Source organism: Mesorhizobium sp. M1423 (genome assembly GCF_040317575.1).
In the GTDB taxonomy this organism is placed as follows: domain Bacteria; phylum Pseudomonadota; class Alphaproteobacteria; order Rhizobiales; family Rhizobiaceae; genus Mesorhizobium.
Genome location: NZ_JAMYKU010000023.1, coordinates 1 through 57,671, shown reverse-complemented (window position 1 = coordinate 57,671; position 57,671 = coordinate 1). Strand labels below are relative to the sequence as shown.

The 57,671-nt window shown below is 62.9% G+C and carries 47 protein-coding genes and 2 pseudogenes (1 of these 49 running past the window's edge); 35 read left to right on the top strand and 14 right to left on the bottom strand.

Going from position 1 to position 57,671, the window contains the following annotated elements:
* The 6 genes from NKG95_RS25065 to NKG95_RS25040 all read left to right on the top strand — a co-directional run.
* A protein-coding gene (locus tag NKG95_RS25065; protein WP_023716801.1) for an efflux RND transporter permease subunit crosses the window boundary here: on the top strand, nucleotides 1-1,480 show its 3' end. Its footprint begins 1,700 nt before the window's first position; the window shows 1,480 of its 3,180 coding nt (coding positions 1,701-3,180); its start codon lies off the left edge, out of view; its stop codon occupies nucleotides 1,478-1,480.
* A 16-nt stretch (nucleotides 1,481-1,496) separates the two neighbouring features.
* Complete coding sequence (locus tag NKG95_RS25060; protein WP_353042830.1) at nucleotides 1,497-2,651, top strand: efflux RND transporter periplasmic adaptor subunit; 1,155 nt, start codon at nucleotides 1,497-1,499, stop codon at nucleotides 2,649-2,651.
* Between the two features lie 256 nt (nucleotides 2,652-2,907).
* Nucleotides 2,908-3,645, top strand: coding sequence for a GntR family transcriptional regulator (locus NKG95_RS25055; protein WP_353042829.1), 738 nt, complete (start codon nucleotides 2,908-2,910; stop codon nucleotides 3,643-3,645).
* Nucleotides 3,646-3,695: 50 nt separating this feature from the next.
* Nucleotides 3,696-4,802 carry a mandelate racemase/muconate lactonizing enzyme family protein gene (locus NKG95_RS25050; RefSeq protein ID WP_352855969.1) on the top strand — a complete coding sequence of 369 codons (1,107 nt, stop codon included), beginning with the start codon at nucleotides 3,696-3,698 and terminating at the stop codon, nucleotides 4,800-4,802.
* 225 nt (nucleotides 4,803-5,027) lie between these two features.
* Complete coding sequence (locus NKG95_RS25045; protein ID WP_023716797.1) at nucleotides 5,028-6,350, top strand: NAD(P)H-dependent oxidoreductase; 1,323 nt, start codon at nucleotides 5,028-5,030, stop codon at nucleotides 6,348-6,350.
* A 20-nt stretch (nucleotides 6,351-6,370) separates the two neighbouring features.
* Complete coding sequence (locus tag NKG95_RS25040; RefSeq protein ID WP_353042828.1) at nucleotides 6,371-7,870, top strand: xylulokinase; 1,500 nt, start codon at nucleotides 6,371-6,373, stop codon at nucleotides 7,868-7,870.
* Here the strand turns inward: NKG95_RS25040 and NKG95_RS25035 are convergent.
* Nucleotides 7,860-8,822, bottom strand: coding sequence for a sugar-binding transcriptional regulator (locus tag NKG95_RS25035; RefSeq protein WP_031193335.1), 963 nt, complete (start codon nucleotides 8,820-8,822; stop codon nucleotides 7,860-7,862). The two genes, NKG95_RS25040 and NKG95_RS25035, sit on opposite strands and share 11 nt — an antisense overlap.
* 292 nt (nucleotides 8,823-9,114) lie before the next feature.
* Between NKG95_RS25035 and NKG95_RS25030 the strand changes: the two genes are divergently transcribed.
* The 5 genes from NKG95_RS25030 to NKG95_RS25010 all read left to right on the top strand — a co-directional run bounded on the left by NKG95_RS25030 (nucleotide 9,115) and on the right by NKG95_RS25010 (nucleotide 14,413).
* Nucleotides 9,115-10,098, top strand: a complete 984-nt coding sequence (locus tag NKG95_RS25030) for an ABC transporter permease (protein WP_502895879.1) — start codon at nucleotides 9,115-9,117, stop codon at nucleotides 10,096-10,098.
* A 149-nt stretch (nucleotides 10,099-10,247) separates the two neighbouring features.
* Nucleotides 10,248-11,186: a sugar ABC transporter substrate-binding protein gene (locus tag NKG95_RS25025; RefSeq protein WP_353042827.1), complete on the top strand. Its 939-nt coding sequence runs from the start codon at nucleotides 10,248-10,250 to the stop codon at nucleotides 11,184-11,186.
* A 33-nt stretch (nucleotides 11,187-11,219) separates the two neighbouring features.
* Nucleotides 11,220-12,728 (top strand): sugar ABC transporter ATP-binding protein, encoded by a 1,509-nt coding sequence (locus NKG95_RS25020; protein ID WP_353042826.1) that lies wholly within the window; start codon nucleotides 11,220-11,222, stop codon nucleotides 12,726-12,728.
* Nucleotides 12,729-12,854: 126 nt separating this feature from the next.
* Entirely contained in the window at nucleotides 12,855-13,619 is a 765-nt protein-coding gene (locus tag NKG95_RS25015; protein ID WP_352484099.1) for an SDR family oxidoreductase, read from the top strand.
* An 8-nt stretch (nucleotides 13,620-13,627) separates the two neighbouring features.
* Complete coding sequence (locus tag NKG95_RS25010) at nucleotides 13,628-14,413, top strand: SDR family oxidoreductase (RefSeq protein WP_352484100.1); 786 nt, start codon at nucleotides 13,628-13,630, stop codon at nucleotides 14,411-14,413.
* A gap of 56 nt (nucleotides 14,414-14,469) precedes the next feature.
* On the opposite strand, the gene NKG95_RS25005 is transcribed toward NKG95_RS25010, so the two are convergent.
* Entirely contained in the window at nucleotides 14,470-15,546 is a 1,077-nt protein-coding gene (locus NKG95_RS25005) for a D-alanine--D-alanine ligase family protein (protein WP_352845919.1), read from the bottom strand.
* A 250-nt stretch (nucleotides 15,547-15,796) separates the two neighbouring features.
* Between NKG95_RS25005 and NKG95_RS25000 the strand changes: the two genes are divergently transcribed.
* The 4 genes from NKG95_RS25000 (at nucleotide 15,797) to NKG95_RS24985 (ending at nucleotide 20,212) form a co-directional block, all read left to right on the top strand.
* Nucleotides 15,797-16,072 carry a hypothetical protein gene (locus tag NKG95_RS25000; protein ID WP_353042825.1) on the top strand — a complete coding sequence of 92 codons (276 nt, stop codon included), beginning with the start codon at nucleotides 15,797-15,799 and terminating at the stop codon, nucleotides 16,070-16,072.
* A gap of 36 nt (nucleotides 16,073-16,108) precedes the next feature.
* Nucleotides 16,109-17,083 carry an ABC transporter substrate-binding protein gene (locus NKG95_RS24995; RefSeq protein WP_352639052.1) on the top strand — a complete coding sequence of 325 codons (975 nt, stop codon included), beginning with the start codon at nucleotides 16,109-16,111 and terminating at the stop codon, nucleotides 17,081-17,083.
* Between the two features lie 73 nt (nucleotides 17,084-17,156).
* Nucleotides 17,157-18,233 carry a quaternary amine ABC transporter ATP-binding protein gene (locus NKG95_RS24990; protein WP_023716786.1) on the top strand — a complete coding sequence of 359 codons (1,077 nt, stop codon included), beginning with the start codon at nucleotides 17,157-17,159 and terminating at the stop codon, nucleotides 18,231-18,233.
* Entirely contained in the window at nucleotides 18,230-20,212 is a 1,983-nt protein-coding gene (locus NKG95_RS24985; protein WP_353042824.1) for an ABC transporter permease, read from the top strand. Before NKG95_RS24990 ends, NKG95_RS24985 begins: the two co-directional genes overlap by 4 nt.
* Nucleotides 20,213-20,600: 388 nt before the next feature.
* Here the strand turns inward: NKG95_RS24985 and NKG95_RS24980 are convergent, their stop codons facing one another.
* Nucleotides 20,601-22,328: a hypothetical protein gene (locus NKG95_RS24980; protein WP_353042823.1), complete on the bottom strand. Its 1,728-nt coding sequence runs from the start codon at nucleotides 22,326-22,328 to the stop codon at nucleotides 20,601-20,603.
* A 708-nt stretch (nucleotides 22,329-23,036) separates the two neighbouring features.
* Between NKG95_RS24980 and NKG95_RS24975 the strand changes: the two genes are divergently transcribed.
* Nucleotides 23,037-24,809 (top strand): type I secretion system permease/ATPase, encoded by a 1,773-nt coding sequence (locus NKG95_RS24975; protein ID WP_353042822.1) that lies wholly within the window; start codon nucleotides 23,037-23,039, stop codon nucleotides 24,807-24,809.
* Between the two features lie 37 nt (nucleotides 24,810-24,846).
* The gene (locus NKG95_RS24970) at nucleotides 24,847-26,172 is read left to right on the top strand and encodes an HlyD family type I secretion periplasmic adaptor subunit (RefSeq protein ID WP_353042821.1); all 1,326 of its coding nucleotides are present in this window, start codon (nucleotides 24,847-24,849) and stop codon (nucleotides 26,170-26,172) included.
* 154 nt (nucleotides 26,173-26,326) lie between these two features.
* Here NKG95_RS24970 and NKG95_RS24965 read toward each other — a convergent pair.
* Nucleotides 26,327-26,556, bottom strand: a pseudogene (locus tag NKG95_RS24965) (superoxide dismutase family protein); the annotation flags it as partial.
* Between NKG95_RS24965 and NKG95_RS24960 the strand changes: the two are divergent.
* Together NKG95_RS24960 and NKG95_RS24955 are read left to right on the top strand one after the other, a co-directional pair.
* Nucleotides 26,555-27,118, top strand: a pseudogene (locus NKG95_RS24960) (ABC transporter permease); the annotation flags it as partial. The pseudogenes NKG95_RS24965 and NKG95_RS24960 sit on opposite strands and share 2 nt — an antisense overlap.
* A gap of 160 nt (nucleotides 27,119-27,278) precedes the next feature.
* Nucleotides 27,279-28,844 carry a hypothetical protein gene (locus NKG95_RS24955; protein ID WP_353042820.1) on the top strand — a complete coding sequence of 522 codons (1,566 nt, stop codon included), beginning with the start codon at nucleotides 27,279-27,281 and terminating at the stop codon, nucleotides 28,842-28,844.
* Between the two features lie 123 nt (nucleotides 28,845-28,967).
* Here the strand turns inward: NKG95_RS24955 and NKG95_RS24950 are convergent, their stop codons facing one another.
* From NKG95_RS24950 to NKG95_RS24930, 5 genes are read right to left on the bottom strand one after another with little or no spacing between them, the layout of a single operon-like run.
* Entirely contained in the window at nucleotides 28,968-30,149 is a 1,182-nt protein-coding gene (locus tag NKG95_RS24950; RefSeq protein ID WP_353042819.1) for a M20 aminoacylase family protein, read from the bottom strand.
* Between the two features lie 43 nt (nucleotides 30,150-30,192).
* On the bottom strand, nucleotides 30,193-30,966 hold the full coding sequence (locus NKG95_RS24945; protein WP_353042818.1) for an amino acid ABC transporter ATP-binding protein: 774 nt from the start codon (nucleotides 30,964-30,966) through the stop codon (nucleotides 30,193-30,195).
* Nucleotides 30,953-31,873 carry an amino acid ABC transporter permease gene (locus NKG95_RS24940; RefSeq protein WP_352484109.1) on the bottom strand — a complete coding sequence of 307 codons (921 nt, stop codon included), beginning with the start codon at nucleotides 31,871-31,873 and terminating at the stop codon, nucleotides 30,953-30,955. Before NKG95_RS24940 ends, NKG95_RS24945 begins: the two co-directional genes overlap by 14 nt.
* 8 nt (nucleotides 31,874-31,881) lie before the next feature.
* On the bottom strand, nucleotides 31,882-32,751 hold the full coding sequence (locus NKG95_RS24935; RefSeq protein WP_352548726.1) for an ABC transporter substrate-binding protein: 870 nt from the start codon (nucleotides 32,749-32,751) through the stop codon (nucleotides 31,882-31,884).
* Between the two features lie 33 nt (nucleotides 32,752-32,784).
* Nucleotides 32,785-33,759 (bottom strand): substrate-binding domain-containing protein, encoded by a 975-nt coding sequence (locus tag NKG95_RS24930; RefSeq protein ID WP_352484111.1) that lies wholly within the window; start codon nucleotides 33,757-33,759, stop codon nucleotides 32,785-32,787.
* A 108-nt stretch (nucleotides 33,760-33,867) separates the two neighbouring features.
* Between NKG95_RS24930 and NKG95_RS24925 the strand changes: the two genes are divergently transcribed.
* Entirely contained in the window at nucleotides 33,868-35,205 is a 1,338-nt protein-coding gene (locus NKG95_RS24925; protein ID WP_352484112.1) for an aminotransferase-like domain-containing protein, read from the top strand.
* A gap of 26 nt (nucleotides 35,206-35,231) precedes the next feature.
* Here the strand turns inward: NKG95_RS24925 and NKG95_RS24920 are convergent, their stop codons facing one another.
* Entirely contained in the window at nucleotides 35,232-36,590 is a 1,359-nt protein-coding gene (locus NKG95_RS24920; protein ID WP_353042817.1) for a trimethylamine monooxygenase, read from the bottom strand.
* Between the two features lie 260 nt (nucleotides 36,591-36,850).
* Here NKG95_RS24920 and NKG95_RS24915 point away from each other — a divergent pair, with 260 nt between their 5' ends.
* A complete protein-coding gene (locus NKG95_RS24915; protein ID WP_023716777.1) occupies nucleotides 36,851-37,567 on the top strand; it encodes a helix-turn-helix domain-containing protein in 717 nt (238 codons plus the stop codon).
* A 213-nt stretch (nucleotides 37,568-37,780) separates the two neighbouring features.
* Here the strand turns inward: NKG95_RS24915 and NKG95_RS24910 are convergent, their stop codons facing one another.
* Genes NKG95_RS24910 through NKG95_RS24895 form a run of 4 tightly spaced genes read right to left on the bottom strand, consistent with a single transcriptional unit; the run spans nucleotide 37,781 to nucleotide 41,537 of the window.
* Entirely contained in the window at nucleotides 37,781-38,821 is a 1,041-nt protein-coding gene (locus NKG95_RS24910) for a heme-dependent oxidative N-demethylase family protein (RefSeq protein ID WP_353042816.1), read from the bottom strand.
* A gap of 9 nt (nucleotides 38,822-38,830) precedes the next feature.
* Complete coding sequence (locus NKG95_RS24905; RefSeq protein WP_353042815.1) at nucleotides 38,831-39,796, bottom strand: PDR/VanB family oxidoreductase; 966 nt, start codon at nucleotides 39,794-39,796, stop codon at nucleotides 38,831-38,833.
* On the bottom strand, nucleotides 39,793-40,389 hold the full coding sequence (locus NKG95_RS24900) for a dimethylamine monooxygenase subunit DmmA family protein (RefSeq protein WP_353042814.1): 597 nt from the start codon (nucleotides 40,387-40,389) through the stop codon (nucleotides 39,793-39,795). Before NKG95_RS24900 ends, NKG95_RS24905 begins: the two co-directional genes overlap by 4 nt.
* 14 nt (nucleotides 40,390-40,403) lie before the next feature.
* Complete coding sequence (locus NKG95_RS24895; RefSeq protein ID WP_023716772.1) at nucleotides 40,404-41,537, bottom strand: aminomethyl transferase family protein; 1,134 nt, start codon at nucleotides 41,535-41,537, stop codon at nucleotides 40,404-40,406.
* 248 nt (nucleotides 41,538-41,785) lie between these two features.
* Between NKG95_RS24895 and NKG95_RS24890 the strand changes: the two genes are divergently transcribed.
* The 14 genes from NKG95_RS24890 (at nucleotide 41,786) to NKG95_RS24825 (ending at nucleotide 57,571) form a co-directional block, all read left to right on the top strand.
* Entirely contained in the window at nucleotides 41,786-42,073 is a 288-nt protein-coding gene (locus NKG95_RS24890) for a hypothetical protein (RefSeq protein WP_023716771.1), read from the top strand.
* 12 nt (nucleotides 42,074-42,085) lie between these two features.
* Nucleotides 42,086-42,613 (top strand): hypothetical protein, encoded by a 528-nt coding sequence (locus NKG95_RS24885; protein WP_502913984.1) that lies wholly within the window; start codon nucleotides 42,086-42,088, stop codon nucleotides 42,611-42,613.
* Between the two features lie 42 nt (nucleotides 42,614-42,655).
* A complete protein-coding gene (locus NKG95_RS24880; protein WP_353023323.1) occupies nucleotides 42,656-44,056 on the top strand; it encodes an APC family permease in 1,401 nt (466 codons plus the stop codon).
* 242 nt (nucleotides 44,057-44,298) lie between these two features.
* Nucleotides 44,299-44,988 (top strand): hypothetical protein, encoded by a 690-nt coding sequence (locus NKG95_RS24875; protein ID WP_353042850.1) that lies wholly within the window; start codon nucleotides 44,299-44,301, stop codon nucleotides 44,986-44,988.
* Entirely contained in the window at nucleotides 44,985-45,305 is a 321-nt protein-coding gene (locus tag NKG95_RS24870; RefSeq protein WP_353042813.1) for a hypothetical protein, read from the top strand. Before NKG95_RS24875 ends, NKG95_RS24870 begins: the two co-directional genes overlap by 4 nt.
* 95 nt (nucleotides 45,306-45,400) lie before the next feature.
* The gene (locus tag NKG95_RS24865) at nucleotides 45,401-46,294 is read left to right on the top strand and encodes a class II glutamine amidotransferase (protein WP_023716765.1); all 894 of its coding nucleotides are present in this window, start codon (nucleotides 45,401-45,403) and stop codon (nucleotides 46,292-46,294) included.
* Between the two features lie 4 nt (nucleotides 46,295-46,298).
* Complete coding sequence (locus NKG95_RS24860; RefSeq protein ID WP_023716764.1) at nucleotides 46,299-47,033, top strand: GltB/FmdC/FwdC-like GXGXG domain-containing protein; 735 nt, start codon at nucleotides 46,299-46,301, stop codon at nucleotides 47,031-47,033.
* Nucleotides 47,034-47,039: 6 nt separating this feature from the next.
* The gene (locus NKG95_RS24855) at nucleotides 47,040-48,368 is read left to right on the top strand and encodes an FMN-binding glutamate synthase family protein (protein ID WP_353042812.1); all 1,329 of its coding nucleotides are present in this window, start codon (nucleotides 47,040-47,042) and stop codon (nucleotides 48,366-48,368) included.
* A 34-nt stretch (nucleotides 48,369-48,402) separates the two neighbouring features.
* The gene (gene glnT / locus NKG95_RS24850) at nucleotides 48,403-49,710 is read left to right on the top strand and encodes a type III glutamate--ammonia ligase (RefSeq protein ID WP_352484123.1); all 1,308 of its coding nucleotides are present in this window, start codon (nucleotides 48,403-48,405) and stop codon (nucleotides 49,708-49,710) included.
* A 36-nt stretch (nucleotides 49,711-49,746) separates the two neighbouring features.
* Nucleotides 49,747-51,000, top strand: coding sequence for a sarcosine oxidase subunit beta family protein (locus tag NKG95_RS24845; RefSeq protein ID WP_353042811.1), 1,254 nt, complete (start codon nucleotides 49,747-49,749; stop codon nucleotides 50,998-51,000).
* A gap of 16 nt (nucleotides 51,001-51,016) precedes the next feature.
* The gene (locus tag NKG95_RS24840; protein WP_023716760.1) at nucleotides 51,017-51,292 is read left to right on the top strand and encodes a sarcosine oxidase subunit delta; all 276 of its coding nucleotides are present in this window, start codon (nucleotides 51,017-51,019) and stop codon (nucleotides 51,290-51,292) included.
* A complete protein-coding gene (locus NKG95_RS24835) occupies nucleotides 51,292-54,276 on the top strand; it encodes a sarcosine oxidase subunit alpha (RefSeq protein ID WP_353042810.1) in 2,985 nt (994 codons plus the stop codon). The genes NKG95_RS24840 and NKG95_RS24835 overlap by 1 nt, the downstream gene beginning before the upstream one ends.
* Entirely contained in the window at nucleotides 54,269-54,898 is a 630-nt protein-coding gene (locus NKG95_RS24830; protein WP_352884676.1) for a sarcosine oxidase subunit gamma, read from the top strand. The genes NKG95_RS24835 and NKG95_RS24830 overlap by 8 nt, the downstream gene beginning before the upstream one ends.
* 303 nt (nucleotides 54,899-55,201) lie before the next feature.
* Nucleotides 55,202-57,571, top strand: a complete 2,370-nt coding sequence (locus NKG95_RS24825) for a trimethylamine N-oxide demethylase (protein ID WP_353042809.1) — start codon at nucleotides 55,202-55,204, stop codon at nucleotides 57,569-57,571.
* The last annotated feature ends 100 nt before the right edge of the window (nucleotides 57,572-57,671 follow it).

The window sequence follows — 57,671 nt, the reverse complement described above, 5'->3', positions numbered from 1 at the left end:
CTTCTTCGTCGTTATCCAGCTCCCCGACGGGGCCTCGCTGGAACGCACCGATGCAGTGGCGCAAAAGGCACGCGACATCCTGCAGAACACGCCCGGCGTCGATATCGTCGGCTCGATCAGCGGCTTGAACTTCCTGACCAGTGCCGCGCAGTCGAACTCGGCAGTCGAATTCGCCATCCTGAAGCCATGGGACGAACGCGGCCCCGACCAGAGCGCCTCGAAGCTCGTCGCCGACGTGCGCAACAAGCTGCTGCAAATCCCGGAGGCTTTTGCGCTGAGCTTCGACCCGCCGTCGATCCCGGGCATCGGCACCACCGGTGGCTTCGAGTTCCAGGTCGAGGATCTGACCGGCCGCGGCAGCGTGGCTCTCAACGATGCTACGCAAGCGGTGATTGCCGAGGCGCGCAAGCAGCCGGAGCTCAACCCGCAGCAATTGTTCTCGTCGTTCTCGACCTCGACGCCGCAGTTCAACTACGATCTCGATCGCGCCAAGGCAAAGCTGCTCGGGCTCAACCTGCCGGACGTCTTCAACACGCTGCAGATCTATCTCGGCTCGCTTTATGTGAACGACTTCAACCTGTTCGGCCGCACCTTCCGAGTGACGATCCAGGCCGACAAGGACTCTCGGGCCGGTCCGGCCGACATTTCGCGGCTCTATGTCCGCAATGCGTCGGGGGGCATGGTGCCGCTGAGCACGCTGGGCAAGCTTGTGCCCATCGTCGGCCCCGAGACCGTGCCGCACTACAACAACAATGCGTCGGCCCTGATCAATGGCGGCGCCGCCCCCGGCTTTTCGTCCGGCCAGGCGGTGGCGGCAATGGAACGTGCCGCCGCCACGGCGCTGCCGAGAGATTTCGGCTACGAATGGACCGGCATCACCTATCAGGAGCTCAAGGCGGGATCGATCGCATCCGTCGTCTTCGGCCTCGCCATCGTCTTCGTTTTCCTCATCCTTGCCGCGCAATATGAGAGCTGGGCGATGCCGTTCATGGTGCTGCTGGCGGTGCCGCTCGCATTGTTCGGTGCGTTCGTCGTGCTGTGGCTGCGCGGCATGCAGATCGACGTCTACTCGCAGATCGGCTTCGTCATGCTGATCGGACTGGCGGCCAAGAACGCGATTCTGATCGTCGAGTTTGCCCGGCGCCGGCGCGAAGAAGGCCTCAGCATCGTCGACGCCGCGATGGAAGCGGCGCGGCTGCGGCTGCGGCCGATCCTGATGACCGCCTTCGCCTTCATCCTCGGCGTGCTGCCGCTGATGTTCGCTACAGGTGCAGGTGCCGCGAGCCGGCAGTCGATCGGCACCACTGTCTTTGGCGGCATGGTCGCGGCGACCATCCTGTCGCTGGTGTTCGTGCCGGTCTTCTATGCGGTGATCGAGCAGCTGCGCGAGCGCCGCAGCGAGAGCGAACCGGTCTCCGAAACGACTGAACAACCAACCGCCGAACCCGCCTTCGAGCCATTGGCCGAAGCGGCTGAATAGGACTGGAGAATCGATCATGCGTAAATGGAAAATCGCGCTGGGAACGGCCGTCGCCCTTGGGGCGATTTCGATAGCGAGCGTTCACTTGCTCGACATGGGCAGTCTCAGCCTCAACGCCGGCACGGCCGGGGCGGCGACACCCAAGCCGGAAGCCTTTGTCATGCCGGTGCCGGTGGTGAGCGTCGTCAAGAAGACGATCCCGATCTATCTCGACTACGCCGCCCGGGTAGAGCCGATCCGCAGCATTACGCTGCAGGCGCGCGTGCCGGGCTATCTGCAGGAGCAGGTCGCCACCGACGGCGGCGATGTTGCAAAGGGCGACCTTCTCTACAAGATCGCCCCGGAGGATTTCCAGGCTGCCCTGGAGCAGGCGAAGGCGCTTATCCAGCGCGACACGGCAACACTCGACTATGCGCGCTCCAATCTCGGGCGCGGCAGCGAGCTCGCCAAGAGCGGCTATCTCGCCAAGGACGTGTTCGACCAGCGCACCAGCACCTTGCGCGAGGCTCAGGCCTCGCTCGCCGTGAACCAGGCCGCCTTGCGGACCGCCGAGCTCAATTTGAGCTATACCGAAATCCGTGCTCCATTCGCGGGACGCATCGGACGCAGCCAGGCTTCCGTCGGAACGCTGGTCAGCGTTGCCGGCACGGTGCTCAACTCGCTGGTGCAGCTCGATCCGATCTACGTCACCTTCAATCCGAGCGAAACGGACCTGACCCAGATCGAGGAAGCTCGGGCCGCGGGACCGATCAGTGTCGACGTCCTGCTTCCCGGTGAAACCGAACCGCGCCAGAAGGGCGATCTTACCTTCATGGACAACACGATCGATCGCTCGACCGGCACGATCACGGCACGGGCGACGGTCGGCAACGGCAAGTTCACCCTGCTGCCCGGCCAGTATGTCCGCGTCCGGCTGCACGTCAAAGAGCAGCCCGATGCGCTGATGGTACCGCAGACGGCACTCGGCTCAGGCCAGCTCGGCAAATACCTCTATGTCGTCGGCAAGGACAACACCGTCGACCAGCGCATCGTTTCGCTCGGACCGACCAATGGCGATCAGGTGGCCATCTTGAGCGGCGTAGCCGAAGGCGACCAGGTGATCACCGGCAATCTGCAGAAGATCGGTCCGGGAATGGCGGTCTCGCCGCTACCCCAGAAACCGGCCACCTGATAACCCCCATCAGGTCCGGTCCCGCGGCGCCTTCGGCTCCCACGCCGAGGGCGCCGTTTTTGCTGAGCAGGGTCGGCAAGATCGGCCTCATCGGCACACTCGACCTTGGCAGGAGCCATGAAGGCGCAAGTAGAGCGCGCCGTGACGTACCCGTCTGCCGCAAGCAGCTGGCCAGCGGAGAACCTGTACCCGCAATTACCTCTTGTTAGATTGTCGACAATCTGCTGTGTTGCTTTTGGTCTCCTGGAGCAGCCGGATGGCAACGCTGGATTTCAGTCCGATCGCGGATACGACACGCCGGGCCGAGATCGTGGCGCTGCTCCGGCGCGCGATCCTGACCGGCCAGCTGGAACCGGGGCAGAAGCTCAACGAACTTAGGATTTCCGAGCAGATGCGGGTGAGCCGTGCGCCGCTGCGCGAGGCGATGCGCGAACTGGTGCAGGAAGGCATCCTGACCAGCATCCCCTACGCCGGAACCTTCGTCATCGAGGTGACCGCCAAGGACATCGACGATGCCTATTCGCTCAACAAGGTGCTGGACGAATTCGCTATCGAGCGGACCTGGCCGCTTCGCGACCAGCGCTTCTTCGACGAGATGGACCGGCGGCATGCGGCGGTGAAGCAGGCGACGCGCGAACTGGACACGACGCGACAGATCGAAACGGCGCTGCAACTGCATGGCCTGATCCACGAATGGGCCGACAATTCGGTGCTGCTGGAGACCTGGCGACGGCTGGCCAGCCGGCTGCAGATGTATTTTGCGCTGCACCAGCGGGCGCGCAACGAGCCGGTGCCTGCCGAAGACGCTCACGAAAGCTATGTGCAGTTGCTCAAGGGCAGCGACATGCGCGCTGCACAGCGCCACGCCAAGGAGCATATCGATTTGGATTTCGAGGAACTGCTCGCCTATGCGCGCGAGTTGGAAGAGCGTGGCTCAAAGGGCGCCGGCGCGGATCGTGCCGGCCTAACGCGCAATCGGCCCAAAGGCGGCTGAGCCCGACAAGTTTGGCGGTCATCCCGGAACACAGACAACGGACAGAAGACGTGCAGATCAAAACCATCAAAGCCTACCATGTCGTGCAGCCCTTTGTGGACGGACCTTACCGGATGTCGAAGGGGCGCGTCGCCGATGCGTTCGACGCTGTGATCGTCGCCGTCACCGCAGATAGCGGGCTCACCGGCTGGGGCGAGATGGCGCCGCTCGGCAATTTTTACTCGCCGGCGTTCGCCGCCGGCACGCGCGCCGGCGTCGTCGAGATCGCGCCGCATCTCATGGGCCATGACCCACGCGGGCTTGCCGGGATCAACAGGCTCATGGATACGGTGTTCAAGGGCCATCCCTACGTCAAGTCGGCGCTCGACATGGCATGCTCGGATCTCGCGGCGCGCGCCGCCGACGTGCCGCTGGTTACGTTGCTTGGCGGACGCGAGAGCGAGACGGCCGAACTCTACAAGGTCGTCACCCATGGCACGGTCGACGCGATGGCTGCACTTGCCAAGCGCATCGTCAAAGACGGCTTTCATCGACTGCAGGTCAAGGTCGGCGGCAACGTCCATGACGACATCGAACGCGTCACAGCCGTCGCCGCCGCGGTGCCGAAGGGCACCGTCATCTTCTGCGACGCCAATGCCGGCTGGACGCCTTACCAGGCACGCCAGTTCGTGGATGCGACGCGCACCATCGACTACACGTTCGAACAGCCCTGCACGACGATCGACGAATGCATGTCGGTGCGCCGCTCGCTTGACAAACCGATGGTGCTCGACGAATCCGTCGCCTCGCTGGACGACATGCTCGACATCCACCGCAAGGGCGCTGCCGACGGGCTGACGCTGAAGATCTCGCGGCTCGGAGGAGTGACCAAAACGCGCCAAATCCGCGACCTCGCCGTCGATCTCGGCTTCATGATCACCGTCGAGGACACTGGCGGCGCCGAGATCGACACATCGGCCATGGCGCATCTGTCGCTGTCGACGCCCGAGGAGCGCCGGCTGCACGCCATCGCCTTCCACGAATGGGTGACGGTGCGCACCGCATCCAATATGCCGCCGGTCTCGGGCAGCCGCATGGGCATTCCGGACGGGCCGGGACTTGGCATCGATGTCGTTCCCGACCTGCTCGGCGCGCCTTTCTTCGAGATCGGCAGCTGAGGTAGAGACCGCGCCACCTCAAGGCAACGTCGAGCAACCCGCATCGGTCGGCGCCGTCCGGCTACCTGCAGAGGTCGTGCCCTGACCGGCAGCTGACCCCAAGCGATCGGCCATTCCAGAGCCGGAATGTCCCAATTGCAGGTTGAAATATTTTTCATTTGGAAATAGGAATGTTCAAAACGTTGATTTGGACGCTGCGGCGCGTCAAGAACTGGAGGAAGCGACATGTCCCATCCGCAATTTGCAGCGGAACTTCTGCAGCGCGCTGAACAGCAGGGGCCGATCACCATCGGGCTTGCCGGCGCCGGTCAGATGGGCACCGACATCGTCGTCCAGGTGGCACTGATGCCGGGCATGCGGATCGGCGCTATTTCCGAGGTCAGGCCGCAGGCAGCGATCGACGCGGCGCTGCTCGCTGGCCACGACCGTTCCGACATCGTCCAGGCCGGCAATGCGGCGGCGATCGACCGCGCCATCGAGGCCGGCAAGATTGCGGTGACCGAAGATTTGCACGCGCTGGCGGCGGCTGGCCGGATCGACGTCATCATCGACGCGACGGGCAATCCCAATATCGGCACGCTGTTCGCGCTGGAAGTGATGAAGAACGGCAAGCACATCGTCATGCTCAATGTCGAGGCCGACATCACGATCGGCCGCTTCCTCAAGGACGAGGCACGCAAGGCCGGCGTCGTCTATACCGGTGCCGCCGGCGACGAGCCGGCCTGCACGCTGGAGATCATCGGCTTTGCCAAAAGCCTCGGCTTCAACATCATCGCCGCCGGCAAGGGCAAGAACAATCCGCTGAAGATCGACGCCATGCCGGCCGATTACGAGAAAGAAGCGGCCGAGCGCAACATGAATGCGCGCATGCTGGTCGAATTCGTCGACGGCTCGAAGACGGCCATCGAAATGGTGGCGATCGCCAATGCCACCGGCCTGGTGCCCGACGTGCCGGGCATGCACGGCCCAACCGCAACGCTGGAGGAGCTCGCCAGCGTGCTCTGCCCGCGCGAGGATGGCGGCGTGCTGCATCGCAAGGGCGTGGTCGATTATTCGATCGGCAAGGGCGTGGCGCCCGGCGTGTTCTGCATCATCGAGACCCAGCATCCGCGCGTGCTGGAGCGCATGATCGACCTCAAGGTCGGCAAAGGCCCCTATTTCACGATCTTCCGGCCCTATCATCTGACCAGCCTGGAAGTGCCGCTGTCGGCGGCGCGCGCCGTCGTCTACAAACGGGCCGACATGGAGCCGCTCGACCGTCCGGTCGCCGAGGCGGTGGCGGTTGCCAAGAGCGATCTTGGCGTCGGCCAGTCGCTCGGCATGATCGGCGAGAACGACTATCGCGGCTTCGCCATGACATGGGAAGATGCACGCGCCCGGGGCGCGCTGCCGCTCGGCCTTGCCGAACGGGCCAAGGTGGTCAAGCCGCTCAAGATCGGCGATTTCCTGACCTATGAAAATTGTGTACCCGACGATTCGATGGTGATAACCCAGATCCGCCGTCGTCTCGATCAGTCGGACGGACGGTTCGCTACCAACGCGGCTTGACCCCGCCGGATCTCCGCCTGATGGACGATATCGTAATCGGGATCGACGCCTCGACCACGGCCGTGAAGGCGATTGCCTTCACCCGCGACGGCGAGGAGCTGTTCCAGGCGCGCGAGACTTATCCGCTTTCAAATCCGAAGCCCAGCCATTTCGAGCAGGACGCCGAACATTGGTGGACGGCGCTGCTTGGCGCATTGAAGCAGGTCACTGAGGCGGTCGGCGCTTTCCGCGTGGCGGCGATCTCCATTGCCCACCAGCGCGAGACCTTCACGCTGGTCGACAGCGCCGGCAAACCACTTATTCCGGCGATCCTGTGGCTGGACGAACGCGCCCGGCCGCAGGTTATCAGGCTTTCGGCCGAACTCGGCCGCGAGGCGATCCGCGACTGGAGCGGCAAGCCGCCGGACCCGACGCCGGCGCTCTACGCCATCGCCTGGCTTGCCGAACACCAGCCTCAGGTGCTTCACCAGGCAGCGGCACTGGTCGACGTGCACGGTTTCTTCGTCCAGCGGCTGACCGGGCGATTGGTCACCAGCACCGCAAGTGCGGATCCGCTCGGGCTCCTCGACGTCGAGAGAGGTACCTGGCATCCCCGCCTCGTTGCGGCCGCCGGACTGCAGATGGAGCAATTGCCCGACCTGGTCGCGCCGGGCGCAATTTGCGGCGGGCTTTCCGCAACCGCGGCGCAACTGACCGGCCTGAGGGCCGGCACGCCGGTCGTTGCCGGCGCTGGGGACGGCCAGGCGATGGGCCTCGGCATGGGCGTCTACGGCGAAGGCAAGAGCTATCTCTCGCTCGGCTCCGGCGTGGTCAGCGGCTGCTATTCCGGCAAGGTGAAAACCTCGGACGCCTTTCGCACGCTGGTCTCGCCGACCGGTTCCGGTTTCATGCTGGAGACAGTGCTGCGTTCGGGCATGCAACTGGTCGACTGGATTGTCCGCACGACCGGTTCGCCGTCGGCGGCAGCACTGGAGAAAGCGGCGCTGGAGGTTGCCGCTGGCAGCGAGGGCCTGCTCGTCATGCCCTATTGGGCCGGCGTCATGAGCCCCTATTGGGATGGTGCCGCGCGTGGCGCCATTGTCGGCCTGTCGCTCGACCACCGGCCGGAGCATCTTTTCCGCGCTGTCCTGGAAGGCATCGCCTTCGAGCAGGCCGTTGCCACCGAGGCCATGGAAGCCCAGGCCGGCGGACAGGCGGCGATGATTGCCGCCGGCGGCGGCACCAATTGCGTACTCCTCATGCAGATCATGGCAGGCGTGCTCGAGCGGCCGATCTCGGTTTCGCCGGTCAACGAAGCCGCCGCACTCGGCGCCGCCATGCTGGCGGCCGCCGCGGTCGGCTGGTTTGCCTCGCCGGAAGCCGCCGCAAAGGCAATGGCTGCCGCTCCCACCATGCATGTCGACCCGGTCGATGGACTTGTTGCCGGCTATCGCGGCCGCAAGGCAATCTACCGCGATCTCTATCAAGCGACGCGCGATATCCACGTGCGGCTGAGTGCTCTCAACGCGACTAGCGGTTGAGCAGCCCCTTTGCCGCATCCTCGTCGGTGATCAGAACCGATACCTTGGTGTTGGCGAGTGCTGCCCGCATGATGGCAATCTTTTCCTGCCCTCCCGACACCAGGATGATGCTCGGGATATCCGACAGATCCTGCAGCGGATAGGCACAGACGCGGCGGTTCACCTCGTGGTCGACCGGGCGGCCCTCGGCGTCGATGAAATGACACAGAATATCGCCGACGGCGCCGGCCGCCTGCAGTTCCTCGAGTTCGCTTGGCTTGATGAAGCCGTAATTGGCGATCGGGCTGTCGTTGGAAAACGAGCCGACGCTGAGCACGGCAATGTTTGCCCGGCGTGCACGGAAGACAACGTCCTGAACGCTGCGCTGGCTCATGAACGCGTCGCGCTGTTCCGGCCGGTCGGCATAGACCGGCACCGGCAGCAGGAAGCACTCCGCACCGATCTTCTCGGCGAAATCCCAGGCGCTTTCTGTCGGGTTGAGCGGCTGTGCATGGGTCAGGCCGCCAAGCATCGAAACCACCGTGGTCCTGGCGATAGGCCGCCTTGGCAACTCATTGATGGCGAATTTCAGCGTCCGCCCCCAGCCCAGCGCAATGACATCGCCGGCATTCACATGGTCGGCCAGATAGGCGGCGGCGGCGTGGCCGATCATCAGCGGTGCGTTGCTTCGGTCGGCAGCCGACGGCACCACAACAGCCTGGCTGAGCCCGAACCTCTGCTTGAGGCTTTCCTCCAAAACCACGCATTCGACGACGCTGTCGCGGATGCGAAACTGGACGACACCCTCTTCGCGGGCGGCGGAGAGAATGCGATGTACCTTGATGCGGCCGACGCCGAGAATTTCGGAAATCCGCTCCTGTGTAAGACCCTCGACATAATAGTGCCAGGCGGCGCGGGCCTTGAGTTCGGCGTCGGGAAAGCGCGAGGCTCTTTCGTTCTCTACGATCGTCATCTGTTTGCCTTGCCGCAGCCGCCGGCTCTGCTCATGATATTCCAATCCGGCGACTTCGAAATGCCCAAGATTTCCGAGACCTTGCGTAAGGCAAACCGGCGGACAGCGCAAACCGTCGTCGAATGAAACGGCAGGCCTTGACAATTTTCCGACGAACAGTTTAGCTGAACAAAATTGCATGTTAAAGATAAATTGTTCACATGGAGGGGCCTGGTGAACAAAGTGGCCCGGTGATGCAGCGCCGGATTGCTGTGGAGGAGACGAAGTGGCTGTGAGCAACGACGCAAGCGAGTTGAAAGCAGGCTCTGGTACGCAGGCCACGACGGGCGCAAAGTTTTCGGCTGTCTTTGCCGGAACCATGGGCCCGCTGATCGGGCTGGTCCTGCTGTGCCTGGCGCTCTCGCTGACCACCGATACGTTCCTGACCATCCGCAACATCCTCAACGTGCTCGACCAGGTTACCGTACTCGGCATCATGGCGATCGGCATGACGCTGGTCATCCTGATCGGCGGCATCGACCTGTCCGTTGGCTCGGTGCTGGCGCTGGCTTCCATGGTGATGGGCTTCGTCGCCCATCCGGACTATCTCAATCTCGGCCTGCCGGCCGGCATCGCCGCAGCCCTCGTCGTCGCCGGCCTTTGCGGGCTGGTTTCGGGCCTGCTGGTGACGGTCACCAAGCTGCCGCCCTTCATCGCCACGCTGGCCATGATGTCGGTGGCGCGCGGTCTCGCCAATATGATCACCGACGGCTCGCAGATCGTCGGCTTTCCCGACTGGTTCACCAGCCTGTCGATCATCCGCCATTTCGGCTTCCTGTCGGTCACCGTCGGGCTGATGATCGTGCTTGCCGTCATTTTCGCGATCTTCCTGAATTATCGCGCCACCGGCCGCAGCCTCTACGCAATCGGCGGCAGCGCCGAAGTCGCCCGGCTGTCCGGCATACCGGTCAAGTCGCTGACAAACTGGGTCTATACGATCTGCGCCGTGCTGGCCGGTCTCGCCGGCATCGTGCTTGCCGCCCGGCTCGATTCCGTCCAGCCGAGCTCCGGCCTTGGCTACGAGCTCGACACCATCGCGGCGGTGGTTATCGGCGGCGCCAGCCTGTCGGGCGGCGTCGGTTCGATCGGCGGCACAGCCATCGGCGTCCTCATCATCGGCGTGCTGCGCAACGGACTGAACCTGCTCGGTGTCTCGCCCTTCATCCAGCAAGTGGTTATCGGCGTGGTGATCGCGCTGGCGGTGGCCACCGACACCTGGCGGCGCAGAGCACAATGAAAAATGGGGCACAATGAAGAATTGGGCTCAATGAGATTCACCCGGATATTCGGGCGAAAACGGATCGGTGATCCGAAACTGGGAGTTGTTCGGCCACGGGGCGCCGCGATGCGCGGGCAGGACAGATTGAACATCAACGGAGGAATAACATGCTGACTAAACGTTCATTGCTGCTTGCCGCCGCGGCCATCATCCCGCTGCTTAGCCTGTCCGACATGGCCTCGGCCAAGGAAGCCAAGAAGCTCGGCCTCGCCGTCGCCAATCTGCAGGCCGACTTCTTCAACCAGATCAAGCAGTCCGTCGAAGCCTACGGCAAGGAAAAGGGCATCGAGGTCGTCACCGTCGACGCCAAGGGCGATTCGGCGACCCAGGTCAGCCAGGTGCAGGATCTGATCACGCAGAATATCGATGCGCTGATCTACATTCCGGCCGGCGCCACCGCCGCCACCGTGCCGACCAAGACGGCCAAGGCTGCCAGCATCCCAGTCATCAATGTCGACCGCAACGCCGACGGCGCGCCCGGCGACACCTTCATCGCCACCAATAGCGTGGCATCGGCGAAAGCGGTTTGCGACTACATCGCCAAGCAGGCCGGCGGCAAGGGCGAGCTGATCATCATCCACGGCCAGAAGGGTACGACGCCCGAGGTCGACCGCTCGAAGGGCTGCGGCGAAGCGCTGACCGCCTACCCCGACATCAAGGTCGTCGGCGAATTGTGGAGCGAAGGCTGGCACCAGGACGAAGGTTTCAAGCTGACACAGGATCTGTTGCAGTCGCATCCCGACGTGTCGATCGTCATCGGCCAGGCCGATGCGCTGGCGCTCGGTGCGGCGCAGGCGGTCAAGGTCGCCAATCCCGGCCACAAGGTCTGGGTTGCCGGCTTCGACGGCGACGTGGCGGCGCTCAAGGCGCTGAAGGACGGCGTCTTCGACGTGACGGCGACGCAGCAGACCCAGGGCATGGGCCGGCTTGCCGTCGATGCGGCAATCAAGCTGGTGGCCGGCGAGACCATTCCCGCAGAACAGCTGCAGGATGCGACGCTGACCACCAAGGACAATGTCGAGCAGTTCATCGCCAAGCATCCCTGATTTAGACCAGTCCGGCAGTCGACGAGCGCAACAATGTCCACCGAACCTCGCCACACGCACAGCCCCAATCTGGGTCTCGTCGTCAGCGGCCTCTGCAAAAGCTACGGACCGGTGCAGGTCCTGGCCGATGCGAGCTTCGAGGTGCGGCCGGGCGAGGTCGTGGCGCTGCTTGGCGAAAACGGCGCCGGCAAGTCCACCGTCTCGAACATCATCGCCGGGTCGACCAAGCCCGATGCCGGCACCATCACCTGGCGGGGGAACGCTTATTCCCCCGCCAATCCTGCCGCGGCGATCGACGCCGGCATCGGCATGATCCACCAGGAGCTGAAGCTGCTGCCGGATCTGTCGGTCGCCGAAAACGTCTATGTCGGGCGCCTGCCGATGCGCGGCGGCCGCATCGACCGCGCGGCAATGAATGCACGGGCATCAGCCCAGTTGAAGCGCCTCGGGCTCGATGTCTCGCCCGAGCGCAAGGTGCGCACGCTGCGTATCGCCGCCCAGCAGCAGGTCGAGATTGCCAAGGCGCTGACGCTCAATGCCGAGCTGCTGATCTTCGATGAACCGACGGCCGCCCTTGGCGGCGAGGAAACGGAGCTCCTGTTCCAGCAAATCCGCAAGCTCAAGGCGGAAGGCATGTCCTTCATCTATATCAGCCACCGGCTGGACGAAATCGCCCAAATCGCCGACCGTGTGGTGGTGATGCGCGACGGGCGCATCGTCGCGCGGCACGAGCGCGCCGACATTCCGGTGCGCACCGTTGTCGAGCAGATGGTCGGCCGCAGCGTCGAGCGGATGTTCCCGACTTTGTCGGCGCCCCGCAACGACACGCTGCTCGAGGTCGAGAAGCTGTCCTCGCCGGAACGCAGTTTCCAAAATGTCAGCTTTTCGGTGCGGGCCGGCGAAATCCTCGGCATTGCCGGCCTGATCGGTGCCGGCCGCACGGAGCTGGTGCGGGCGATCGCCGGTGCCGATCCGATCTCATCGGGCTCGGTGCGCGTCGCCGGCAAGCCGGTGCATCTCAATGGGCCGGCGGCGGCGATCAAGGCCGGCGTCGTGCTGGTGCCGGAAGACCGCAAGGCGCAAGGCGTGGTGCTCGACCAGACGATCGGCGAGAATCTGGCGATCGGCAATTTCGACCATGTCGCGCCGAATGGCTGGGTGTTCCCGAAGGCGGTGCAGAAATTCGCCGAGGCCGGTATTCGCCGGCTCGGCGTCAAAGGCCGGCCGAACCAGGCGGTCAGCAAGCTTTCAGGCGGCAACCAGCAGAAGGTGATCATTGCCAAATGGGTGTCGCGCCCGCCCAAGGTGTTTATCCTGGACGAGCCGACGCGCGGCATCGACGTTGGTGCCCGCGCCGCGATCTACGATGTCATCGCCGACCTTGCCCGTTCCGGCATGGCGGTGGTGGTGGTGAGTTCCGACCTCGAGGAAGTGCTCGGCCTGTCGCATCGCGTGCTCGTGCTGAGCCGCGGCCGTCAGCGCGGCATTCTCGACCGCAGTGATGCGAGCAATGTCGCCGTCATGGAACTCGCCGCGAGCTAGGACAGCCCATCGAAACAAAGCGCAGCAGGTGGTATCCTCCCAAGCACCAGACCGCGCGGGGCGCCAGCAACAGAGTTGGCGCCCCTTTATTTCCGGAGGACGGCGGTTGGAGGAGAGGGACCGACGATGAAACTATTCGAACTTCATGGTGACGTGGCACTTGTGACAGGCGCCGGCAGCGGCATCGGGCAAGCAATCGCCATCGGCCTGGCCGAGGCCGGCGCCGACATAGCCTGCTTCGGCCACGCCTCCAAAGGCGGGCTGGAGGAGACCGCACACCAGATCACAGCACGCGGCCGCAAGGCACTGGTGCTGACCGGCACGGTGACTTCAGAGGCCGATCTCGCGGCCGCGATCGAGCGTACGGAGCAGGAACTCGGCGCGTTGACCATCGCAGTCAACAATGCCGGCGTCGCCGGAGCTGAGCCGGCAGAGACGCTGTCGCTGGAAAAGTGGCAGAAGCTCTATGACGTCAATGTCAGCGGCGTGTTCCTGTCCTGCCAGGCCGAGGCCCGTGCCATGCTGACGCGGCGCAAGGGCTCGATCATCAACATCGCCTCGATGTCGGGCTCGATTGTCAACCGCGGCCTGACCCAGGCGCATTACAACTCGTCGAAGGCCGCGGTCATCCACATGTCGAAGAGCCTCGCCATGGAATGGGCCGATCGCGGTCTACGCGTCAACGTCGTCAGCCCCGGCTATACGCTGACCCCGATGAACAAGCGACCGGAGGTCGCCGACCAGGTCAGGATCTTCGAGCGCGACACGCCGATGGGCCGCATGGCGGCGCCGGAAGAGATGGTCGGCCCGACCGTGTTCCTGGCCAGCCGCGCCGCGAGTTTCGTCACCGGCATCGACCTGATCGTCGATGGCGGCTTCGTCTGCTGGTAGGAGAAAAAATGCAGAAGCGATTCCAGGGAAAAACGGCGGTCATCACCGGCGCGAGCGGCGGCATTGGCGCGGCAATGGCCAGGCGCTTCGCCGTGGAAGGTGCTGCGGTCGTCGTCAGCGCCATCGACGCGCGCGTTGAAGAGGTTGCCGCCGATCTGAAGACTGCGGGCGCCAAGGTTGCGTGGATGCGCATGGACGTGACCAAAAAGGAAGAGGTCGTCGCGCTTTACGACCTGGCCGAGCAACAATTCGGCCGCGTCGACATCTCAGTGCAGAATGCCGGTGTCATCACCATCGCCAGGATCGAGGCGATGACCGAGGCAGAATGGGACAAGGTGATGGCGGTCAACACCAAGGGCGTGTTCCTGTGCTGCCAGGAGGCGATCGCGCGCATCCGCAAGCATGGCGATGGCGGCCGGCTGATCAACACCGCATCCGGCCAGGCGCGGCAGGGCTTTATCTACACGCCGCATTATGCGGCCTCGAAATTCGGCGTCGTCGGCATCACCCAGAGCCTCGCCAAGGAAGTGGCGAAGGAGAAGATCACCGTCAACGCGATCTGCCCCGGCATCATCGACACCGATATGTGGGCCTATAACGATGCCGCATGGGGCAAGTTGATGGGCGACTACAAGCCCGGCGAGCTGATGGCCGAATGGGTGGAGAACATCCCGATGGGCCGCGCCGGCAGCGGCGAGGACGTCTCCGGCCTGGTCAGCTTTCTCGCCAGCGACGATGCGGCCTATATCACCGGGCAGACCATCAATGTCGATGGCGGCCTGATCATGTCGTAAGATACGACACAGGCCAACGTTCCATCCGCCGGGATCTGAAAGCCGCTTCGCTGCATTCAGGCTGCTCGGCCGGCCCGCGCCAATCCATGTTCCACGAGCCGGTCGATGATTTCGGAATAGCTGACGCCGCTTGCCGCCATTGCCTTGGAGTACATGCTGATATCGGTGAAGCCGGGGATGGTGTTGATTTCATTGACCAAGAACTGCATGTCCGGTGTCAGGAAAAAGTCGATGCGCGCCATCCCGTCACAGCCGACGGCTCTGAAAGCCCTTGCAGCCACATCCCGCATGCTTGCCTCGACCTCGGGCGGCAGTTCGGCCGGCACTTTTAGCGCCGCGCCGTTCTCGTCGATGTATTTGGCATCGTAGCTGTAGAAACCGTGGCTTTCCGCCGGCACGATCTCGCCTGGCCGCGAGACGAACAGGTCGCCTGCCGGGTCCTCCAACACGCTACATTCGATCTCGCGCCCATGAACGAATTCCTCGGCCAACAGCTTGCAATCGTGCTGGAAGGCTTCAGCAAGCGCCCCATCGAATTCCTGGCTGGCATTGACCTTTCCGACGCCGACAGACGATCCCTGACGCGCCGGTTTGATGAAGAACGGCAGGCCGAGTTCGCCTTCGAGTGTGGCGACGGCGGGCGCCGCACCTTCATGGACCGTCACTGAGCGCGCGATTGGCAGACCCGCCGCTTTCAGGAGCCGCTTGGTGACATCCTTGTCCAGCGCGGTTGCTGAACCCAGGATGCCGCAGCCGGCAAGCGGCACCAGAGCCACCTCGGCCACCCCCTGTACCGAGCCGTCTTCGCCATGGGGGCCGTGCAGGACGGGAAACAGGATGTCGATCGTTGGCAGATCATAGGGCGTGCCGTCGGCCGGGATCGCCATCATCCGTCCGCGCCCACCCGGAAGCAGGCAAACTTCCGTGCCGCCTGCAGGTTTCGCGAGCTTACCATCCTGAAAGCTGCTCAGCCGCCACCGTCCCTCGCGCGTGACGAAGATTGGGACGGCATCGTATTTGGCAGGCAGCAGCGCACGCATGACATTGGTTGCGGAAAGCACCGAAACGTCATGTTCGGCGGAACGTCCGCCAAAGAGCACGGCAATGCGCAGTCTGTTTAAGGAAGAGGTCATGAAAGCCTCGGAGATGATCTGGTGTTGAAAGGGTCAGAAGCCGACGGCAATACCGCGGTTGGCGCTGAAGTAAGGCGCTTTGGTCTGCTGCATTGTGTCGATGTCCTGTCGTCGCGGCTGGTACCCGATGACTGGCAACCTTGGCTTTTTTTCGAGCCGATCTACGGGTCCATGTAAAAAGACGGCCGTGAAATTGGCGCAGGCGTTATTCGTTGCGCGACGTGAACGTTGGTATATATAATTTCATCCCATGAAAGCGGCTCTGGGCGAGTTGCCGAGCCAACAGCCGAGATCATGGGACTTTGATGGTTTGCACCTCAAGACCGGCGATCGATCCGCGGATGACTGCTTCCGCAGCAAACCATCGGCAGTCATGACGCGGCCGGTCCCGCGCCACATCTTCACCAATTTGGGCACCACCCCGTTTTGCGCCGGCATCCGCTTCGGCAGCATTGTGGCGCCGACGGCCTTGCGCAACGACCAGCTTTTCCAACACAATCAAAAAAAGACGCAAGAAGGGAACTAACGATAACTTCCACCAGAGCTTGACAGGAGAACAAGCATGTCACTTCGGAGCATGATTTCGAAACTATCAATGGGAGCCTTGGCGCTTGCCGCAGCAAGCGCGCTGACACTACCGGCACAAGCAGCGGCGCCGGAATCCAACGACCCGATCAAGATCGCGCTGTTCGACTGGACCAGCGTCAATCTGAACGCCAAGATCCTCGGCGGCATCCTCGAAAAGCTCGGCTATACCGTCGAGTACCCGACCGCCGACTATCTCTCCAGCCTGACCACCGGCCTGACCAATGGCGACATCGATGTCGGCATGGAGTTCTGGGACACGACGGCCGGCGAAGCGATGAAGGCCTCGGATGCAACCGGCCAGACCGAACGCCTCGGCAAGCTCGGGCCCAAGGCCAAGGAGGAATGGTGGTTTCCCGAATATATGAAAGAGAAATGCCCGGGCCTGCCGAACTGGGAGGCATTGAAGGACCCGAAATGCGCCGAGGCCTTTTCGACGGCGGAAACAACACCGAAGGGGCGCTATCTCGGCGGCCCTGTGACATGGGAAGGTTTTGACGACGAGCGCGTCGAGGCGCTGAAACTGCCCTTCACCGTCATCCATGCTGGCACCGATGCAGCGATGTTCGCCGAACTGGACTCGGCCTATCAGCGCAAGGCGCCGATCATGCTGTGGATCTATTCGCCGCATTGGGCACCGGCCAAATACAAGGGCGAATGGATCGAATTCCCCGACTATACTGTAGAGTGCTACACCGACCCGAAATGGGGCGTGAACCCCGATGCGAAATACGACTGTGGCAAGCCGCATGGCGAGATCTGGAAATATTCCTGGGCCGGCATGAAGGACAAATGGCCGGTCGCCTACAAGGTCGCGAAAAACTACACGGTCGATACCGACGAGCTCAACAAGATGAGCGGCGAGATCGATCTCGAAGGCAAGACGCCGGAAGACGTCGCCGCCGCCTGGATCGCCGCCCACGAAGCCGACTGGAAAGCTTGGGCCGAGTGACCGTCTGACTGGAAATCCGACGGCCCGGCCATTCGTGGCCGGGTCTCGATCCCTATTCCAGAAGGACGATTGCATGACCGATACGATTGAACGCGCGGCGAAAGCGGGCAACGATGCCCGCCCGATAAAGCTTGCCTGCCGCAATGTCTGGAAGCTGTTCGGGGCGGACGCGGCCAATTTCATCCGCCGGCGCGACGGCAAGGCCAGCCTGGCGGACATCGCCGCTGCCGGACTGGTTGGCGCGGTGCGCGCCGTCGATCTCGAAATCCGGCAAGGCGAGATCTTCATCATCATGGGACTTTCGGGATCCGGCAAGTCGACGCTGGTGCGCTGCATGTCGCGGCTGATCGAGCCGACCCACGGCAAGGTCGAGTTTGAAGGCAAGGACCTGCTCAAGATTTCCGATGCCGCGCTGATCGAGCTGCGACGCCACCGCATGGGCATGGTGTTCCAGAATTTTGCCCTGCTGCCGCATCTCAACGTACTGGAGAACATCGCCTTTCCCTTGGGCATCCAGGGGCAGGACCGGCCGACGCGCGAAAAGCGGGCTCGCGAGGTCATCGAGTTGGTCGGCCTGCGCGGCCGCGAGCATTTCTATCCACGCGAGCTTTCCGGCGGCCAGCAGCAGCGTGTCGGCATCGCCCGCAGCCTCGCCACCAAGCCGGAAATCTGGTTCCTCGACGAGCCATTCTCGGCGCTCGATCCGCTGATCCGCCGTGAGATGCAGGACGAGCTGATGCGGCTGCAGACCATGCTGCACAAGACCATCGTCTTCATCACCCATGATTTCGACGAGGCCATCCGGCTGGCCGACCGGATTGCCATCATGAAGGACGGCGAGGTCATCCAGATCGGCACGCCGGAAGAGCTGGTGGTCAACCCGGCGACGGATTATGTCGCCGAATTCACCCGCGACGTCGACCGCGCCAAGGTGATCTCGGCCAAGAGCCTGATGCGCGCCTGCGACGGCGCTGAACATGGCGGCACGGTCGCGCCCGATGCCAAGATCGCCAGTTTCTCGGCAGATATCGTCTCTGCCGGCAAGCCCTTCGCGGTGGTCAACGGCACCGGCAAGCCGATCGGCGAGGTAACGCCGCAGGCGGTGATCGATCTTCTCGCTGGCATCGAACGTCCCGGAGCCGGCGCATGACGGTCACGGCAAGCGCGAGCGCAGCGAGGCCGCGGCAGGGTCAGACCTGGCTGGTGATCTGGGCCTGCGCGCTCGCCGCCGTGCTTGTTGTCTTCCTGCTGCAGGAAAGCCTGCCCTGGACGGTCAATTACCCAGCCAATGCCGTCATTCCCGTCGCCGACTGGGTCAGCGCGCTGATGAACTGGGTGAAGTCGAATTTCTCCTGGCTGACGCGCTCGATCACCGCCGTGCTCGGCGTGCCGCTCGATTTCGCGCTCAATCTTCTCGCCAAAAATTTCAAGATCGGCCATGGCGCGGATATGATCGTCTTGCCGCGCCTGTCCTGGGTCGGCGTCTGCGCTGCCGCCTACCTTGCCGGCCGCGCCGCCGGCGGCTGGAAGCTGGGTGCGCTGGTCGGCGGGTGTTTTCTCTACATCGCGCTGTTCGGGCAGTGGACCAGCGCCATGCTGACGCTGGGCCTGATCTCGATCGCTGTGCCGTTTTGCATTGTCACCGGGCTGTTCGCCGGCATCTGGGCATGGCGCAAGCCTTGGGCAGAAAGGCTATTGATCTCCCCTGCCCTCGATCTGATGCAGACGATCCCAACCTTCGCCTATCTCATCCCGATGCTGCTTTTGTTCGGCAACAGCCCGGTCTCGGCAATGATCGCGACGGCAATCTTCGCGACACCGCCAATGGTGCGGGCGACGATGCTGGGCCTGTCGCGGGTGCCGTCGGAGATCGACGATTTCAGCGAGATGGCCGGCTGCACGGCACGGCAGAAGCTGTGGCGGGTGCTGTTGCCGTCGGCGCGGCCGACGCTGATGGTCGGCGTCAACCAGGTTATCATGCTGGCGCTCAATATGGTGATCATCGCCTCGATGATCGGCGCCGGCGGCCTCGGCTATGATGTGCTTTTGGCGCTGCGCGCGCTCAAGGTCGGCGAGGCGATGGAGGCAGGCCTCGCCATCGTCGCACTGGCAATTGCGCTCGACCGGCTGAGCCAGGCGATCGCGCACAATCACGCCAAGGGCAATGTCCGCCATCAGCCCGGCACCAGCTTCTGGCGGCGCTATCCCAACCTGACGCTGGCCGTCGCCATCCTCGCCGTCACCACGCTGCTCAGCCTGTTCGTGCCGGCCTTCGCCGCGGTGCCGAAGGCGATCACCTTCACCACCGCACCTTTGTGGAAGGCGGCGGTGAACTGGATCACGATCAACTTCTTCGACACGATCGAGGCGTTCCGCGTGGCGCTGATCCTCAATGTGCTGAACCCGGTGCGCGCCTTCTGCGAGGGCTTTCCGTGGCTGGGCGCGGTTTGTCTCCTCGGCCTTGCCGGATACCAGCTCGGCGGCTTGCGCCTCGCCGCCCTGGTCGCGGCATTGACCGGGTTCTGCGCCGTAACCGGCCTGTGGGAAAAGACCATGGCGACGGTCTATCTGTGCGGCATCTCGGCCTTCATTGCCTGCCTGATCGGCATCCCGATCGGGCTGATGGCATCGCGCAGCGACCGCTTTGAAAAGATCGTCACGCCGGTCATCGACACGCTGCAGGTGCTGCCGTCCTTCTGCTTCATCATTCCGGTGGTGATGCTATTCAGAGTCGGCGACGTCACCGCGATGATCGCCACCGTCGCCTTCGCCGTGGTGCCGGCGATCCGCTACACCAATCACGGCATCCGGCAGGTGCCGCCGGCACTGATCGAGGCGGCGAAGGTTTCCGGCTGCACCAGGCGCCAGACCTTCTTTCGCGTGCAGATGCCGCTGGCGTTGCCGGAGATCATGCTGGGCGTCAACCAGACCATCCTGATGGCGCTGGCGATGATCATCATTTGCGCCATGGTCGGCACCCGCGATCTCGGCCAGGAGGTGTTCATCGCGCTGTCCAAGGCCGATTCCGGCCGCGGCATCGTCGCCGGCCTGGCCATCGCCTTTATCGGCATCGTCGCCGACCGGCTGTTCAACGCCTGGACGGCCAAGGCACGGGCAAGGCTGGGTTAGCCTGAGATAGAGGCTCGCGCCGTAGGCCAAAGGCCCGCCGACCGCAGCAAATTCATAAACAATATATAGGAACACTAAAGGGGACAGGGCATTCCGCCGACCCGAACACCACCTCCCAACGAGGTCAGGTAGCGCCGCTAAGCCGCTGCCCGATCTTCTTTATTCCGCCCGCGCGACGATCCCACGTTTTCATCGAAAACCCGCTTCACATTGCTGCGGTTCTAAGGATGAATGTTCGCGTACGCCCGCGAATGAAGCCGGCGAATTTGCTCTATAGTTTGAATGCCTCAGTCCCTACATGCTTCGACCGACACTCATCGCATTTCGCCCTTCGAATAGCATCGCCGCTGACCGGTGATGAAGCATCAGAGCGAAAAGGGTCTCGCTCTTAGGTGAACAAAAAATCATCCGCCGTCAGCGTGCCCGTAAAGTTTTCAAGAGTGACTTGATCGACCCCTGCGGTAATGATGGTGCTAGTTCCACTTTGGGCAAAAGTGAGATCATTGAACGATTGCACGCCCTCCACACCACTAAACATGATGCTGTCGCCTTGGCTCTGGCTGAAGTCGTAGATGGTGTTTTGGGTTCCGACCGTCATTGAACCATCGTCCTTGAATATGAATTGGTCTGCGCCGCCCTGAGCCAACTCGCTCAGTTGTCCATCCCCCCACATGTCATTGATGACCGTGCAGCCAGGTGCCGCGCTCCCTGCGTACAGGACATCGTTGCCGCCCTGAGCCGAACCGGACATTTGCAGAGCGTCGCCGCACAAGAAGTTACTGACTTGGCCGCTTTCGCTGATATGGCCGCCGGTAAGAATATCGTTGCCGCCCGTGGCGGACTCCGACATAGCGAATGCGTCGCCGTACAACTCGTTTAGAACATCAGGAAAGACGCTCTTGTCTCCGCCGGTCAGGGTGTCATTACCGCCCACAGCGCTGCCGAGCATCGTCAAAGCGTCGCCATACCCCATATTATGGCCGGTGCCTTGCAGCACGGCCACATCATCGCCCCCAAGCGCATGGTCGAACATACTGCCGCCCGCGTCACCGTAGAAAGTTACCCGGCCCCCACCCGTGCTCGTGAAGGTGTCATTGCCGCCCTTGGCAAAACCGGAAAGATCGCCGCCCGCATCGCCATAGAGAGTCTCGCGCCCGAGCGCCCCACCCGTGTCTGTGTAATGGTCGTCGCCGCCCTGGGCATGGTCAGACATGTTGCCGCCGGCGTCCCCGAAGAAAATGTTGGTGGAAAAGGAGCGGCCCGTGAAGGTATCGTTGCCACCCCTACTGTCGTCCGACATGTCGCCGCCGGCATCACCGTAGAAAGTGTTGTTGGAGTCGGACGTGCCCGTGAAGTTGTCGTCGCCGCCCTGCGCATTGCCGGACATGTTGCTGCCGGCGTCTCCGTAGAAAATGTTATTGGCTTCTTTGGAGCCCTGGAAGGTGTCGTTGCCGCCCTTGCTGTGATCGGACATCTCGCCGCCTGCGTCACCGTAGAAGGTGTGGTCGGCTCCTTGGTGGGTTTGGGTCAGGAAAGTGTCGTCACCGCCCTGAGCATGGCCGAACATGTTGCCGCCGGCGTCACCGTAGAAAGTGTTTTCTACCTGTCTCCCGCCGCTGGTGAAGGTATCGTTGCCGCCCTTGCTGTGGTCCGACATATCGTCGCCCGCGTCACCGTAAAAAGTGTTGAGGGACCCGCCTTCGACCCTGAACGAGTCATTGCCGCCCTGAGCATGGCCGAACATGTTGCCGCCGGCGTCACCGTAAAAAGTGTTGAGGGACCCGCCCGTGAAAGTGTCGTTGCCGCCCTTGCTGTGGTCCGACATATCCTTGCCCGCGTCACCGTAAGCGGTGGTGGTGGAGGAGCTCGACGCCGTGAAGCTGTCGTCACCGCCGCGAGTAAAATTAAACATGCTGCCAAACGCGTCACCGTAAAAGGTGTAGGTCGAGGGTGCGTTTTCCGTAAATGTGTCGTTGCCGCCCCTCGAGAAATCGAACAGGCTTCCGCCAGCATCGCCGATTAAGATATTTATAGTTTGATCGCCTGCGAGGATGTCATCGGTGCCCCATTGATGATGTGCAAGATCACCGGGAGTAAAGGGAACGCGTTTAGACATCCTACGCTCTCCTGTTTGAGCCTACCCGACCCATTCACAGCCTTACGCTGCCAAGCTGGAGCGAGCAATAATCATGAAGGACTAGTCTCGGGGAATAAGAAGCGGTGGCTCATCACCGCGCGGCGGGCCCGTTTATTGACCAGAGCAACAAACGGGCTACCGCAGGGGCATGCTGATGGAGCGCAAACCAGCTCTCTTCTACAACGTGAAACACTCGAGGGGCGAACTTCCGAAGTTCTCGGCACCGAGTTCATGCTCAACCTGAATGAGGCACGCCGCTCCACGGGCCGACGACGTTGCCCGGCATTTCTGTCAGAAAGGCCAGCGAGCTGATGCAGATTAGGACAGGATCATCCGGAGACGGTGAAATCCTCTGACGCAACCGCAGTCGAATTGCGATCTCCGAGCACCAGGAAACGGGCCTGCCAGAAGGGCTGCTCCGACGCCGAGGATCCGTGGGGACGGCCCTATTTGCCGACACCTCCAACCCAAAACGGGTCGCCTGCCCGCGGCACGTCACTCCAAAGCTAGTGACGATGTATCCGCCGTTCACCATGCCTCGACTCCTTACCTCTATTTCAGGGACGCGCGCTGGCTAAGAGAAGGAGCCCGCATGGGACAGCGCTCTGGCGCAAAGCGATATATTAGGTCATCATGATGTAGATTTCGATCGTCTGGAAACCAGCGTTACTTCGGAAAGGATGGGGAATGTCGACATCGAGCGGCAGCCTGCCGTTATCGAAAAGCCTGTTCGAGATCGGGATGTTTTCCGCTGCCGTCAATGTATTGCTGCTCGTACCTCCGCTTTATCTCCTACAGATTTACGATCGGGTTCTGCCGTCGTCGAGCATGAACACTCTCGTTTATCTGTCGCTGTTTTCCATCACCGGACTTGCGGTCCTTGGGATTTTGGAAATAGTTCGGTCGCTTTATGCAAACCGGCTGGCTGCACGCTTTGACGCTCGAATGGGATCTGCGGCATTTCTCGCGGCGATGAATGGTCCGGGAGCCGGCCTCGGCGACGTCCAACCGTTGCGCGACCTGGCGACAATCCGCACCTTCGTTGCCTCGCGTTTATTGTTTTTCCTCTTCGATTTGCCTTTCGGGCTGCTTTTCCTCGTTCTGCTCTACTTTGTTCACCCATTGCTGTTTGCGATCACGCTTATCGGTGTGGTCACCATGCTTATCATCGCCCTGCTCAATCAGGCAGCTACAAGCCGGAGCGGCAGGGAGGCTGGCGACACGCTCGCCGCCACGATGAATGCGGCACAGACGTTTGCGCGCAATTTTGAAACCGTGCGCGCGCTTGGGATGGTCTCCAGCATCATCGAGTTCTGGGGCGATCGCTTTGCACAGTCGCTCGGCGCGTCAGACAAAGTCGCCCGAAACAATGCGTTTTATGGCGGTCTGTCACGGACGATCCGCATCTTGCTGCAACTGGCCGCGCTTGCCGTCGGCGCCTATCTGGTCCTGGCTGACGAAATGACGGCGGGCATGATGTTCGCGGCTTCGATCATCTCGGCGCGCGTACTGCAACCCATCGACCAGATCGTCGGCAGTTGGCGGCAAATCGCTGAAACCGGCCAGGCCTGTAAACGTGTCATCGCGTTGCAAAACCAGGTTTCTGGCGAGTGGCCCGTCGATGTAAACCTACCCGCGCCGGTTGGCGCGCTGACGCTCGACCAGGTCGTCTACTTCCTGCCCAACACCGACCCCGGCGGTCTTCCACTGATCAAGCGGCTGAGTTTTTCCGTCGACGCCGGCGAGTGCGTTGCCATCATCGGACCCAGCCAGGCAGGCAAGTCGACGCTTGCGAGATTGCTAGTCGGCGCTATCAAGCCTCGCTCTGGCGTCGTGCGGATAGACGGGGCTGATATCCAGAACTGGCGGCCGGACCAACTCGGTAAGCATCTCGGCTATCTGTCGCAGGAAGTGGAACTCTTTCCCGGAACGGTCGGCCAGAATATTTCACGGTTTGAAGCTGATCCGTTCGATCAGGAGATCATTGCAGCTGCAGAACGCGCTCAGGTGCACCAGTTGGTGCTCGGTCTTCCCGGCGGCTACGCAACGGTAATTGGCCCCATGGGAGTGAGGCTCTCCGGCGGAGAAAGACAACGTATCGGACTAGCCCGCGCGTTTTTCGGCGGCCCGAGAATTCTTGTGCTCGACGAGCCAAACGCAAATCTGGACTCAGAAGGTGAAGCTGCCCTCGAGCGCGCGATCCTTGATGCCCGTTCAGACAAAAGAACGGTTCTGCTCATCACGCATCGCCCGTCACTTGCTGCGAAATGCGATCGAATACTGATGCTTCGAGATGGACAGATCGAGCTATACGGCCCTGCCCAGGATGTGCTGCACCGATTGGCTCAAGGACAAAACAAACTCATGACGCAGTCTGCGGCTGCAAATTCCCCTGTTGGGACGGCGAACGAAAGCCGCGGCTTGCTGGGTCAATCGACACCGCCTCGCCTGCAGAACTGAGCCACGATGTTTCGGCTCGGCTGCCCAAAGGACATGTATGCAAAACGAAGCTGAAAGTTTCCACTGGCATAGAAAAATTCCCACGCACACCGGGAAGATCGCCATCGCCGGCTACTCTGCGATAATCGCTCTCATTGGTGGATTTGGCGTGTGGGCAGCCACGGTGCCCATAGCCGGCGCGGCAATTGCGCCAGGTGTTATTGCCGCCGCCGGCAAGAACATCATGATCCAACATCTCGAAGGCGGAGTCATACGAAAGATCCACTTTAAGGAAGGCGACCGAGTCAAGAAGGGAGACTCGCTTTTCGCTATCGACGCAACAGCCGCTGAGACGCAGGTCAACCGTCTTGTCAAACAGTTGATATCTCAAAGAGCCAAAGCAGCGAGGCTTGAAGCTGAGCGCGACGGACTGTCCGAAATCGACATGCCTCCTGACCTGGAGCGTCCATCGGGCGGACTCGATGTCCAGGATGTTATCGCCCAGCAACGAAAGGAATTTGAGGCACGTCTGGCGCGCTATCATGCCGAGCAGGAAATTCTGCGGCAGCGGATCGAAACTTTGAAGGAATCCGTTACCGGGCTTCGGGCGCAAAAGAAGGCTTCTGAAGAACAGTTGACGATCGTGCGAGAAGAAGCCGAGCGCAAGAAGCAATTGCTCGAAAAAGGCCTGACGAACCGCAGCGAGTATACCGAACTCTTGCGAACCAGTGCTTCGCTTGTCGGTCAGGCTGGGGCGATAGAATCGCAGATCGCTGGAACTGCAACGCAACTTGCGGAGGCCAGTCAACAAATCGAGAGACTAACGACATCGCGAGTAGAGGAGGCCGTCAGTGAGCTGAATACGGTCCGCTCATCACTGGCCGACCTCGAAGAACAGATCGACGCTGCCCAATCCGTTCTTCAACGGACGATTGTGAAGGCTCCGACCGACGGGATCGTGGTTCACTCATTATATAATGTCGAGGGTGGGGTTATCCGGCCTGGTGAAGTCGTAATGGAACTGCTGCCGACCACTGATGAGTTAATTGTCGAGGCACGCATCTCTTTGCACGACATCGACTCGATCAGGCTGGGGCAGGAAGCGCATATGATGTTGAGCGCACTGAATGCACGGATTACGCCGCGAGTGCGTGGAAAGGTCATCTACATATCGGCCGACCGCGTCGTCGACGACAAGACTGGCCAATCCTTTTATTCAACAAGGATGAAGATAGACGAGCAGCTTCCGATGGAGATCAAGCGAGAACAGATTTATCCTGGAATGCCTGTTGAAACCTTCATCAGAACCGGCGACCGAACCTTTCTGGTCTACCTCCTGCGCCCTTTCCTGGATTCTTTCGGCAAGGCGTTTCGCGAAGAATAGGTATACTGAGGATGATGGCTGCTTTGCGCGTCAATAGTTGACGTTCGTTCCGACGCCAAGGGTCTGCACCGGGCAACTGCGTCGTCCCGTCTCCCGGCGTCAAATGTCCGAGAATATCTGAACCCGATCGTTCAGAATGATTGGGTTGTGACCCTCAGCCTCCAGGCCTTATTTTCCTTTTCTTGTTTGACCATGCCTGACGATTTCCGGCATCACCGGCAGGCTGGCTTTTGTAGTCGTCCTGTTCGCCGTGGATCATCAATGCCTTGTCTCGTATCGCCGTTTCTCCATCATCCAGCTTGACCATGCTGTTGAAGCCTGGGCACGCAAAACGCTGTCGGCGCCGATCTGCTGATTTGGCATATCGCCCGCATGCGAGCCTTTTCTCTGCGGCATCTCGGCCTTCATTGTCTGCCTGATCGGCATCCCGATCGGGCTGATGGCATCGCGCAGCGACCGCTTTGAAAAGATCGTCACGGCGGTCATCGACACGCTGCAGGTGCTGCCGTCCTTCTGCTTCATCATTCCGGTGGTGATGCTGTTTCGGGTCGGCGACGTCACCGCGACGATCGCCACCGTCGCCTTCGCCGTGGTGCCGGCGATCCGCTACACCAAGCACGGCATCCGGCAGGTGGCGCCGGCGCTGATCGAGGCGGCGAAGGTTTCCGGCTGCACCAAGCGCCAGACCTTCTTTCGCGTGCAGCTGCCGCTGGCGTTGCCGGAGATCATGCTGGGCGTCAACCAGACCATCCTGATGGCGCTGGCGATGATCATCATTTGCGCCATGGTCGGCACCCGCGATCTCGGCCAGGAGGTGTTCATCGCGCTGTCCAAGGCCGATTCCGGCCGCGGCATCGTCGCCGGCCTGGCCATCGCCTTCATCGGCATCGTCGCCGACCGGCTGTTCAATGCATGGACGGCCAAGGCGAGAGCGAGGCTGGGATAGCCGGGAATAGGACGGCCACAGGAAGCTGCCGCTAATGGCGCCCCGGTGACGAGTTACCGATCCCTACGCCTAACGACATAGCCCTTCGGGATTATTGCTCGCTCTTGGCTCACATCGTACGGCTGTGATGGGACGGGTAGGCTCAACAGGAGAGCGGATAATGTCTAAACGCGTTCCCTTTACTACCGGTGATCTAGCAGATCATCAGTGGGGTATCGATGACGCCCTCACAGGCGATCCAAACACGAATATCTTGACCGGCGACGCCGGCGGCAGCCTGCTCGATTTCTCGAGAGGCGGCAACGATACCTTTACGGAAACCGCACCGTCGACCTACACCTTCTACGGTGACGCGGCTCGGAGCTTGTTCAATTTTGCTCGGGGCGGTGACGACACCTTCACCACGGGGCTTTCGTCCACCACGACGACTGCCTATGGTGACGCGGGCGACGATATGTCGGACCACAGCAAGGGCGGCAACGATACCTTCAACAGTGGATTGGCAAGGCAGGTAGTCGATACCTTCTATGGTGACGCCGGCGGCAACATGCTCGGCCATGCTCATGGGGGTGACGACACTTTCCTGACCCAAACCAAACAAGGAGCCGACCACACCTTCTACGGTGATGCAGGCGGCGAGATGTCCGATCGCAGCAAGGGCGGCAACGACACCTTCGAGGGCTCGAAAGAAGCCAATAACATTTTCTACGGTGACGCCGGCAGCAACATGTCCGGCAATGCGCGGGGCGGCGACGATAGCTTCACGGGCAAGAGCGATTCATTCAACACTTTCTACGGCGATGCCGGCGGCGACATGTCGGACGACAGTAGGGGTGGCAACGATACCTTTACGGGCCGCTCCTTTTCCACCAACACTTTCTTCGGCGACGCCGGCGGCAACATGTCTGGCCATGCTCTGGGCGGCGACGACTATTACACAGACACGTTTGGGGATCTCGGGAGCAAAACTCTCTATGGCGATGCGGGCGGCGATCTTTCCGGTTTTGCCACGGGCGGCAACGACACCTTCACGAGCGTGGGTGGGTCCCGGGTAACGTTCTACGGTGACGCGGGCGGCAGTATGTTCGACCATGCGCTTGGGGGCGATGACGTGGCCGTGCTGCAAGGCACCGCCCATAATGTGGGGTATGGCGACGCCGTGACGATGCTCGGCAACGCTGTGGGCGGCAATGACACCCTGACCGGCGGGGACAAGAGCGCCTTTCCTGACGTTCTAAACGAGTTGTCCGGCGACGCGCGCGCTATGTCCGGCTCCGCTCAGGGCGGCAATGACATTCTTACCGGGGGCCAGAACAGCGAAAGCGGCCAAGTTCGCAACTTCCTGTGCGGCGACGCTCTGCAAATGTCCGGTTCGGCTCAGGGCGGCAACGATGTCCTGTACGCAGGGAGCGCGGCACCTGGCTGCACGGTCATCAATGACATGTGGGGGGATGGACAACTGAGCGAGTTGGCTCAGGGCGGCGCAGACCAATTCATATTCAAGGACGATGGTTCAATGACGGTCGGAACCCAAAACACCATCTACGACTTCAGCCAGACCCAAGGCGACACTATCGTGTTTAGTGGCGTGGAGGGCGTGCAATCGTTCGATGATCTCACAATTGCGCAAAGTGGAACCGACATCATTATTACCGCGGGAGTCGATCAAGTTACTCTCGCAAACTTTGCGAGCCCGCTGACAACGAGTGACTTTTTGTTCGTCTGAAAGTGAAGCTCTTATCGCATTCGAAGAGGGGGAATGCGTGAGAATTCGTTGAGCATCGTCGCGCGGCCGGTCGCCCCAATTCTGGTCGACCGGCCGATCGACAATCCCAGCCGCAAGTATGGATCAAGCGGCCAGGAATCTCTCGGTCAGTCGAGCCCAGAGCGCTGCGCCGACGGTCAAATTGCCGTCGTTGAAATCATATTTCGAGCTGTGCAGGATGGCTGAATCCTCGCCGTTGCCGAGGCGGAGGAAGCAACCGGGTTTGTGCTCGAGGAAATAGGAAAAGTCTTCGCTGCCGGGGATCAACGGGCAGACGGACACCTTGTCGTGACCAACGAGTTCAACAGCGACGTCTGTCGCAAAGGACGTCTCGCTCTCGGAATTGACCACCACCGGGTAGCCGCGCTCGTAGTCGATCTCGACGGTTGCGCCATGCGCCTGCGCCACAAGTGCTGCGATACTGCGAATACGCTGCTCGAGCCTATCGCGAATCTCGACCGAGAAGGAGCGGACGCTGAGCGTGATCTCGGCCTGTTCGGGGATGACGTTGGAGGCCGTGCCGCCGTGAATGGTGCCGACGGTGACGACAGCCGTCTCGATCGGGTTGACGTTGCGCGACACCACCGTCTGGAGGGTCATGATGATGTTGGCGGCAGCGACGATCGGGTCGACCGTCAGGTGCGGACGCGAGGCGTGGCCGCCACGCCCGGCGATCTTGATGGTGACGGTATCGCTCGCTGCCATCAGCGGCCCCGCGCGCATCAGGAAGGAACCCGCCGGCGCGCCCGGATGGTTGTGCAGCCCGAAAATCGCATCGCAGGGAAAGCGCTCGAACAGGCCGTCGGCGATCATCGCCTGCGCCCCGCTTCCTTTGCCGGCTTCCTCGGCCGGCTGGAAGATGAGGTTCACCGTGCCGTTGAAATGGCGCGTGCGCGCCAGGTATTCGGCCGCGCCGAGCAGCATCGTGGTGTGGCCGTCATGGCCGCAGGCGTGCATCTTGCCGCTGGCTTGGCTGGCATAAGGGAGATTGGTCGCTTCGGTGATCGGCAAGGCGTCCATGTCGGCGCGGATGGCAATGCTGCGGCCGCTGCCTTGGCGCAAGCGGCCGACGACCCCGAGCCCGCCGACATTGCGTGTCACCTCATAGCCCCAGCTTTCGAGCCGTTCGGCAACGTATGCTGCCGTTTCGTACTCCTGGAATGAAAGCTCGGGATGCGCGTGCAGGTGCTGGCGAGCCGCAGCAAGCTCGGCGGCCTTGTCGGCGAAGTCGGAAATATCGGCGAACTGGTTGGAGGTCTTTGGCATGGGGGGTCCTTTGCCCGAGCACGTAATGGCGCCGGCTTTTCTGTCAGATGAAACGGCTTAAAAAGGCCCGCGTGCGCGGGTGCCTGGGTTTGGCGAGAACCTCGTCCGGAGGCCCGGCCTCGATCACATTGCCGTCGTCCATGAACACCACCCGATCCGCCGCTTCGCGGGCGAAGCCGATCTCATGCGTGACCACGATCATGGTCAAGCCCTGCCTGGCAAGATCGCGCATGGTGGCGAGCACCTCGCCGACCAACTCCGGATCGAGCGCCGACGTCGGCTCGTCGAAGAGCATCAATTTCGGGCGGATGGCGAGCGCACGGGCGATGGCGACGCGCTGCTGCTGGCCGCCTGAAAGCTGGCGCGGATAGGCGTCGATCTTGTCGGCGAGACCGACACGGGTCAGCAGTTCGCGGGCGTAGCCGATCGCCTCCTTGCGGTTCTCCCGGTGAACGCCGACCGGAGCCTCGATGACATTCTGCAGGGTCGTCATGTGCGGATAGAGATTGAACTGCTGGAACACCATGCCGATCTTGCGCCGCTGCGCGGCGATCGCCCGATCGGAGAGCTTGTCGAGGCGGCCGTTGTGCAGCCGGTAGCCGATCTGCTCGCCGTCCACCTCGATCGCCCCTTGCTCGATCGCCTCGAGATGATTGATGCATCGCAGGAAGGTCGACTTTCCGGAGCCGGACGGTCCGAGAACGACCACCACCTCGCCAGGCGCGACGTCCAGGTCGATGCCCTTCAGCACCTCGAGCGGGCCGAACGCCTTGTGAACGTTGCGCGCCCGGACCAAGGGCGTGTCATGCGCGCTCATTGGCGGCCTCCAGCGTGGCGGTCGCCGTCTTCTCGCGGGCGCCGCGGTCGCCGCGGCTGTAATGGCGTTCGATCGCGCCCTGCGCGACATTGAGAACCGAGGTGATCAGCAGGTACCAGAGCACCGCAACCATCAGCAGCGGAATGATTTCGAAGGTGCGGTTGTAGATCGACTGCACGGAGTACAGCAGGTCGGCCATGGCGATGACGCTGACCAGCGACGTCGCCTTGATCATGCTGATCAGCTGATTGCCGGTCGGCGGCACGATCGAGCGCATCGCCTGCGGGATGATGATGCGCCGCAGGGCCCGCGCGCGGGTCATGCCGAAGGCTTCAGCCGTTTCGGCCTGCCCCTTGTCCACCGACAGCAGCCCACCACGAATGATCTCTGCCATATAGGCGGCCTCATTCAGCGCCAGACCGAGGATAGCGGCCGTCAAAGGCGTGATCAGGTCGTTGGTGTTCCAGCTCGCAAAACCGATGGAAATGCGCGGAAACAGCGTCGAAAGATTGTACCACAGGATGAGCTGCACCAGCAGCGGCGTTCCCCGGAAGAACCAGATGAACAGTCCGGATAGAAAAGATGCCAGCCTGTCTTTCGACATGCGCGCGATGGCGAGCAGCAGGCCGAGCACGATACCCAGGATCATCGCCACGACCGTCAGGCCGAGCGTTACGGAAAGCCCCTGCATGACCGTCGGATCGAAGAAATACTGGGCGACGACTGGCCAACCGAAATTCGGGTTGACCGCGACGATATAGGCGAAGCCGGCCGCCACGGCGACGGTGAACGCCCAGAGCGCCAGCCGGACAAGCGGAAACGGCCGGTGGGCTCGCTTGACATCGCGCAGAGCGTCGTCGGGACGTCGCGGCACCTCGGACGCGTAGGCAGCGGTCGCGTCGGTCATGGCAGCCTCTACTGTCCCTGGTTGATGCCGGGCGCGTCGATCATGTTCTTCTCGAGACCCCACTTCTTCATCACCGCGGCGTAGGTGCCGTTCTTCATCAGGATCTTGAACGCGTCGAGTAGTACACCGCCCAGCGGCGAGCCCTTCTTGACGACGGCGCCTTGATAGATGTCCTTGAAGCCATTGGCCTGGCCGACACCTGAAAGTTCCAGTTGGCCCTTCGCCTGCTCGACGAAATAGGTCAGTGGCGCCTGCGAGGAGAAGAATGCGTCGGAGCGCTTCGACCGGACGGCCAGTATCGAGCTCGGCTGGTCGGTGAAGGATTGCACCTCGACGGCCGGCTTGCCGCCCTCGGTGCATTTCTGCGCCTGCTGCTTGATGACCTTTTCGGCTGAGCCACCCGACATCACGGCGATGCGCTTGCCGCACGCCGTGTCGAGCGAGGTGATGCCTTGCGGATTGCCCTTCTCGACGGCGAAGACGACGTATTCGCGCACCCAATCGATGAAGTCGTTGGATTTCTGGCGGTCGGGATAGTCGCCGACAGGTCCCATCGCGAACTGATAACGGCCGGCATTGATGCCGCTCAGCAAGGCCGGCAAGCCGGCGACCGAGGCGTGATCGACTTCGACACCGAGCAGCTGGCCGATGGCGTCGGAAATGTCCCTGGTTGCCCCGGTCAGTTCGGTGCCGGTGACGATCTCATAGGGCGGGAACGAGCCGTTGTTGACGGCCGTGATCTTTCCCGCCGTGCGGATCTCTTCCGGCAGCCGGGCCCGCAAATCTTCGTTCACCGATTGCTTCTGGATATCCTGGGCGAAGCTGGCCTGCGCCAGAATGGTGACGAGCGAGGCGAATATGAAGCTGATTGTCCTCATGGCATTCTCCTTCGTGTTCTTCGTTGCGCGTTGTCAGGCTGCGGTGGCCCGCGACCTGGCGTCGAAAGGAAACAAGGCTTCGGCGGAAATCGGTTCCGTCAGAATGCCCTGGGCATGTAGCTCGGTGACGAAATCCTCGATCATGCGCCGGTTGGCGGGCAGGCCGCTGGCGTTCCAGGAGGCAGGCAGGTCGCGCCCCGCATGAAGCAGCTCCTCGAGGATCCAGGGCGAGGTATCGGCATATTTTCGGCGCTTGCCCGTCCAGACGCGCTGGCTTTCGTCGATCAGCCTGGCGAGTTCCTGCGGCAGCCAGGGGTGCTCCCTGGCCAGGACGGCCTTGACGGCGACCAGATGCATGCCCGGGACATAACCGACGTCGGCGAAATAGGCGCGTTCGGCCGCGCGAAAATCGCGCAGCACTTGCCGGAAGCCGGAAGCCGGGCCGAAAAAGCCGTCCGGCATGAAGGGTGTGAAAACGGCGTCGAGCTCGCCTTGCGCCAGCAGCTCCATCATCGGGCGCTCGCCTGGCGCTGCTTCGATGCGACCCGGCCTGCCGAATCCGTCGAGGCGGTCGGCGACCGGGTGCTCGGATGTCAGCCTGCCGGCAAACCAGTAGGCGTCCTCGACGCCGACACCTTCGCGGCGAAGTGCCGCCCGCGTCCATGTGTTGCCGGAATCGCGCCAGCCGGTGACGCCGATGCGTTTGCCGGCAAGGTCGGAGAGCCGTACCAGCGGACTGTCACTGACCGTGATGATGCAGCGGTGGCGAAAGCCGCGCATGATGAAACACGGTATTCCAACCACCGTATCCCGGCCCGACGCCATGGCCGACACATAACGGCTGAACGAGACCTCCGCCGCATCGTAGTTCGGATCGGTACCGAGATCCGCGATCAGCGTGGCGACGCGGTCAACCTTCACCGACAAGCGGCTGGAGGTGACGTCACCGAGGACCAAGGGCGTGAGATAGTCCCAATCACGGGTGGCTATAGTGATGGAAACGGGCATCGGCATGAACTTCAACACTATGTTTGACCGGCGATTGGTAAATGTTTATTTTTGGCCGATCAAATGTTATTATGTTACTGAACATTAACACTGGCAGTCGTTGATTCGATGGATTTCGATGCAGGATGGTTCGCTGAACGCCTCGGCGACCGCACGACGCGCGGCATCGCGCGCGAGACCAGTGCGCTGATCAGAAGCGGCGCGCTGCCTGTCGGCGCAAAGCTTCCGCCGGTGCGCGATCTTGCCTATGTGCTCGGCGTCAGCCCGGCGACGGTCTCGCAGGCGTGGAGCGAGCTGCGGCGCTACAAGATCATCGGCGGCCGCGGGCGCAACGGCACCTGGATCATGGGCAACCGCTTTGCCGCCCGGCCCGAGCGCCACATGAGCGGCGGCAATTACGGTGCGGACATTCTGAACCTGGCGATCGCGGAGCCCGATGTGAAGCTCTTGCCGCCGCTCGACATCGCGCTGGCGCATGGCGCGCGCGCCGAAAAGCTCAACAGCTACGACCGGGTGCGCATCCTGCCCGAGCTGGAGGCCGCGGTGCGCCCGTCATGGCCGTACGATCCCGGCGCGTTCCTGGCCACCAATGGCGGTTACAACGCCATCTACACCTTGCTGCATGCGCTGGTCCCGACGGGGGCGCCGGTGGCCATCGAGAATCCGACGGCGCTTCGCCTGCTCGACATCCTCGAAGATCTCGACGTGCCGATCATCCCGGTGGACTGCGACAGTGACGGCCCCTTGCCCGACGCGCTCGCCAACGCTCTGCGGCAGCGGCCGGTCGCGTTCCTGTTCCAGCCGCGCGTCCATTCGGTGACCGGCGCCTGCATGTCGTCGGCGCGGCTGGAAGTCATCGGCGACCTGCTCGCCGGCACCGACGTGCTGATTGTCGAAGATGACGGCGTTGGCGATATTGCCGATGCGCCGCGCATTTCGCTTGGCCGGCGTTTTCCCGATCGCGTCGTCCACATCCTGTCCTATTCCAAGACCCATGGCCCGGACCTGCGGCTCGCCGTGCTGTCCGGATCGGCGACGATCGTCGAACAGATCCAGTCCTATCGCAGCTTCAGCTCGGGATGGACCAGCCGTATCCTGCAGGCGGCCACCGCCTGGCTGCTGCAAGACCCGGCCACGGCTGTCTTGGTCGAGCAGGCGAAGGAGGTGTATCGCCGCCGCCGCGAACGGCTCGCCGGCGAACTGGCGAAACGCGATGTCGCGATCGACGCCGGATATGGTCTCAGCGTCCTCATTCCGGTTGCTTCGGAACCTTATGCGATGGTCACGCTGGCCGCGCACGGCATCGCGGTCCATGCCGGCGCGAAGTTTTCGACCGGAAAAACGAACGCCGTCCGCGTCGCGACCAGCATCCTGGACGAGGAGCACCTCGAACACGTCGCAAATTCCCTGGCGCTGGCAGCCGACCCGGCGCGGGACGTTGTGTGAGGCAAGGCAATCGTCGTTCGGACTCCCTACTCCGCCGCCACGCCCTTCACTTCGAGATAGCTCTCCATCGAATCGTCCATCGCCTGCAGCCAGGGCGTATGGTGCAGCGGCGCCATCGTGCCGGTCATCAGCGAGCGATAGGAATGGTCGCGGAAGCCCATGATGTCTTCCGCCTTGTGGTGCTCCCACTCCATGAAGGTCTGATTGACAGCCTCGACATCGAAGCCGGGATAGTCGGTCTGCTCCATCAACTCCCTGGTGTAGTCGCCCTGGAACCAGATCATCTGCTCGGCGTCTTCCAGCGTTTCCTCGCGTGCCCGCCACTTTTTGCCGTGCTCGGCCATCGCATCGGCCGAGGGCAGTTTGATGCGGCCCATGATGACGTCGCGGGCGAACCAGGCCTGCGCGTCGAACATGTTGAAGGTGTAGAACTGGTCCTGCATGCCGATATAGGACAGCTTCGGGTTTTTCTCCCAGACGACGCCCTCGTAGAGCCCGTCCGGCCACATGCGGTTGGCGGTCTTCAGCTTCAGGTCTTCGGTCAGGAACGGGAAGGAGTGGAGATAGCCGGTGCACAGGATGATGGCGTCAACGTCTTTGGTGCTGCCGTCCTTGAAATGCGCGGTCTTGCCGACGACTTTCTGCAGCAGCGGCACTTCCTTCCAGTTCTCCGGCCATCTGAAGCCCATCGGCTTCGAGCGGTAGCTGGAGGTGATCGATCTGGCGCCGTATTTGTAGCATTGCGAGCCGATGTCCTCGGCCGAATAGGAGCGGCCGATGATCAAAATGTCCTTGCCCTTGAATTCCATCGCGTCGCGGAAGTCATGGCTGTGCAGGATACGGCCGTTGAAGGTCGAAAAGCCCTCGAAATAAGGAACGTTGGGCACGGAGAAATGCCCCGAAGCGACGACGACATTGTCGAACTCTTCCGAGTAGGTGACGTCGTTGGTGCGGTCATGCGCGGTGACGGTGAACTTCTTCGTCGCATCGGAAAAGGTGACGATGCGCACCGGGCTGTTGAAGCGCACCCATTGGCGCACGCCGGATTTTTCGACACGGCCCTTGATGTAGTCCCACAGCACGGCGCGAGGCGGATAGGAGCCGATCGGCCGGCCGAAATGCTCCTCGAACGTATAGTCGGCGAATTCGAGGCATTCCTTCGGGCCGTTCGACCAGAGATAGCGGTACATCGAGCCGTGCACCGGGTCGCCGTGCTCGTCGAGGCCGGTGCGCCAGGTGTAGTTCCACAGGCCGCCCCAGTCGGACTGCTTTTCGAAGCAGACGATCTCGGGAATGTCGGCGCCCTTGTCGGCGGCCGACTTGAAGGCCCGGAGCTGGGCCATGCCGGACGGCCCGGCTCCGATGACGGCAACACGATCTTTCATTTCGGGCCTCCCGATCTCATTTCTCTAACGAAACAAATTTCACTGACAGGACAGTAATTACCCCTTCGATGCTGTCAACAGGCCTTGTCGCGAAACCCTCGTTTCACCACGCTGGATTTCCAAGCGACGCGGTAGCTCGCGCGAAATCCGGTCATTGCGCAATTCGACACGGGTGGCTTGCCGTAAGAGTTGCGCTTCTGTATCGGCACCGAATATGTTCACCGTGAGTGAAATGAATCGGCAAGGTCCGGGGTGGCGAAATGGCGAAAAAAGCGACCAGTCTAAAGCCTGCGGCAGCCGCCGCGGGCAAAGCCAAGCCGTCGGTTGCTGTAATCGATCCGCGCAAGATGCGCGCGCCGCTCACCCAGAACCCGCACGCCATTCGCGACACTCGCGAAAAAGTGCTGGAGGTCGCGATCGGCCGCGAGGTGCGGGCATTCCGCAAGAAGCTCGGCATCACCGTCGCCGATCTGGCGGCCGCCACCGACATTTCGCTTGGCATGCTGTCGAAGATCGAGAACGGCATCACCTCGCCGTCGCTGACCACGTTGCAGGCGCTGTCGCGGGCACTCGGCGTTCCCGTCACCGCATTCTTCCGCCGCTTCGAGGAAGAGCGCAGCGCCGTCTTTGTCAAGGCCGGGGAAGGCCTCGACGTCGAGCGCCGCGGCACGCGCGCCGGCCACCAGTACAATCTGCTCGGCCATATCGGTTCCAACACCAGCGGCGTCGTCGTCGAACCCTATCTGATCACACTGACCGAGGATTCCGACGTGTTTCCGACCTTCCAGCACGAAGGGATGGAATTCCTCTACATGCTGGAAGGCGAAGTCGTTTACCGGCACGGGAGCAATCTCTACCCTATGAAGCCCGGCGACAGCCTGTTCTTCGACGCCGATGCGCCGCACGGGCCGGAAGTGCTGACCGTTCTGCCGATGCGCTATTTGTCGATCATTTGCTACCCGCAGAGCGCGGGGTGAGAGTTCGATCTCCCCCCTCGTGGGGGAGATGTCCGGCAGGACAGAGGGGGGCGCCATCGAGCGCCAGCCCCGAGCCTATCCTACAACCAGCAGAGAACCAGGCTGAGGGCATAATTACGATCGATCTAGAGGTTAGCGGGACAGCGCCCCCCTCAGCCCTGCCGGGCATTTCCCCACGAGGGGTGAGATCGGCAGCTTCGGCGACGGCAGCAGTCAATCCGGCCCAAACCCCGGCGACGTCGCACTGCCGTCATCCAACTTCGACAGCCATTCGACCAGCGTCGCGCGGTAGCGCGTCAGGCCCTTGTAGGTGGCGAGTTCCTCGGGCAGGTCGCGGATGACGCGGTGCAGGCGCCGTGCCCATTTCGGCTGCATCACCAGCTCGTCCATCTTGATCAGGTAACAGCGGATCGGGAACACGATCGCATTCGAGCGCGGCAGCCGCCAGAAGCTCTGCAGCTCGACGCGCAGATGGACCTTGTCGCCGACATTTTCCGGCGTCACCGTGGCGCGGTCCGGACCCCATTTGTGGTAATTTTCCGGGCTGGTATCGAGGCGCGGATTGATGGTCATCGTCCAGTTCAGCCGGCGCGCCGGCTTACCCTGCTGGATATTGGTGAGGAACTTCAGCGCCCGGACGAATATGCCCTTCTCATGCGCCAGCGGCACCGGCGCGTGCCATTCGAAGAAGTTCATGCCGATGTCGAAATCGAGCGACCAGTCGGCCTGGGTGGTGACCATGCCGGCATCCATCCACAGATTGCCGTCGCGCTGGTCGAGGATGCAGAAATCGCCCTGGCTCTGGCGGGTGATGTATTCCATTGGCCCATAGGGCAGCGTCGAGACGTCACCGAAGGTGAAGCTGTCGTCGATGCCGAGCGGCCGGTTGATCCAGCGCCAGCGGTCGCCGTCGCGGGCCAGGGTGAAATGCTCGGGATAGCCGGAAGCCTGCTGCTCCATCAGCAGTTCGAGCAGGTCCCAGCCGGCCAGCGTCATGTGCGGCAGCGACTGGCAGCGCAGCGGGTCTTCGGCGAGCACCAAAGCACGGTCCTGCATTTCGGCGACATAGTGCTCGTCGACGTCGATCAAATTCTCCAGCACGCTGCCCTTCGGCCCGACGACATGCGGCTCGATATTGACCGCATACATGTAGCTGTCTTCATGGAACGGGAATGGAAACCGTCTGATGTGCTCCGGGCTGTTCCGGAAGGTGAAGTCGTCGCGAAAGGTTTCCTTGCGAAAGGTAATGCCCAAGCTCGCCTCCTATCTTTCCAGCACCAGCGACCTGCCCTCGAAGCGCGACACGCAGGGCATGATCTTGCAGCCCGAACGGTGGTCTTCCTCGCTCAGCCAGTGGTCGTTGTGGATGAATTTGCCGTCATGCGAGATGACGTTGGTCTCGCACTGGCCGCAGACGCCGCCGCGGCAGAGATAGGGCGGATCGACGCCGGCCGCCTCGATCGCCTCGAGCAGGCTCTGCTGCTCGTCGACGCGGATCGTCTTGCCGCTGACCGCCAGCGTCACGTCGAAGGGCGCACCCGGCTGCGGTGCCGCGAAATGCTCGAAATGCACGGTCTCGGCAGGCCAGCCGAGGGCGGCGGCGCGGTCACGCACCCAGCCGATCATGCCGAACGGGCCACAGACATAGAGATGGGTGCCGAGCGGCTGCGACGACAGCAGCCGGTCGAGCTCGATGCGCTCGTCGCGATCGTCGTGATATAGCCTGATCCGGCGGTCGTAGCGCTCTCTCAGCAGATCGGCATAGGTGCCGAGCGAAGCGGTGCGGCAGGTGTAGTGCAACTCGAAATTGCCGCCCTCCGCCGCCAGCTGCGCGGTCTGCGCCATGAACGGGGTGATGCCGATGCCACCGGCCAGCATCAGATGCTTCCTGGCGCGCAGATCGAGCGAGAACAGGTTGACGGGGTAGCTGACCACCATCTCCGTGCCCGGCCTGACCTGCCGGTGCATGAACAGCGAGCCGCCGCGGCCGGCGTCGTCGCGGCGCACCGAGATGGTGTATTCGCGGGTATCGAGCGGCGAGCCCATCAACGAATAGGGATTGAGCCTGGTGCGTTCGCCATCGCGCATCTCGACGACGACATGGGCGCCGCCGGAAAAGGTCGGCAAGAGCTGGCCGTCGCGCCTGCGGAAATGAAAGCGCGTGACCAGCTCGTTGACCGGGACGACATCGCTGACGACGACGTCGAGCTTGGTGGTGCCGGTGCTCATCGAAAGACCTCCTCGATCGGAGGAATTTCGCTGCGGTCCTCGGCGTTGATGCAGACGCCCTGAAAGGCGGCGAGCCGCCGCGAATAGTGATCGCGCACCAGAAGCAGCAGGCCGCAATGCGAACAGGTCGCCGGCTGCGTCGTCACGTTCTCGGTGATGCCCTTGCAGTGGACGCACTGCATGCGGCGCGCCAGCGAGCCGCGATGCTCGGTCTGGATCGAGATGTGGTCGATGCCGGCTTCGAGCGCCGCCTGCATGGCCTGGCCGATCAGCCCTTCGGTGCCGGCAAGGTAGAGCCTGAGTCCCATATGCGCGTTTGCCAGCGTCTGCTTCAGCCGCGGCAGGGCGCTGGCAAAGGAATGGCCGAGGTAGAACTGCGCCGGCTTCAGCGCCTCGAGCGTATCGACGTATTTGCCGTCGCGGCCGGGAATGAAAATGATGTGGGCGCCGCCGAAGAAATCCGCCGGTGCCTTGGCGGCCAGATCGGCAATGGCCAGCGCTCCCTCTGCATCCGCTATGAAAAGATGATGCTTGCCGGGCTGCGGAGACAGGGTCCCATAGACCGGCCGGCTGATGATGCTTTTCGCTGCCATACCCGCAGTATGCCTCAGCCTTTCGCCGTGCGCTTGGTCTTCTTCGGATCGTCGAACGGAAGCGGCTCGGCGGTTGCGCTGATGGCGCCGCTCTTGTTGCGGATCTCGAGCCTGGTGCCTTGTACCGCGCAGTCGACGTCGAGCCGGGCGATGCCCATCGATTTTTTGACCAGCGGCGAATACATGGCGCAGGTCACCACGCCGACTTTTTTGCCGTCGCGATAGACTGGCGCGCCCTCGTCGGCCGGCTCCTTGCCTTCGAGCAGCACGCCGAAGATCTTGAAGCGCTCCTTGCCCTTGAGGCGATAATGCTCCTCGGCGCCGCGAAAGCCTGTCTTGCCGGGGCTGACGGTGAAATCGAGGCCGAGCTCCCACAGCGTGTCGCCGGGGCCTTCGTTCTCGAACGGGTATTTCTGCGAATTGTCGTAGGGGTAAAACAGCAGGTAGCTCTCGACGCGCAGCATGTCGAGCGTGGTGAAGCGGCACGGGATGATGCCGGCGCTCTTGCCCTCGTCGAGGATCCTGTCCCAGATCGTGCCGGCGTCCTGGCCACGGCAGAAGATCTCGTAGCCGCGCTCGCCGGTGTAGCCAGTGCGCGAGATCATCACCGGCAAGCCGAACAGCTGCGTCTGCATGTGATGGAAATAGTTGAGGTCGCGAATGCCCGGCACATGCTTTGCCAGATAGTCGACGGCGGTCGGGCCTTGCAGCGAAAGGTCGTGCAGATTGTCATCGAAGCGCAGCGACACGTCACGACCGACCGAAGCGCGCTGCAGCTCTTCATGGCCGGTGCCCGAGCCATGCACCACCATCCAGGAATTCGGGCCGGTGCGGTAGAGGATGCAGTCGTCGGTGAACTTGCCGGCCTCGTTCAGCATGCAGGCATAGGCCGACTTGCCGGGATAGATCTTTTCGACGTCGCGCGTCGTCGCCAGGTCGATCAGGTGCGAGGCGTGCGGCCCGGTGATGTGGACCTTCTTCAAGCCGGACACGTCCATCAGGCCGGCCTTGGTGCGGATGGCGATATACTCTTCGTCGGCGTCCTTGTCGTAGGTCCACGCGGTGCCCATGCCGCTCCAGTCTTCGAGCTTCGAGCCGAGCGCGCGATGGCGGTCCGCAAGGGCCGAAAATCTCCAGGATGCCGTCATCCGCTGGTCCTCCGTTCGAAAAAACTTCTTGCTTTCCCCTGCTCCCTGGCGGGAGCGTTGCCCGAATATTGATCGCAAACGCCGAGAGCCTGCAATACCCGCAAGCAAATAATTTCATTGTCAGGCAAAATCCGGCTGGTCAAACAAACAGTTAACGTTGCGTAAAATCGTCTTGACAATTGCGGAGTTCGGCTTGAAGTTATGAAAAAAATTTCACTCTCTTGAAAGAGAGCGACGGAGGGGAACCGATGTCCGACATGCAGCAGCGCATTGAAGCCCTGTACCGTTCCGACCTTCGTGGATCGGTGCTCCTGATCGTCTGTCTGTGGGCGACGATCCTCTTCGTCCTCTTCATGACATGGCCGTACATCCCCGACGCAGGCATCAAGCTCGTCGTCGCGGTCGCTGCCGCCGCGGTGCTGATCTTCAACACGGCCGCCATCCTGGCGATGGTCAACCACTACAAGGAAGACAAGGACTTCATCTACGGCCTCGACATCAAGAATGCCGACGCTTACCGCAACCGCAAGTCCTGAGGGGGGAGACGCATGGCCCGCTACACACCGCCCGAACAGAGCAAGGCCGGACAGGTTTTCGATATCGCCGTCGTCGTGGTCGCGATTTTCGTCGCGCTGTGGCTGCCACTGAAACTGGGGCTGGCAGGGGCGGCAAAATCCATCGACGCGCTCGACGCCAAGACGTGGGAAGCGCTCGGCCAGAACCCGACCATGGCCTCGATCTGGGAAAAGCTCGGCTACACGCCGGAAACCGCGCACGACATCATCCAGAACCGGTTCCACTACATCATCGACTGGCCGACGCTGATCATCATGGCCGCGGTGCTGATCGGCTATTTCATCTTTCTGTTCCGCGCATCGGACCGCGAATACCGCGACGTCATCAACGAAAATTCGACGACAAATAAACCGGGGAAGCATCGTCATGTGGGTGGCACTCTCTTACGCATGCTGGGGCATCTCGATCGTGCTCGCGCTGTGGATGCTCTACGACTGGTTCAAGATCGACACGACCTTTTCCGAAGACGTGCTGACCTCGTCCAGGGAAGGCGAACTTGAAGCCGTGTCCGAAAAACACCGGATCTGAGTGGGGATTGAACGATGACGGTCACGCTTGAACCGGTAGTGCAAGTGCAAGGCGACAGGGTTTCACTGCTCAGGGTGCTCGGCCCGGCCCATGTCTGGGCACTCGGCGTCGGCATTGTTCTGGTCGGCGAATTCACCGGCTGGAATTTCGCGGCGGACAAGGGCGGCGCGCTGGCGGCGCTGATCGTCTGCTGGATCGTTGGCCTGCTCTACACCTCGGTCGCCATGATCGATTCCGAAGTCACCTCGACGGTCGCTGCCGCCGGCGGCCAATATGCGCAGGCAAAGCACATCGTCGGGCCGCTGATGGCGTTCAACGTCGCGCTGTTCCTAGTCTTTGCCTATACCATGCTCGAAGTGTCGGACGCTATCCTGCTCGGCGACACGATCGTCGCCAAGGCCGGCGTCGAAGGCCTCAACCACAATTCCTTCATCGCCGCGACCATCGTCGTGCTGGCATGGCTGAACTATCGCGGCGTGCTGATGACGCTCAACGTAAACTTCGTCATCACCGCCATCGCCTATGTCTCGATCGTCATCCTGTTCTTCTCGGTCAGCCCGTGGACGCAAGGCGCCGTGCTCAAGCTGAACGAGCTGGTCACCCCCGGCAACGCCCTGCCCTATGGCTGGATCGGCGTCATCGCCGCCTTCCAGTTCGGCATCTGGTACTATCTCGGTATCGAAGGCACCACGCAGGCGGCCGAGGAAGTGCGTTCCCCGGCGCGCTCGCTGCCTTACGGCACGATGGCCGGCATGATTACGCTTTTGATCGCCGCCGCCATGACCTGGTATGTCTGCGCCTCGCTGATGCCCTGGGAATATCTCGGCATCACCTATTATCCGCTTTGGGACGCGGGCAAGCTGACCGGCAGCCCACTGCTGGAAAACCTGCTGTTCGTCGCCACGCTGCTTGCGGCACTTGCTTCGGCCAATGGCTGCATCAACGACGCCGCGCGCGCCTGGTTCTCGCTCGGCCGCGACCGCTATCTGCCGACCTGGTTCTCGGCCGTGCATCCGAAATACCGCACCCCCTACCGCTCGATCCTGTTCCTGCTGCCGATCGCGCTCGCCTTTGCCTTCATCGCCGACCTCAACCAGGCGATCACCTTCTCGATCCTGTCGGGCGTGCTGCAATACACCTTCATGAGCATCAACATCATCATGTTCAGGAAGAAGTGGCCGCTCGGCTCGATCCGCCGCGGCTACACCCATCCGTTCCATCCGCTGCCGGCGATCGTGCTGTTCTGCCTTTGCGTGGTCACCTTCTTTGCGATCTTCCTCGGCTTCGGCTCGCAGCTGATCGCCATGGTCGCCTTCTACTTCCTGATCTCGCTGTGGTTCCATTTCTACCGCTACAGATTCGTGCGCCGCGGTGCCCAGTTCACCATGCCGTGGCCGAAACCACAGGGGTACTGACAGGAGTAGGCTCATCCCAGAACGCAGGGCAATCGCACATGGGCAAGCGCCCCCTCACCCGGACTGCCAACCGAATTGCGAAGGGCAATTCGGGGCAATCCGACCTCTCCCCGGGGGGAGAGGGGTCGCCAGCGTTGACGCCAGCCTCTTCTCCCCAGCGGGGAGAAGGTGGCCGCGAAGCGGCCGGATGAGGGGGACTCGATACGCCCGCTCCAAAACGGGGCGGGCCTGCGCATGACGAGATATCTGAAATGATCTCAGCATTGCTCGCCGGGGCGGTTGCCCTGGCTCTCGTCCTCCATTTCGCCTGGCTTGCGCGGGCCAACCGCACCAAGGCCTTGGCCGCACTTGCCGCCGACGAAGCGGGACTTCGCGAAATCATTCCCGACGTGGCCAATGTCTCGGACGGCACCGCCGGCGTCGTCACCTTCGCCGGCTCGTGGAACGGCCGGCGGGTGCAGGTACGGACCATCGTCGACACGCTGGCGATCAGGAAGCTGCCGGCGCGCTGGCTGAGCGTTTCGATCAACGAAAAAGTCGCGGTGCCAGGCACTTTCGACATGATGATGCGGCCAGGATCGCCGACGACTTTTTCCAATTTCGATCATCTCGACCATACACTGCCGAAGGCGGCGGGATTTCCAGCCGAGGCGGTGCTGCGGAGCGACCGCAAGGGCGTGCGCTTCCCTGACGCCATTATCGCCGACCACCTCGATGTCTTTGTCGAGGGGCGCGCCAAGGAATTGCTGATCACGCCGAACGGCGTGCGCATCGTCTGGCTGCTGGCCGAGGCCGAGCGGGCGCGCTACGGCGTATTCCGGCAAGCCGAATTCGGCACAGTCAGGCTCGATCCGGGGCTGATCGAGAGGCTGCTGTCGTCGGCTTCGGCGCTGCGCGATGCCATCAATCAAAGCGAACGGCAAGCGGCATGACCAGCCAGATTACCACCTCCCCCGCACCACCGAGCCCCTATCTGGTTCTGGGCGCCGCGATCGTCTTGCCGGCAAGCGGGCATGTCGTGCTCGGCGTGCCGGTGCGCGCCCTGCAGTTCCTGTTCTTCATGGTGATACTGGCCTGGGTCACCGCCAAGATCGCGCCGCCGGATGCCAGCTTCATCGGCCGGCATGCCGGCGGCTTCCTGATCTATGCCCTGTCGATCCTGGATGCCTACAAGATCGCCCGCGTCCGCCATACCAAATGGGTTCACAATGGCGGCAAGCGCAGCGATAGTGCGGCCGGCGGCGCCTGAGCCGATATATAACGACAGGAAAATTTTTTTCATACCAATTGAATTCCCGGGACGCATTCGATACATCTCCAAGGGAACAAATCTCGGAGCCTGACATGTGCGGAATCGTCGGACTGTTTTTGAAGGACAAGTCGCTTGAGCCCCAGCTTGGCGCGATGCTGTCGGAGATGCTGATCTCGCTCAGCGATCGCGGTCCCGACAGCGCCGGCATCGCCATCTATGGCGCGTCTTCCAATGAAGCCAAGATCACCATCCAGTCGGCCAAGCCGGAGCGCGATTTCCGCGGCCTCGACGCCGACCTCGCCAAGGCGATCGGCGCGCCGGTGAGCTTGGCTGCGAAGTCGACGCATGCGGTGGTCAGGACGACGCCTGCCAAGATCGACGAAGCGCGCGAGGCGATCCAGGCGCTGCGCCCCGACATCCGCATCATGGGCGCCGGCGACGTCGTCGAGATCTACAAGGAAGTCGGCTTGCCGGAAGCGGTCGTCGATCGGTTCGGCGTCCGCGAGATGACCGGCACGCACGGCATCGGCCATACCCGCATGGCGACCGAATCGGCGGTGACGACGATGGGCGCGCATCCGTTCTCGACCGGCGCCGACCAGTGCCTGGTGCATAATGGCTCGCTGTCCAACCACAACAATGTCCGCCGCGAGCTGATCCGCGAAGGCATGACATTCGAGACCGAGAACGACACCGAAGTCGCGGCCGCCTATCTCTCCTCGCAGATGGCGCATGGCAAGAACCTCGGCGAGGCGCTGGAAGGCACGCTGAGCGACCTCGACGGCTTCTTCACCTTCGTCGTCGGCACCAAGAACGGCTTCGGCGTGGTGCGCGATCCGATCGCCTGCAAGCCCGCCGTGATGGCCGAAACCGACCAGTATGTCGCCTTCGGCTCGGAATATCGTGCGCTGACCAAACTGCCCGGCATAGACAATGCGAAGGTCTGGGAACCCGAGCCCGCAACCGTCTATTTCTGGGAGCATTGATCTTATGCCGGCAATTAACCTCTCCAAGGCCGCGCGCGAGCCGGGCCAGGCATCGAGGGTCTTCGACCTGGCCGAAATGTCGCTGCGGGAGCTCAACCAGGCGCTGCACGATCTGGCTCCCGGTTCGAACGAGACCGCCTGGGAGGTACTGCATCCGCGCGGCAGCCATTCGGTCGCCGTCGGCGTCGACCAGCCGGTCGCCATCGATGTCCGCGGCAGCGTCGGCTATTATTGCGGCGGCATGAACGACGGCGGCACCATCACCGTGCATGGTTCGGCCGGGCCCGGCGTTGGCGAAAACATGATGTCCGGCCAGATCGTCGTCAAAGGCGATGCCAGCCAGTATGCCGGCGCCACCGGCCGGGGCGGGCTGCTGGTCATCGAAGGCAATGCGTCGTCGCGCTGCGGAATTTCGATGAAAGGCATCGACATCGTCGTCCACGGCAATATCGGCCACATGTCGGCCTTCATGGCGCAATCCGGCAACCTCGTGGTGCTGGGCGATGCCGGCGATGCGCTCGGCGATTCCATCTACGAGGCGCGGCTCTTCGTGCGCGGCAAGGTCGAAAGCCTCGGCGCCGACTGCATCGCCAAGGAGATGCGGCCCGAACACCTGGAATTGCTGCAAAACCTGCTCGACCGTGCCGGCGTGACCGGCGTCAAGGCGGCGGAGTTCAAGCGCTACGGTTCGGCGCGCACGCTTTACAATTTCAATATCGACAACGCCGATGCGTATTGAGGCAGCATGACCTATCGCAACCCGCCGACGACGCCGCGCAAATCCGCGACCTTCGACGACTATACGCTTTCCGAGATCCGCCGCGCCGCGGCGACCGGCATCTATGATATCAGGGGCGCCGGCGCCAAGCGCAAGCTTCCGCATTTCGACGACCTTCTGTTCCTCGGCGCTTCGATCTCGCGCTATCCGCTCGAAGGCTATCGCGAGCGCTGCGACACCAGCGTCGTGCTCGGTTCGCGCTATGCGAAGAAACCGATCGAGCTGAAGATCCCGATCACCATTGCCGGCATGAGCTTCGGCTCGCTGTCCGGTCCGGCCAAGGAAGCGCTCGGCCGCGGCGCGACGCTGTCCGGCACCTCGACCACCACCGGCGACGGCGGCATGACCGAGGAAGAGCGCGGCCATTCGAAGACGCTGGTCTACCAGTACCTGCCGTCGCGCTACGGCATGAACCCGCGCGATCTGCGCCGCGCCGATGCGATCGAGGTGGTCGTCGGCCAGGGCGCCAAGCCCGGGGGCGGCGGCATGCTGCTCGGCCAGAAGATTTCCGACCGCGTTGCCGAAATGCGCACGCTGCCGAAAGGCATCGACCAGCGCTCGGCCTCGCGCCACCCCGACTGGACCGGGCCGGACGACCTCGAGATCAAGATCCTCGAACTGCGCGAAATCACCGATTGGGAAAAGCCGATCTACGTCAAGGTCGGCGGCGCGCGGCCCTATTATGATACCGCGCTTGCCGTGAAATCGGGCGCCGATGTCGTCGTCGTCGACGGCATGCAGGGCGGCACGGCGGCAACCCAGGAAGTGTTCATCGAAAATGTCGGCCAGCCGACGCTTGCCTGCATCAGGCCGGCTGTGCAGGCGCTGCAGGATCTCGGCATGCACCGCAAGGTGCAGCTGATCGTCTCCGGCGGCATACGCAACGGCGCCGACGTCGCCAAGGCGCTGGCGCTCGGCGTCGACGCGGTGTCGATCGGCACGGCAGCGCTTGTCGCGCTCGGCGACAACGACCCGTGCTGGGAAGCGGAATACAACGAGCTCGGCACCACCGCCGGCGCCTATGACGACTGGCATGAGGGACGCGACCCGGCCGGCATCACCACGCAGGATCCCGAGCTAATGAAACGGGTCGATCCGATTGCGGCCGGACGACGGCTGGCGAACTATCTTAAGGTAATGACACTTGAGGCTCAGACAATCGCCCGCGCCTGCGGCAAGAACAGCCTGCACAATCTCGAGCCCGAGGATCTTGTCGCCTTGACGATCGAAGCCGCCGCCATGGCCGGCGTGCCGCTGACCGGCACCAACTGGATACCGGGCAAGAACGGCTTCTAAGACAAACCAAAATGCCAGTAAGCGAGGAATTATAATGGGGAACGATCTCGCCGCCTTCGCCAAGGAGAAGGGCGTCAAATATTTCATGATATCCTACACCGACCTGTTCGGCGGGCAGCGTGCCAAGCTGGTGCCGGCGCAGGCGATCGCCGACATGCAGCGGGACGGCGCCGGCTTTGCCGGCTTTGCTACCTGGCTCGACCTGACGCCGGCGCATCCCGACATGCTGGCCGTGCCGGATCCGGATTCGGTGATCCAGTTGCCGTGGAAGCCCGAAGTCGCCTGGGTCGCCGCCAACTGCATGATGGACGACAAATCGGTCGAGCAGGCGCCACGCAACACGCTGAAGCGGCTGATCGCCGAGGCCGCCGGCGACGGCATGCACATCAAGACCGGCGTCGAGGCCGAGTTCTTCCTGATCTCGCCGGACGGCAAGACGATTTCCGACGAATACGACACGGCGTCGAAGCCCTGCTACGACCAGCAGGCGGTGATGCGCCGCTACGACGTCATCGCCGAGATCTGCGACCATATGCTGGCGCTCGGCTGGGGCGCCTACCAGAACGACCATGAGGACGCCAACGGCCAGTTCGAGATGAACTGGGCCTTCGACGATGCTCTGGCGACCGCCGACAAGCATTCCTTCTTCAAATTCATGGTGAAATCCGTTGCGGAAAAGCACGGCCTGCGCGCGACCTTCATGCCGAAGCCGTTCCAGGGCCTGACCGGCAATGGCTGCCATGCCCACATCTCGGTTTGGGACAGGGACGGCAAGACCAATGTCTTTGCCGATAATGCGATGGAACTCGGCCTGTCGGCCAAGGGCAGGAATTTCCTCGGCGGCATCATGAAACATGCTTCCGCGCTGGCCGCGATCACCAACCCGACGGTCAATTCCTACAAGCGCATCAACGCACCGCGCACCATCTCCGGCGCCACCTGGGCACCGAACACCGTGACCTGGACCGGCAATAACCGCACCCACATGGTGCGCGTGCCCGGCCCCGGCCGCTTCGAGCTGCGCCTGCCCGACGGCGCGGCAAATCCCTATCTGCTGCAGGCGGTGATCATCGCCGCCGGCCTCGATGGCGTCCGCTCGAAGGCCGATCCCGGCAGGCGCTACGACATCGACATGTACCAGTTCGGCCATACGGTCGAGGGCGCGCCGAAGCTGCCGCTCAACCTGCTCGACGCATTGCGCGAGTTCGACAACGACAAATCGCTCAAGGCGGCGCTGGGTGAGGAATTCTCGTCGGCCTATCTAAAGCTCAAGCAACAGGAATGGAATTCCTATGCTTCCCACTTCACCCAGTGGGAGCGCGACCACACGCTCGACATCTGATCCGGAATTGTTGCACGCCCGGCGCGAAACAGGTTCATGAAATACTCGATCTTCTCCCTCGCCCGGGCGGCATTTTCCGGCCACAAGAACTGGCAGCGCACCTGGCGCGACGCCAGCCCGAAGAGCCACTACGACGTGGTGGTCATCGGCGGCGGCGGCCATGGACTGGCGACGGCATGGTTCCTCGCCAGCGAGTACGGCATCAGGAATGTCGCGGTGCTGGAAAAAGGCTGGATCGGCTCCGGCAATGCCGGCCGCAACACCACCATCATCCGCTCCAATTACGGGCTGCCCGGCAATACCAGCTTCTACGAGCTTTCGATGAAGCTGTGGGAACGGATGGAGCAGGACCTCAACTACAACACCATGGTCAGCCAGCGCGGCGTCATCAATCTCTACCATTCCGACGCGCAGCGCGACGCCTACGCACGGCGCGGCAACACCATGCGCTTCAACGGCATCGATGCCGAACTGCTCGATCTGGCGGCGGTCAGGAAGATGATGCCGTTCCTGAACTTCGACAATGCGCGCTTTCCGGTGCAGGGCGGCCTCTTGCAGCGGCGCGGCGGCACGGCGCGCCACGACGCCGTGGTCTGGGGCTATGCGCGTGCGGCGAGCGCGCTCGGCGTCGACATCATCCAGAATTGCGAGGTGACCGGCTTTGTCCGCGACGGCAACGGCAAGGTGACCGGCGTCGAGACGAGCCGCGGCAAGATCGGTGCGGCCAAGGTCGGCATGGCGGTCGCCGGCTCCTCGTCGCGCGTTGCGGCGATGGCCGGCATGCGGCTGCCGATCGAAAGCCATGTGCTGCAGGCCTTCGTCTCGGAGGCGATCAAGCCGCTGATCCCCAACGTCATGACCTTCGGCGCCGGCCATTTCTACGTCAGCCAGTCCGACAAGGGCGGCCTGGTCTTCGGCGGCGACATCGACGGCTACAATTCCTACGCCCAGCGCGGCAATCTGCCTGTCATGGAGGACGTCTGCGAAGGCGGCATGGCGCTGATGCCGATGATCGGCCGCGTGCGGCTGCTGCGCCAGTGGGGCGGCATCATGGACATGTCGATGGACGGCTCGCCGATCATCGACAAGACGCCGGTCGACGGGCTCTATCTCAATGCCGGCTGGTGCTATGGCGGCTTCAAGGCGACGCCCGGCTCCGGCTTGGTCTTTGCCCATCTTCTGGCGCGCGACGAGCCGCACAAGGAGGCGGCGCGCTTCCGCCTCGACCGCTTCCGGCGAGGTGCGATGATCGACGAAAAGGGCCAGGGCGCCCAACCGAACCTGCATTGAAGGCTGGCTGAAGAGCATGCGCATTGTCTGTCCCTTCTGCGGCGAACGCGAACTCGGCGAGTTCACCTATCTGGGCGACGCCAGGCCGGTGCGTCCGGCGGCCGGCTCCTCCGAAGACGAGGTCTTCGACTATGTCTATCTGCGCGACAATGTCGCCGGGCCGATGAGCGAATACTGGTATCATGGCGGCGGCTGCCGGGCCTGGCTGAAGGTCGCCCGCAACACCCTGACGCACGAGATTTCGTCGGTCGAGCCGGCTGCGGGCGTTGGCGCCGCCAAGGTGGGCGCCTGATGGTTGGCCCTGCGCAGACACACCGGCTGGAGAGCGGCGGTCTCATCGATCGCGCCGCGCCGCTGAGCTTCCGCTTCGACGGCAAGAGCTTTGCCGGCTTCCAAGGCGACACGCTGGCCTCGGCGCTGATTGCCAATGGCGTCAAGTTGATCGGCCGATCGTTCAAATACCATCGCCCGCGCGGCATCCTGACCGCCGGGTCGGAGGAGCCCAACGCGCTGGTCGAACTGCGCAGCGGAGCGCGGCGCGAGCCGAACACCAAGGCGACCACGGCCGAACTTTACGACGGGCTCGAGGCCGCCAGCCAGAACCGCTGGCCGTCGCTGCGCCACGATCTGATGGCGGTCAACCAGCTGTTTGCGCCGATCTTCGTCGCCGGCTTCTACTACAAGACCTTCATGTGGCCGGCGAAATTCTGGGAAGCGGTCTACGAACCGGCGATCCGCCGAGCCGCCGGTCTCGGCCGCGCCGCCGGCGTCGCCGATCCCGACCATTACGACAAGGCGTGGGCGCATTGCGACGTGCTGATCGCCGGCTCTGGCCCGGGCGGGCTCGCGGCGGCATTGGCGGCCGGGCGCAGCGGCGCCCGTGTCATCCTGTGCGAGGAAGATTTTGCGTTCGGCGGCCGTCTGCTTGCCGACGGCGGCACCATCGACAGCCTGCCGGCGGCCGAATGGATTTCGCGCACGCTGGCCGAACTCGCAGCACTCCCCGATGTCCGCATCATGAACCGCACGACATTGTTCGGCGTCTATGATGGCGGCACCTATGGCGCGATCGAGCGGGTCAATGACCACCTGCCCTCCCCGCCAGAGCACCAAGTGCGCCAAAGGCTATGGCGGATCGTGGCTAGGCGCTGCGTCGTTGCCGCCGGCGCCATCGAGCGGCCGATCGTGTTTGCCGGCAACGACACGCCCGGCGTGATGATGGCTTCGGCGATGCGGACCTATGTCGCGCGCTACGCGGCGGCGCCGGCAAAGAGGATCGCGCTGCTCACCAACAATGCGGATGGCTGGCGCACGGTCGAGACCGCGCTCGCCGCCGGATTGCAGATCGCGGCGGTCGTCGATGCGCGCCCGGACGTCTCCGCCGCACATCGCGCGCTCGCCGCCAAGGCCGGCTTTCCGGTGCTCAGCGGCTCGGTCAGCGGGGTCGAAGGCGGCAAGGACGGCGTGCGGAAAATCGCGATCTCGCTGACCGGCGGCGCACGTGCGGAAGTCGAAGCCGACGGGCTTGCCGTCTCCGGCGGCTGGAATCCGGCGGTCGGGCTGACCTCCTACCATCGCGGCCGGCCGAAATGGCAGGACGACATCGCAGCCTTCGTCCCGGACGGTGCGCCTCCGGGCATGATGGCCGCAGGCGCCGCCAACGGCGCCTTCGGGTTGGGCGACTGCCTGCGCCAGGGCTTTGCCGCAGGAGCGGCGGCAGCACAGAGGGCCGGGCGCAGCGGCAATGCCGGCACATCGCCGGTTGCCGACAGCGAGGCGTTTTCGCTAACGCCGCTCTGGCATGTCGGCGGCAAAGGGAAAGCCTTCGTCGATTACCAGCATGACGTGACCGCGTCCGACATCGAACTGGCGCAGCGCGAAGGCTTCGAGTCGATCGAGCATCTGAAGCGCTATACGACGCTCGGCATGGCCACCGACCAGGGCAAGACCTCGAACGTCGCCGGCCTCGCCATCATGGCTGCGTTGTCAGGCAAATCCATTCCCGAGACCGGCACGACGATCTACCGCCCGCCCTATGTGCCGGTCGCTATCGGCGCCTTCGCCGGCCATCATCGCGACGAGAATTTTCATGCGACACGGTTGACGCCGTCGCATCACTGGGCAGCCGAACAAGGCGCGGTGTTCGTCGACACCGGCCTGTGGAAGCGCGCGCAATGGTACCCGCGGGCCGGCGAAAAGGACTGGCTGGAATCGGTCACCCGCGAGGTCAAGGCGGTGCGCTCCGGCGTCGGCTTCTGCGACGTCTCGACGCTCGGCAAGATCGACGTGCACGGTCCGGATGCCGGCGCCTTCCTCGACCGCGTCTACATCAACACCTTTTCCAATCTTGCCGTCGGCAAAGCCCGCTACGGGCTGATGCTGCGCGAGGACGGCATCGTCTATGACGACGGCACCACATCGCGGTTGGCCGAGGACCATTATTTCCTGACCACCACCACCGCCAAGGCCGGGCTGGTGATGCAGCATCTCGAATTCTGCCGCCAGGTGCTATTTCCTGAGTTCGACGTGCAGCTCACCTCCGTCTCCGACCAGTGGGCGCAATTCTCGATCGCCGGGCCGAAGACCCGGGACCTGCTCCGGGAAATCGTCGATCCGGCCGAGGATCTGTCGAATGAGGGTTTTCCGTTCATGGGCGCGCGCGAGGTATCGCTTCGCGGCGGCACCAGGGCGCGGCTGTTCCGCATCTCGTTCTCCGGCGAGATGGCCTTCGAGATTTCGGTTCCCGCCCGTTACGGCGACGCGCTGGTGCGCAATTTGATGCTGGCCGGGAAGCCATTCGGCGTTACGCCCTACGGCACCGAGGCGCTCGGCGTCATGCGCATCGAAAAGGGCCATGTCGCCGGGCCGGAGCTGAACGGCACGACGACGGCCGCCGACCTCGGCCTCGGCAAGATGATGTCGACCAAGAAGGATTTCATTGGCCGCGTCATGGCCGGGCGCGAGGCGCTGGTCGCGCCGGACCGGCAGGTCGTCGTCGGGATCAAGCCGGTCGACAAGACGCGCCGCCTGCGTTCCGGCGCGCATATTATCCCGAAGGGCGAGACGCCCGGTCCCGCCAACGACCAGGGCTACGTCACCTCGGTCTGCTTCTCGCCGGTGCTCGACCAGTGGATCGGGCTTGGCCTGGTCGAGCGCGGCCGCGAGCGCATCGGCGAGATCGTCCATGCGCATGACCCGCTGCGCGGCGAGGACTACGATGTCGAGCTGTGCAGCCCCGTCTTCTACGATCCGGATGGAGGGCGCCAGCGTGGTTGAGTTGTCCTGGATTGCCCGCAGTCCGCTGGAGAAAGCGCTCGTCGTCGGCGCCCATGGCGCGCGCGGCACCGAGGCCGGCGTTTGGCTGACGGAAATCCGCAATTTCGACCTGATCCAGGTGATGGCGCGGCGCGGCAAAACGGCGGAGCTGGCAAAAGCTGCCCAGGCCCGTTTCGACGTTGCCGCACCGGAAACGCCCAAGGCGGTCCAAGTTCCCGACGCTACGCTGATCTGGTCGGGACCGGATCAGTTCCTCGTCCTGTCGAAAGGCGCCAAGCACGCGATCGAACCGCTGAGCCAGGCGTTCTCGCAATCCGCCTCGCTGTCGGACCAGTCGCATGCCCGCGTCCTGATCAGCGTTTCGGGAGAAAAGGCGCGCGCGATGTTGGCCAAACTGTCGTCGTTAGACCTGCACCCGGCGGCGTTCCCGGCCGGCACCGCTGCCGCGACATCGATCGACCATACCAGCGTCAATCTGTGGCGCGGCCATGACCGGCCGGATAGGCAGGCGGTGTTCAATCTCCTGGTGTTCGCGACGTTTGCCGAAAGCCTGTGGCACACGATGCTCGATGCCGCCGCGGAGTATGGCGTCGACATCGGGCATTCCGAGGAATTGGCATAGCCTTGGCGCGTCTTCCCTTCTCCCCTTGTGGGGTCCGAAGGACGGGACGAGACCCGTGGCTCGCCCCAGGGCGGTGGATCGGCGCGCAGCGCCGAGACGGATGAGGGGTGTTCCAGCGGAGTGAGAGGCTGGCGTTCCCTGGAACACCCCTCATCCGTCGCCTTCGGCGACACCTTCTCCCCCAAGGGGAGAAGGGGGAGCTTGTGCCACCTTCACCTTGCCAACTCCGGCTCTTCTGCCCTATTCTTCCCGCTAAAATAATTTCACGCACAGGCAAACTTGTTTCTCGAAACCAGGGTTGAGATGAGCCAGTCGCCCTACCCCGTAATCGCCGCCGGACCGCCCCGGCCGAGTCTGATCCTGCGGCCAGGCCAGATCGCGCTGCCGGCCGGGATGGAGCGCTATTCGGTTCAGGGCAATGGCGCGGTGCTGATCGAGGTCGAGGCCGGCGACAGCATCACTGTGCGCAATGTCGAGGGCGGGCAGGCCTGCGAGCTGCTGGTATGGGACAGCACCGGCGTAACCGATCCCGGTATTCTCGGCGAAAAATCGAACAGCAATGCCGCCGGCATTAAGGCGCTGCTGGCCGATAGCGACGATAGCCTCGCTTCCTTGCGCCGAGGCCTCGAACGTCGCCAGGTACAGCTAGATCAGGCAAAGGCGGTCCGCGTCTTCGGCGGCTCCACCCCTGCCGGCAGCGAACAGAGCTTTGCGATCGCCCGCGACGGCTCGATGCTCGTCGCTGCACCCGGCGGTCCGATGCTGGTCGACGGCCACGATACCGCAACGCCGCTCAGCGTCATCCTGCGCCGCGCCACGATCCGTCCAGCTGCGAAGTCGCGGCTTGCCGACCCGCTGGCCGATCCGGTGCTCGATCTGCGCGTCCATTCGGCGACGGCGGAAGCCTATTTCGTCAAAGCCGGCGACTATCTGCAGATCATCGATGTCGACGGGCGCCAATGCACCGACTTCCAGTGCTTTTCGGCGCGCAAGCTGGACAAGGGCCGCGATCATCCGCTCGACGTGACGACGACGCGCACGCTGATGGGTTCGAGCTATCCGATGCCCGGGCTGCACTCGAAATATTATGACCAGGACATGGAGCCGCTGGTCGAGGTTATCCAGGACACTTGCGGCCGGCACGATGCATTCGCGCTCGCCTGCGCGGCCAAATATTACGACGACATCGGCTATCCCGGCCATCCCAACTGCTCGGAGAATTTCAACCGCGCGCTGGCCGACAAGGGTGTGACGCCCCGCGCCGGCTGGATGGCGATCAACTTCTTCTTCAACACGGCCATCGACGCGCATGGCGTCGTCGTTTCCGATGAGCCGTGGTCGCGGCCGGGCGACTATGTGCTGCTGCGGGCGCTCACGGATATCGTCTGCGTCTCGTCCGCCTGCCCCGACGATACGACGCCGGCCAATGGCTGGAACCTGACCGACATCCATGTGCGGACCTATGCCGGCCAGCACAAATTCTCGCGAGCGATCGCCAGACGCATGACGCCCGATTCGGAACCGAAAATGACCCGCGAGACCGCCTTTCATTCGAGCTTTGCCAAGCACACCCGCAACTTCGTCGAGTACAAGGGTTATTGGCTGGCCAATTCCTTCGCCAGGCAAGGCCCGATCGACGAATACTGGGCCTGCCGGCAGGATGCAGTGATCATGGACCTGTCGCCGCTGCGCAAGTTCGAGATCACCGGCCCGGATTCGGAAGCGCTGCTGCAATACACGCTGACCCGCGACATCAGGAAGCTCGGCGTCGGCCAGGTCGTCTATTCCGCCATGTGCTACGAGCAGGGCGGCATGATCGACGACGGCACGCTGCTTCGGCTCGGCAAGGATAATTTCCGCTGGGTTGGCGGCGACGATCTATCCGGCGAATGGCTGCGCGAAACGGCGACGAAACTCGGCCTTACCGTGCTGGTGCGTTCATCGACCGACCAGATGCACAATGTCGCCGTGCAGGGACCGAAAAGCCGCGACATTCTCAGGCAGATCATCTGGACCTCGCCGCTGCAGCCGTCGATCGACGAGCTCGAGTGGTTCCGCTTTGCCGTCGCCCGCATCGGCGGCGGCAACGGCATTCCGGTCGTCGTTTCGCGCACCGGTTACACCGGCGAGCTCGGCTACGAGATCTGGTGCCATCCGCGCGACGCCGAAAAGGTGTTCGACGCCATCTGGGAGGCCGGCCAGCCGCACGGCCTGAAGCCGATGGGGCTGCAAGCGCTCGACATGGTGCGCATCGAGGCCGGGCTGATCTTTGCCGGCTACGAGTTCTCCGACCAGACCGACCCCTTCGAGGCCGGCATCGGCTTCACCGTGCCGCTAAAGACCAAGACCGACGATTTCATCGGCCGCGAGGCGCTGATCCGCCGCAAGGAAAACCCCCAGAAGAAGCTGGTCGGCCTCGACATCGACGCCAATGTCGCGGTCGGCCACGGCGACTGCGTGCATGTCGGCCGCGCCCAGGTCGGCGTCGTCACCTCAGGCATGCGTTCGCCGGTGCTGAACAAGAATATCGCGTTGGCCAGGCTCGACGTCGCGCATTCGGCGATTGGCACCGAGGTCGAGATCGGCAAGCTCGACGGCCACAGCAAGCGGCTGCCGGCGCGCGTCGTCGCCATTGCCCACTACGATCCGCAGAAGACCAGGCCGCGCTCCTGATCGACGCTGCCTGGTTCTTCCCTTCTCCCCCAGTGGGAGAAGGTGGATTGGCGCGCAGCGCCAAGACGGTTGAGGGGTGCTGGACAGAGCGCGGTTGGTG

Bases quoted from the DNA above. Each gene is read 5' to 3' on its own strand.
- NKG95_RS25060 (WP_353042830.1), top strand. From the start codon at position 1,497: ATGCGTAAATGGAAAATCGCGCTGGGAACGGCCGTCGCCCTTGGGGCG.
- NKG95_RS25055 (WP_353042829.1), top strand. From the start codon at position 2,908: ATGGCAACGCTGGATTTCAGTCCGATCGCGGATACGACACGCCGGGCC.
- NKG95_RS25045 (WP_023716797.1), top strand. From the start codon at position 5,028: ATGTCCCATCCGCAATTTGCAGCGGAACTTCTGCAGCGCGCTGAACAG.
- NKG95_RS25040 (WP_353042828.1), top strand. From the start codon at position 6,371: ATGGACGATATCGTAATCGGGATCGACGCCTCGACCACGGCCGTGAAG.
- NKG95_RS25035 (WP_031193335.1), bottom strand. From the start codon at position 8,822: ATGACGATCGTAGAGAACGAAAGAGCCTCGCGCTTTCCCGACGCCGAA.
- NKG95_RS25025 (WP_353042827.1), top strand. From the start codon at position 10,248: ATGCTGACTAAACGTTCATTGCTGCTTGCCGCCGCGGCCATCATCCCG.
- NKG95_RS25020 (WP_353042826.1), top strand. From the start codon at position 11,220: ATGTCCACCGAACCTCGCCACACGCACAGCCCCAATCTGGGTCTCGTC.
- NKG95_RS25015 (WP_352484099.1), top strand. From the start codon at position 12,855: ATGAAACTATTCGAACTTCATGGTGACGTGGCACTTGTGACAGGCGCC.
- NKG95_RS25010 (WP_352484100.1), top strand. From the start codon at position 13,628: ATGCAGAAGCGATTCCAGGGAAAAACGGCGGTCATCACCGGCGCGAGC.
- NKG95_RS25005 (WP_352845919.1), bottom strand. From the start codon at position 15,546: ATGACCTCTTCCTTAAACAGACTGCGCATTGCCGTGCTCTTTGGCGGA.
- NKG95_RS25000 (WP_353042825.1), top strand. From the start codon at position 15,797: ATGAAAGCGGCTCTGGGCGAGTTGCCGAGCCAACAGCCGAGATCATGG.
- NKG95_RS24995 (WP_352639052.1), top strand. From the start codon at position 16,109: ATGTCACTTCGGAGCATGATTTCGAAACTATCAATGGGAGCCTTGGCG.
- NKG95_RS24990 (WP_023716786.1), top strand. From the start codon at position 17,157: ATGACCGATACGATTGAACGCGCGGCGAAAGCGGGCAACGATGCCCGC.
- NKG95_RS24985 (WP_353042824.1), top strand. From the start codon at position 18,230: ATGACGGTCACGGCAAGCGCGAGCGCAGCGAGGCCGCGGCAGGGTCAG.
- NKG95_RS24980 (WP_353042823.1), bottom strand. From the start codon at position 22,328: ATGTCTAAACGCGTTCCCTTTACTCCCGGTGATCTTGCACATCATCAA.
- NKG95_RS24975 (WP_353042822.1), top strand. From the start codon at position 23,037: ATGTCGACATCGAGCGGCAGCCTGCCGTTATCGAAAAGCCTGTTCGAG.
- NKG95_RS24970 (WP_353042821.1), top strand. From the start codon at position 24,847: ATGCAAAACGAAGCTGAAAGTTTCCACTGGCATAGAAAAATTCCCACG.
- NKG95_RS24955 (WP_353042820.1), top strand. From the start codon at position 27,279: ATGTCTAAACGCGTTCCCTTTACTACCGGTGATCTAGCAGATCATCAG.
- NKG95_RS24950 (WP_353042819.1), bottom strand. From the start codon at position 30,149: ATGCCAAAGACCTCCAACCAGTTCGCCGATATTTCCGACTTCGCCGAC.
- NKG95_RS24945 (WP_353042818.1), bottom strand. From the start codon at position 30,966: ATGAGCGCGCATGACACGCCCTTGGTCCGGGCGCGCAACGTTCACAAG.
- NKG95_RS24940 (WP_352484109.1), bottom strand. From the start codon at position 31,873: ATGACCGACGCGACCGCTGCCTACGCGTCCGAGGTGCCGCGACGTCCC.
- NKG95_RS24935 (WP_352548726.1), bottom strand. From the start codon at position 32,751: ATGAGGACAATCAGCTTCATATTCGCCTCGCTCGTCACCATTCTGGCG.
- NKG95_RS24930 (WP_352484111.1), bottom strand. From the start codon at position 33,759: ATGCCCGTTTCCATCACTATAGCCACCCGTGATTGGGACTATCTCACG.
- NKG95_RS24925 (WP_352484112.1), top strand. From the start codon at position 33,868: ATGGATTTCGATGCAGGATGGTTCGCTGAACGCCTCGGCGACCGCACG.
- NKG95_RS24920 (WP_353042817.1), bottom strand. From the start codon at position 36,590: ATGAAAGATCGTGTTGCCGTCATCGGAGCCGGGCCGTCCGGCATGGCC.
- NKG95_RS24915 (WP_023716777.1), top strand. From the start codon at position 36,851: ATGGCGAAAAAAGCGACCAGTCTAAAGCCTGCGGCAGCCGCCGCGGGC.
- NKG95_RS24905 (WP_353042815.1), bottom strand. From the start codon at position 39,796: ATGAGCACCGGCACCACCAAGCTCGACGTCGTCGTCAGCGATGTCGTC.
- NKG95_RS24900 (WP_353042814.1), bottom strand. From the start codon at position 40,389: ATGGCAGCGAAAAGCATCATCAGCCGGCCGGTCTATGGGACCCTGTCT.
- NKG95_RS24895 (WP_023716772.1), bottom strand. From the start codon at position 41,537: ATGACGGCATCCTGGAGATTTTCGGCCCTTGCGGACCGCCATCGCGCG.
- NKG95_RS24890 (WP_023716771.1), top strand. From the start codon at position 41,786: ATGTCCGACATGCAGCAGCGCATTGAAGCCCTGTACCGTTCCGACCTT.
- NKG95_RS24885 (WP_502913984.1), top strand. From the start codon at position 42,086: ATGGCCCGCTACACACCGCCCGAACAGAGCAAGGCCGGACAGGTTTTC.
- NKG95_RS24880 (WP_353023323.1), top strand. From the start codon at position 42,656: ATGACGGTCACGCTTGAACCGGTAGTGCAAGTGCAAGGCGACAGGGTT.
- NKG95_RS24870 (WP_353042813.1), top strand. From the start codon at position 44,985: ATGACCAGCCAGATTACCACCTCCCCCGCACCACCGAGCCCCTATCTG.
- NKG95_RS24865 (WP_023716765.1), top strand. From the start codon at position 45,401: ATGTGCGGAATCGTCGGACTGTTTTTGAAGGACAAGTCGCTTGAGCCC.
- NKG95_RS24860 (WP_023716764.1), top strand. From the start codon at position 46,299: ATGCCGGCAATTAACCTCTCCAAGGCCGCGCGCGAGCCGGGCCAGGCA.
- NKG95_RS24855 (WP_353042812.1), top strand. From the start codon at position 47,040: ATGACCTATCGCAACCCGCCGACGACGCCGCGCAAATCCGCGACCTTC.
- glnT (WP_352484123.1), top strand. From the start codon at position 48,403: ATGGGGAACGATCTCGCCGCCTTCGCCAAGGAGAAGGGCGTCAAATAT.
- NKG95_RS24845 (WP_353042811.1), top strand. From the start codon at position 49,747: ATGAAATACTCGATCTTCTCCCTCGCCCGGGCGGCATTTTCCGGCCAC.
- NKG95_RS24840 (WP_023716760.1), top strand. From the start codon at position 51,017: ATGCGCATTGTCTGTCCCTTCTGCGGCGAACGCGAACTCGGCGAGTTC.
- NKG95_RS24835 (WP_353042810.1), top strand. From the start codon at position 51,292: ATGGTTGGCCCTGCGCAGACACACCGGCTGGAGAGCGGCGGTCTCATC.
- NKG95_RS24825 (WP_353042809.1), top strand. From the start codon at position 55,202: ATGAGCCAGTCGCCCTACCCCGTAATCGCCGCCGGACCGCCCCGGCCG.